This is a genomic window from Mycobacterium sp. 852014-50255_SCH5639931, from assembly GCF_001665605.1.
Classification (GTDB): Bacteria; Actinomycetota; Actinomycetes; order Mycobacteriales; family Mycobacteriaceae; genus Mycobacterium; species Mycobacterium paraffinicum.
The window spans coordinates 344,219-401,889 of sequence record NZ_LZSV01000016.1; the positions used below are offsets into that span (position 1 = coordinate 344,219).

Here is a 57,671-nt window from a genome sequence, read left to right on the forward strand (position 1 = left end):
CCGAGTATCTGCGGCTCGCCAAGCAAGCCTTCTCCGAAGCCGGCATCGGGCCGTCGCGCACCCGGCTGATCAGCGGCCGGGCCCAAGACGTCCTCACCCGCCTCGCCGACGAGTCCTACGACCTGGTGTTCGTGGACGCGGATCCGGTTGACCAGCCGGACTACGTCGTGGAAGGCGTGCGGCTGCTGCGACCCGGCGGCGTCATCGTGATACACCGCGCCGCACTCGGCGGGCGAGCCGGCGATCCCGCCGCCCGCGACGCCGAGGTGGTCGCGGTGCGGGAAGCCGCGCGACTCATCGCCGAGGACGAGCGGCTCACCCCGGCACTGGTTCCGCTCGGCGACGGCATTTTGGCCGCGGTGCGCGACTGATTTGATGGTGGCGACCCGCCGCACCCGGCGACGCCGCGCTCGCGATCGCCACTGATCCGATGGTGGCGACCCGCCGCGCCCGGCGACGCCGCGCTCGCGATCGCCACTGATCCTTTACGAATTCTTGACGCGGTGTCTCCTTGACTCGTGACTGAACGTGCGTTTAGTGTACTGAACATGCGTTCAGCCGACCTGACCGCCGCCGCCCGGATCCGGGATGCGGCCATCGAGCAGTTCGGCGAGCAGGGGTTCGGCGTGGGGCTGCGCGCGATCGCCGAGGCGGCGGGGGTGAGCGCCGCACTGGTCATTCACCACTTCGGCTCCAAGGAGGGCCTGCGCAAGGCGTGTGACGACCACATCGCCGAAGAAATCCGCAACAGCAAGTCCGAGGCGCTCAAGTCGAACGACCCGGCAACCTGGTTCGCGCAGATGGCCGAGATCGAGTCGTACGCGCCGATGATGGCCTACCTGGTTCGCAGCATGCAGTCGGGCGGCGAGCTGGCAAACATGTTGTGGCGCAGGATGATCGACAACGCCGAAGAGTACCTGGACGAGGGCGTGCGGGCGGGCACCATAAAGCCCAGTCGAGACCCCCGCGCCCGGGCCCGGTATCTGGGCATCACCGGCGGTGGCGGCTTCTTGCTCTATCTGCAGATGCACGAGACACCAACGGACATCCGCGCGGTCCTCCGTGACTACGCCCGCGAGATGGTGCTGCCCGCGCTGGAGATCTACACCGAAGGACTGATGGTCGACCGCACCATGTACGACGCATTCCTGGCCGCAGATGATCAAGGAGAAAACCATGCCAGTTGACAATGTCGCGCCCATCGAAATCCACCAATTGACAAAGAACTTCGGAGCGGTGCGGGCGCTGGACGGCCTGGACCTCACCGTGCGCGAAGGCGAAGTGCACGGCTTCCTCGGCCCCAACGGCGCCGGGAAGTCGACGACCATCCGGATCCTGCTGGGTCTGGTCAAGGCGGATGGCGGCAGCGTGCGACTCCTTGGCGGCGACCCGTGGACCGACGCGGTCGCACTGCACCGCCAGATCGCCTATGTGCCCGGCGACGTCACGCTGTGGCCGACGCTGACCGGCGGCGAGACCATCGACCTGCTGGCCCGGATGCGCGGCGGCATCGACCGCAAGCGTCGCGACGAGCTGATCGAGCGCTTCGACCTCGATCCACACAAGAAGGCGCGGACCTATTCGAAGGGCAACCGGCAAAAGGTCTCACTGATCTCCGCCTTCTCGTCGCGGGCCCGCCTTTTGTTGTTGGACGAGCCCAGCAGCGGCCTGGATCCATTGATGGAGAACATCTTTCAGCAGTGCGTGGCCGAGGCGCGCGACCGCGGCGCGACGGTGTTATTGTCCAGTCACATCCTGGCCGAGACCGAAGCGCTGTGCGAACGGGTGACCATCATCCGGGCCGGCAAGGCCGTCGAGAGCGGCACCCTGGACTCGATGCGGCATCTCAGCCGCACCTCGATCAAGGCCGAAATGATCGGCGATCCCGGGGACCTCACTCGCATCAAGGGGGTCGAGGACGTCAGCGTCGAGGGCACCATCCTGCGCGCTCAGGTCGACGGCGAAAGCCTCGGGGAACTCATCCGGGCACTCGGCGATGCCGGCGTGCGCAGCCTCGTCAGCCAGCCGCCGACGCTCGAGGAACTCTTCCTGCGCCACTACGACACGGCGAACAAGGTTTCCGCGTCATGAGCACCGGAACTTTGGATCGCTCGCACCGCCCGGCGTACCCCGCGCCGCAACGTGGCTCGAACTTCTCCGGAACGCTGGGGATGCTGCGGCTCTACTTGCGCCGCGACCGAATCTCGCTGCCGCTGTGGGTGTTCCTGCTGTCGGTGCCGCTGGCAACGGTGTACGTCGGCAGCATCGAAAAGGTCTACCCCACCCAGGCCGCCCGGTCCGGCTTCGCTGCTTCCATCATGGCCAGCCCGGCGCAGCGCGCGCTCTACGGGCAGGTCTACAACGATAGCCTTGGCGCCGTTGGCATTTGGAAGGCCGGCATGTTCCACCTGCTGATCGCGGTGGCCGTCATCCTGACCGTCATCCGGCACACCCGGGGCGACGAGGAGGCGGGCCGAACCGAGCTAGTGGACTCGACCGCCGTCGGTCGCTACGCCAGCCTCACCGCCGCACTGATGTTGTCGTTCGGGGCCTCCATCGCCACCGGCGTGATCGGCGCGGCCGGACTGCTCACCACCGACGTCCCCCCCGGTGGGTCGCTCGCTTTCGGCGCGGCGCTGGCCTGCTCCGGCCTGGTGTTCACCGCCGTCGCCGCGGTGACCGCGCAACTGTCCCCAAGCGCGCGGTTCGCGCGCGGCGCCGCGTTCGCGGTTCTGGCGGCCGCCTTCACGCTGCGCGCCGTCGGCGACGCCGGTTCCGGTGCGCTGTCGTGGCTCTCGCCGTTGGGGTGGTCGCTGCAGGTCCGGCCGTACGCGGGTGATCACTGGTCCGTGTTGACGCTGCATCTGACGACAGCCGTCGCGCTCACCGCGGTGGCATACCGGCTCCTCGCCGGCCGTGACGTCGGTGCCGGGCTCTTTGCCGAACGCCCCGGTCCCGGCTCCGCCGCGCCCGCGCTGGGCAATGTGTTCGGGCTGGCCTGGCGATTGGACCGTGGAGCGCTCCTGCTCTGGACCGTGGGGCTGTGTCTCTATGGCGTCTTGATGGGCAGTGTGGTGCACGGCATCGGTGACGAGCTCGGCGACAGCAATGCCGCGCGCGACATCGTCGTCCGGATGGGCGGCACCAGCGCTTTGGAGGAGGCCTTCATCGCCGTCGCGTTCACCATGATGGGGATGGCGGCCGCCGCATTCGCCGTCTCGCTGACGTTGCGATTGCACCAGGAGGAAGCGGGCCAACGCGCCGAAACGATGCTGGCCGGTGCGGTGTCGAGAGCCCGCTGGCTGGCGAGCCACCTGCTGGCGGCATTGGTCGGATCCTCGGTGGCGATGCTGGTGAGCGGTCTGGCCGGCGGACTGGTCTACGGCGCTGCCGCCGGCGACCTCGGCGGCAAGGTGGCTGTCGTGGTGGCAAGCGCGGCCGTGCAACTGCCCGCAGTCTGGTTGTTGTCCGCGGTGACGGTCGCCTTGTTCGGTCTGGCACCACGATTCACGCCGGTGGCCTGGGGCGTTCTGGTCGGGTTCATCGCCTTGTATCTGATCGGTTCGTTGGCCGGGTTCTCGCAATGGCTGCTCGATTTGGAACCGTTCGCCCACATTCCCCGGGTCGGCGCGGATTTCACCGCCACGCCACTGCTGTGGCTGTTGGCCATCGACGCCGGACTGATTACCCTCGGTGTCATGTGCTTCCGACGCCGCGATCTGCGTGGTTAGGAGCGCTATGAAAACCGGTATCCGCGTGACGGTGCGATCGATCTGGGGGATCCTCTCCTTCGGCCTGATCCTCTTCCTACCGGCCGGCACGTTCCGTTATTGGCAGGCATGGGTTTTCATCGGCGTGTTCATGGCGGCAACGATCGTCCCCGTCGTCTACCTGGCGCGGAACAATCCCGCGGCCCTGCAGCGCCGCATGAATGCGGGTCCGCGGGCCGAACCCCGGGCGGCCCAGAAATTCATCATCACCGGCTCGTTCCTGGTCCTGTTCGCGGCGATGGTGCTCAGCGCGCTCGATCACCGGTTCGGCTGGTCGTCCGTGCCGGCGTGGCTGTCTGTGCTCGGTGATGTCCTGGTGCTGGCGGGACTCGGGATGGCTATGCTGGTGATCGTCCAAAACGGTTACGCCGCAGCCACTATCACAGTGGAGTCGGGCCAGACGCTGGTGTCCAACGGTCTCTATCGATTCGTGCGCCACCCCATGTATGTCGGAAACGTGGTCATGATGATCGGCATGCCGTTGGCGCTCGGCTCCTACTGGGCACTGCTCTTGGTCATTCCGGGCTGCATCCTGCTCGTCCTCCGCATCCTCGACGAGGAAACGCTGCTCACCCAGGAGTTGACCGGGTACCGCGAATACCGGCAACGGGTGCGCTATCGGTTGATGCCCTACATCTGGTAGCGGCCGGGCCGACGCGCCTAGGGTATTCGCGTGGCCCGAAATGCCGCGCCCGCCCGGGATCGGCCGTGGCGACGCCCCGGCGCGCTCCGGTACGCGATTCGCCGGATACGCGGCGTCGCCAAGCCGCCCGTCGCGGTGACCGATCCACCGGCCGACCTTGACGTCGAACGCGATGTAGGCGTGCCGACCCGCGACGGAACACTATTGCGGGTCAACGTTTTCCGGCAGCACGATAGCGGTGCTCGACCGGTGATTCTGAGCATCCACCCCTACGGCAAGGACAATCTGCCGAGGCGGCGCGGCAACAAGTGGACGTTCTCCATGCAGTACCGGATCCTGCGCCAGCCGCAACCGGTGCGCTTCTCGGCGCTGACCGGCTGGGAGGCGCCCGATCCCGGGTGGTGGACAGCGCAGGGCTTCGTCGTGGTGAATGCCGATTCGCGCGGCTGTGGTCGCTCCGACGGCACCGGGCGCCTGTTGTCGCGCCAGGAGGCCGAGGACACCTACGACCTGGTGCAGTGGATCGCCGGACAGCCATGGAGCGACGGACGTGTCGTCATGCTCGGGGTGTCGTACCTGGCCATCAGCCAGTACGCGGTTGCCGCGCTGCAGCCGCCGGCACTACGGGCGATCTGCCCGTGGGAAGGCTTCACCGACGCCTACCGTGACCTGACCTTCCCGGGCGGCGTTCGCGAGACCGGCTTCACCAGGGTGTGGTCGCGAAACGTGCGACGCGGCACCCGGCAGGCCTACGACCTGGAACGGATGCAGGACGCCCACCCGTTGCGCGATGAGTTCTGGCGCTCACTGGTCCCGGACCTCTCCGCGATCAAGGTGCCCATGCTGGTGTGCGGCAGCTTCTCCGACAACAACCTGCACAGCCGCGGCTCCATCCGCGCGTTCACGCACGCCGGTTCCGGCCACGCGCGCCTCTACACCCACCGCGCCGGCAAGTGGGCGACCTTTTACTCCGGGCCCGCGCTGACCGAGCAATTGAGGTTTTTCCGCGGAGTGCTGGACGGGGCGCCCGCTTCCCGCAGCGTCCGCCTCGAGGTCCGCGAAGACCGCGACACCGTCGCAGCAGTGCGCGAGGAGGCCGAATGGCCGCTGGCGCGCACCCACTGGCGGCCGATGTATTTGGCCGGGGGCGGATTGCTGACCGCCCAGCGGCCATCGGCGGAAAGTGGCATCACTTTCGAAATCCGCTCCGGCGCAGTGGCTTTCAGCTGGACCGTCCCGGCGGATATCGAGCTGACCGGCCCGATGGCGGCGCGGCTGTGGATCGAGCTGGACGGCTGCGACGACGCCAACCTGTTCGTCGGCGTGGAGAAGTGGCGTGCCGGACGGTTCGTCGGATTCGAAGGCTCCTATGGCTACGGCCGCGATCGGGTGAGCACCGGTTGGCAGCGGATCTCGCTGCGCACGCTGGATGCCGACCTTTCGCGGCCATGGGAACCCGTCGCGGCGTGCACAGACCCGCGGCCCGTCGCCGCGCACGAGGTCGTCGAGGTCAACGTGGCGCTGGGCCCGTCCGCGACGCTGTTCCGCGCCGGTGAGCAGCTGCGCTTGGTGGTCGCAGGGCGCTGGTTGTGCCCGAGGAACCCGCTCACCGGCCAGCTCCCGGCGGCCTATGCCGGCTCGCCGCGCGGTCGCGTCAAGCTGCACTGGGGCCCGCGCTACGACGCGCATCTGCTGATCCCGGAGATCCCCGGGTAGCACGGGGTACTAGATCCAGACGCCCTTGCCCACCGCGACCACACCGCCGGCGCTGATCGCGAAGCGCTCCCGGTCCTTCTCGAGATCCACGCCGACCATCTCGCCGGGCCCGACGACGACGTTCTTGTCCAGGATGGCGTGGCGTACCACCGCGCCCCGGCCGACCCGGGCGCCGGGCATGATCACGCTGCCCTCCACGATCGCGCCGTCATCGACCACGACGTTGGACGACAGCACCGAGTTGCGCACCGAAGCCGCCGAAATGATGCTGCCGGCGCCGACGACCGACTCCTGCGCCGAGCCGCCGTTGACGAACTTGGCCGGTGCCAGGTTCTCCGACTCACCGCGGATCGGCCAGCGCTTGTTGTAGAGGTTGAACACCGGATGCACCGAGACCAGGTCCATGTGCGCGTCGTAGAACGCGTCCAGCGTCCCCACGTCACGCCAGTAACCCCGGTCGCGATCGGTCGCGCCCGGTACCTCGTTGTCCTTGAAGTCGTAAACCGCGGCCATACCGTCGCCCACCAAGCGCGGAATGATGTCACCGCCCATGTCGTGATCCGAATGGTCGTCGTCGGCGTCGGCGCGAATCGCGTCGATGAGCACCTTGGTGGTGAAGATGTAGTTGCCCATCGACACGAACGTCGCCTCGGGGTCATCCGGTGTGCCGGGCGGGTCCAACGGCTTCTCCACGAAAGCGCGGATGCGGCCGGAATCGTCGGCGTCGATGCACCCGAACGCGCTGGCCTCGCCGCGCGGCACGCGGATGCCGGCCACCGTTGCGCCGGCCCCGCTTTCGATGTGGAACTGGACCATCTGCTCGGGGTCCATCCGATACACGTGATCGGCGCCGAAAACGACTATGTAGTCGGGGTCTTCGTCGTAGATCAGATTGAGCGATTGGTAGATCGCGTCGGCGGAGCCGGTGTACCAGCGGGGGCCCAGGCGCTGCTGCGCGGGGACGGGGGTGATGTACTCACCGGCCAGACCGGACAGCCGCCAGTTCTGCGAAATGTGACGGTCCAGTGAATGCGACTTGTACTGGGTGAGAACGCAGATCCTCAAGTAGCGCGCATTGACGAGGTTGGAGAGCACGAAGTCGATCAGCCGATAGGCGCCGCCGAAGGGAACCGCGGGCTTGGCCCGATCCGCGGTCAGCGGATACAACCGCTTGCCCTCACCGCCGGCCAGGACAATGCCCAGCACGTGTGGCGCTTCCCTCATGGTTCAAACCTATCGGCCGCCGCGAGGTGCTGCCAGAGGGACGGCGCTATTGGCGGTGTTCTGTGCGGCTGTCCGTCAAGGTATTTGGCCCGCCGAGCCGCTCCCCGATTGCCCGGGCCCCGACTCGCGCTCCTCGTTGCGACCGAACTACCGTGCGGGTATGCGGGTGGCGATGATGACTCGGGAATACCCACCAGAGGTCTACGGGGGAGCCGGTGTACATGTCACAGAACTGGTCGCCCAGCTGCGCCGATTGTGCGCGGTCGATGTGCATTGCATGGGTGCGCCGCGGCCGAACGCCATCGTGCACCAGTCCGATCCACGCTTGCGGAGCGCCAACCCGGCGCTGTCGACGTTGTCCGCGGACCTGATGATGGCCAACGCCGCGTCGGCGGCCACCGTCGTGCATTCGCACACTTGGTACACCGGCATGGCCGGTCATCTGGCGGCGCTGCTCTACGACATCCCCCACGTCCTGACGGCCCATTCGCTCGAGCCGCTGCGGCCGTGGAAGGCCGAACAGCTCGGCGGCGGCTACCAGGTTTCGACGTGGGTGGAGCGCACCGCGGTGCAGGCGGCGGACGCCGTCGTCGCGGTCAGCTCCGCGATGCGCGAAGACATCCTGCGCGTCTACCCCGCCCTGGATCCCAGCGTCGTGCACGTCATCCGCAATGGGGTGGACACCGACGTCTGGCATCCGGCCGGGCCGACGCACGCCGGGTCTGTGCTGGCCGAACTCGGCGTCGACCCAGACCGGCCCACGGTGGCGTTCGTCGGCCGGATCACCCGGCAGAAGGGCGTCGTCCACTTGGTGGCGGCGGCGCACCAGTTCGACCCCGAGGTGCAGGTGGTGTTGTGCGCGGGCGCCCCCGACACCCCGGAGATAGCCGAGGAGATTCGGTCCGCGGTGGCGCGGCTGGCCCACGATCGGCAGGGCGTGTTCTGGATCAGAGAAATGCTACCGATCGGCGAGATACGTGAAATATTATCGGCGGCAACGGTTTTCGTCTGCCCCTCGGTGTACGAGCCGCTGGGCATCGTGAACCTGGAGGCGATGGCTTGCGCGACGGCCGTGGTGGCGTCCGATGTCGGCGGGATACCCGAGGTGGTCCTCGACGGGGTGACCGGTTCGCTGGCGCACTACGACGCCGGAGACCCGGCCGGTTACCAGACCAGACTGGCCGAAGCGGTCAACGCGCTCGTCGCCGACCCCGAAAAGGCGAAGCGTTACGGCGAGGCGGGACGCCAGCGCTGCGTCGAGGAATTCTCCTGGGCCCGCGTCGCCGAGCAAACCCTGGACATCTACCGAAAGGTGTGTGCGTAGCCCCGCGGTCCGCCGGCAGGCCTTAGCTGGAGCTGGTGACACCCTTGAGTTCGTCACCGAGGGCGGCGGCTTCGTCGGGCGTCAGCTCGACGACCAGTCGACCACCTCCCTCAAGTGGTACCCGCATCACGATGCCGCGCCCCTCCTTGGTTGCTTCCAGAGGACCGTCGCCGGTCCGGGGCTTCATCGCCGCCATCGAGTGCTCCCTCCAGGTTCGAGCTGGTCCGACGTTGCGGACCTGGTCGGCGCCGAGCATGCCCCGCCAGCGATTTTCCAGCCATACCCGACATCGAACTGCCAAATCACCCCTCTATTGTTCCCTATCCAGGTCACGAGTTGAACAAAGACCCGGTTCTGCGGGCCTGGGGGCCGCTGAACGCCGATCGCCCGGCCGCGTGTCACCGGGGGGAAGGCACCCAACAACCCCGGATATGGTCGTCGACCATGCCGGTCGCCTGCATCAGCGCATAGGCGGTGGTGGGCCCGACGAAGCGGAACCCGCGCCGCTTGAGCTCGCGCGCCATGGCCTTCGATTCCGGTGTGGCCGAGGGCACTTCGGAGCCATCCGCCGGCCTGGGGCGCGGTGCTGGCGCAAAAGACCACAGCAGCTCCGCGAGGTCCGCCGAGGTTCCCAGCTCGGCGGCGGCACGCGCGTTGGCGATGGTCGCGTCGATCTTGGCCCGGTTGCGCACGATTCCCGTGTCCGCCATCAACCGCTGCACGTCCGCATCGGTGTAGCCGGCGACCTGCTCGAAATCGAACCCCGCGAAGGCGCGCCGGAAGTTCTCCCGTTTGCGCAGGATGATCAGCCACGACAGCCCGCTCTGGAACGCCTCGAGGCTCATCCGCTCGAACAGCGCCATCCCGTCGTGCACCGGGCGGCCCCACTCCTGGTCGTGGTAGTCGCGGTACAACTCGAAATCAGGTCCGGGCCGAATGGCCGCCCAGCTGCACCGAACCAGCCCGTCATCGCTCACATCTAGTCCTGACGATCCAGGCCGTCCTCGAGTTCCACCGGTGGGGAATCGTCCTCTGCCGCCGCGGGGGCGGGCACCGCGGCGAGCTGGCCGCGCAGCGCCTCCAGCTCGCGGGCGAGCCGGTCCAGCACCCAGTCCACCTCGCTGGTCTTGTATCCGCGCAACGCCTGGGTGAACTTGACTGCGTCGACGTCCGCGCCGGTCACCCCGTAGGCGGGCAACACGGTCGCGGTCGTCCCCCGGGGCAGGGGCGGCAGCTGCTCACCGCGACCGAACAGCAGACTCGCCGCGCCGAACAGCACGATCGCCACCAGCACCAGCACCACCAGGTAAAGCAACACCAACGCCACGCCGTCGATACTGCCCTATGCCACCGACAGCGCGACCACGCAGCGCGGCTTTAGCGCGGCCTCAGGACCTTCATCGGCGGACGGTCCGCCAGCGACACCGGCGACGTGTGCTGCGTGTAGCTCTGACCATGGGGCCCCTCGGGGCCAACGGCGAAGAACTGCGTCAACCCGACCCCGGAATCGGGAATCCCGCAGCGCGAGAGCAGGGTCGCGATGACCTGGCGGCTCATCGCACCCAACTCGGCCAGCGGCCGGTTGCGGTGCGCGCGGACTCCCAAGTTGACCTGGGCGATGGCGCCCAAGCCCAACCGGTCGAACGTGTCCAGCAGCAGGCCGATCTCGACGCCGTAGCCCGGCGCGAACGGCACCGACGTCAGCAGTTCGCGGGTCGCCGCGTACTCCCCGCCGAGCGGCTGCAGGATGCAACCCAGCTCCGGCCGCAGCGCCGCGAGCAGCGGCCGGGCCACCAGCTCGGTGACCCGCCCACCGCCGGTGGCGCCCGCGGCGCCCCCGACGTCGCCGACCTGCAGCGGCCGCCGGTAGAAGCTTTTGACCAGGTGGACGCCGTCGCCCATGAGCAGCGGCCCGACCAGCCAGGGGACGAACATCGGGTTCGGGTTGATCAGGTCGGAGTCGACGAACACGACGATGTCACCGCTGGTGGCCGCCAGCGAGCGCCACAGCGCCTCCCCTTTTCCGGGCCGGGTCGGCACCTCGGGCAACGCCTGCTCACGGCTGACGACCCGGGCACCGGCGGCGACGGCGCGGATCTCCGTGTCGTCCGTCGAGCCGGAATCCAGCACGATCAGCTCGTCCACCAGCCCCCCAGAGCTGTTGACCAGGGGTGAGATGCTTTCCACCACCGATTCGATGGTTTCTTCTTCGTTGAGGGCCGGCAGCACCACCGAGATGGTTCGCCCCGCCTTCGCGGCCTCGAGCTCGGCGACCGTCCAGCTCGGACGGTTCCAGCTGCGATTGGACAGCCAGGTGTCGCCGGGCCGGGCGGCCAGCACCGCGTCGTCGGTGAGGTCGCCGACCAGGTCGGATGCCGTCATGCCAGTCCCCTCACCGTGCGCGCCGGCGGTCGTGACCCCTGGATGGAGGCCACCATTTCCAGCACCCTTCGGGTAGCGGCGACCTCGTGCACGCGAAACATGCGGGCACCGGTGGCGGCCGCCAGCGCGGTGGCCGCCAACGTTCCCTCGAGCCGCTCGGTCAATTCCACACCCAAAGTCTCCCCGACGAAGTCCTTGTTACTCAAAGCCATGAGCACAGGCCATCCGGTATTAACAAGTTCGCCCAGGTGGCGCAACAGCAGCAGCCCGTGGAAGGTGTTCTTGCCGAAGTCGTGGGCGGGGTCGATCAGCACCCGGTCGCGGGCCACCCCGCAGGCGACCGCGCGCTCCGCGGCGCCGGTGACCTGGCGAATAACGTCGTCGACCACGCCGCGCGTGGCGGTTCCGTAGCTCACCCGGAACGGTCGCGTGCGGGGCAGCGCCCCGCCGGTGTGCGAGCACACCAGGCCCGCACCGAACTCCGCGGCGACCTCGGCCAGGCCCGGGTCGATGCCGCCCCAGGTGTCGTTGATCAGATCCGCCCCGGCCGCGCAGGCCACCTTGGCCACCTCGGAGCGCCAGGTGTCGACGCTGATCAGCTGGTCCGGATAGGCGCCGCGCAGCCATTCGATGAACGGGACCAGACGGGCGAGCTCGGTTTCGGCATCGACCTCCTGGCCCGGGCCCGCCTTGACCCCGCCGACGTCGATGACGTCGGCGCCCTCGGCGATGGCGCGGTGCGCAGCGGCCCGGGCTGCCTCGTCGCTGAAGGCCGCACCCTTGTCGTAGAACGAGTCGGGGGTGCGGTTGACGATCGCCATGATCAGCGGGCGATCGCCGGCGACCGGACGGCCACACCAAGTGGATTGCACACGTCTATGGTGCCCGGTCACGGCGCCGGGTGCGGCCCGGGGATCGGGAGTGCGGCGCGCCGCACGGTCGTCGTCAACGGCAGCGTCAGCCCTGCGGGCGCTTCCCGTCGGCCACTTCGTCGGGGTATTCGTCGTAGTACGGCACGTAACCCTCGTCGCGGCCGGCCAGCACGTACAGCGGGTCCTTGATGTCGGACCCGTAGGCCTGTTCGCGCAACTCCACCTTGCGGCTCTTGAACGTCGTGGTGTGCTCCAGCGACTCGACCACCCGCACGAACAGCGGCAGCGCGTAGGCGGGCAGCTGGCCATACACGGCGCGGGCCAGCGACTTGCCGTCGAACTCCGCGCCGTCGCGCAGCTTGACCGCAGCCATGCCGGCGCGGCCGCCGGTGCGGGGGATCTCGACACCGAAAACGGTGCATTCCTCCACGGAATCGTCGGACGCCAGCGCCGCCTCCACCTGCGTGGTGGCGACGTTCTCCCCCTTCCACCGGAACGTGTCGCCGAGGCGGTCGACGAACGCGGCGTGCCCCATGCCCTGCGGGCTCATCACGTCACCGGAGTTGAACCACACGTCACCCTCACGGAACGCGTTGCGCACCAACTTCTTTTCGCTCGACTCCTTGTCGGTGTAGCCGTCGAACGGCTGCAGCCGGTTGACCCGGCTGAGCAGCAGGCCGGGCTCCCCGGCCGGCACCCGGCGCACCCGCCCGTTGTCGTCGCGTAACGGGGCTCCGGTGTCGGGGTCGTACTCCACGTAGGCCAACGGCATCGGGAAGACGCCGGTGGTCCGGGGCACGTTGAAGACGTTGATGAACGCGGTGTTGCCCTCGCTGGAGGCGTAGAACTCGCACACGCGGGCGATGTCGAACCGATTGGTGAACTCGTCCCAGATCTCGGGTCGCAGCCCGTTGCCGGCGATGACCCGCACCTGGTGCGCGCGGTCGGTGGCCTTGCGTGGTTGGTTGAGCAGGTACCGGCAGATCTCGCCGATGTAGATGAACGCCGTGGCGTCGGCGGCGATGACCTCGTCCCAGAACTTCGACGCCGAGAACGACTTGCCCAGCGCCAGCGTCGCCCCGGAGTTGATCACCGACGACAGCGCGACCGTCAGCGCGTTGTTGTGGTACAGCGGCAGGCAGCTGTAGAGCGTGTCGGAGCTCTTCAGCCGGAGCCCGATGCCGCCGAACGCCGCGAGCGCCTTCAGCCAGCGCAGGTGGGTCATCACGCTGGCCTTGGGGAATCCCGTTGTGCCCGAGGTGAAGATGTAGAACGCGGTGTCCCTGGCCTGCACGGCCGATACTGACGCCGGGTTGGTGGCCGGGGCGCTGGCGGCGAACCGTTCCAGGTCCTCCACGGTCATGGTCTCGGTATCGCCCGAGCCGCCGCACTCGGCCACCGCGCTGACCAGGTCCGTCTCCGCGACCAACACCTTGGCCTTGAGCAGGCCCAGGCTGTGGGCCAGCACCTCGCCGCGCTGGTGGTAGTTCAGCATGCCGGCGACCGCGCCGCACTTGACCGCGGCCAGCATGGTCAGCACCGCGTTGGGCGAGTTGCGCAGCATGATCGCGACGACGTCGCCGTGGCCGACACCGTGCGCCGCCAGCACCGCGGCGTACCTGTTCGCGGCGGCGTTGGCGTCGCGGTAGGTCAGCTGCTGGTCACCGAACCGCAAGAAGATCCGATCGCCGTAGCGGGCCGCGCGTTCCTGGAACACCGTTCCGATCGATTTCTTCGAGCCCGGCTGGGCCAGCAGCCCGGTCATCGCCCCGCGCATGATCACCGGCATGTCGGCCAGCAGGCCCGGCGCCCGAGATGCGATATCGGTCAGTTTGACCGCCGTGCGCGCTCCGCCGTCGTGATCGGACACGTCATCCCTCGTTTCCTGTAAGCAACTCGGCGGACAGCCTAGTAGGGATCACCAGATTGCCGGCGGGCTCAATCGGGCGCACACGCCTCCACGGCGGCGCTCACCTTGTCGACCAGCAGCAACCGGTCCATCGCCGGCTGTGAAATGTACCCGCTGTCGAGCAGTCCGCACAGCCAGAGCCACAGGCCTTCGTAATGCCCCAGGGGATCCAGCATGACGATGGGTTTGCGGTGCAGGCCGAGGTAGCCCGTGGTCCACGAGTCCAGCAACTCGTCGAGGGTGCCGACGCCACCGGGCAGCACGATGAACGCATCGGCGCGCTCTTCCATCACGTGTTTGCGCTCATGCATCGTCTCGGTGACGATCAGCTCGTCGGCTTCGGTGTCGGCGATCTCGACGCGCATCAGAACCTGCGGGATGACGCCGACGGTCCGGCCGCCGCGGGCGCGCGCCGCGGTGGCCACCGCGCCCATCGCCGACACCCGGCCGCCGCCCCACACCAGCGTCCAGCCGCGCTCGGCGATCGCCTCGCCGAGTTCGGCAGCGACCGCGAGCAATTCGGGATGCTCCGGACCAGACGCGCAGTACACACACACCGCCCAGTCGCCTGATGGCTCGCGTTCCGGGCGCATACAACGAAAGGTAGACCAGGCTTGCTGCGGGCCGCACACCGCGCGCAATAAAATCCGGCGATGCCGATTCGATGGAACGTTCCCCAGCACGCGTCGGCCCTGGAGCGGCTGGACGCGGCGCTGGCGGATGGGCGGGGTGCCGTCGTGCTGGGACCGGACGGCTGCGGCAAGTCCACGTTGGCCCGAATGGCCGCCGAAGGCTTCGGCCACCGGCACCCCGGCACGCGCATCCGCTGGGTCACCGGCACCCCGACCGAACGCGCGGTGCCGTTCGGCGCGTTCAGCCACCTGGTGCGGATCGCCGACCTCGGCAAACCGGCCGCGCTGTTGCGCGCGGCCCGGGCATCGCTGGACGGTGACGACCTGCTGCTGGTCGTCGACGACGCCCACGACCTGGACATCCTGTCGGTCACGCTGATCTACCAGCTCGCGCTGGCGGGCGCGGCCAGGATGATCGTCACCGGCCGCACCGACTCGGCTCCCGACGCCATCGCGGCGCTGTGGGCCGACGGGCTGCTCCCCCGGATCGACATCGAACCGCCGGGCGGGATGACCACACCGGCCGAGGTCGACGCGTTCCTCGCCGAAATGCCATCCGGGGCCCGGTCGGTGCTGGACTACCTCGCCGTCGCGGAGCCGCTGTCGCTCGCCGATCTGAGCGTCCTTACTGGCGCGGACGCGGTTGGCGAGGCGACGGATTGCGGGGCGGCGGAAACGCGGGCGCGCGGTGGAGCGTCGGACGACCCGGTCGTATACACGGCCCACCCGCTGTTTGCCGAGCGAGCGCGGGCCGCGCTCAGCGGCGACGGCGCCCGGCAACGACGCACCGAGCTGGTGCGGCTGCTGTCACAGCATCCGGCGGACCACCTCAGCGACCGGCTCCGGTTGGCGGCGCTGGCCCTGGACAGCGACGCCTCCCAGCCGACGGCCGAGGTGGTCGGCGCCGCGCAGCAGGCGCTGCGGCTGGGCGACCTGGCCCTCGGCGAACGGTTGGCCGCTTCGGCGCTGGAGCGCTCCGGCGGGTTGACGGCGCGGCTGGCGCTGGCACACGCGCTGGCGTGGCAGGGCCGCGGCCGCGAGGCCGACGCGGTGCTGGCCGGCGTGGACCCCACCGCGTTGACCGAAGCCGCGCTGATGGACTGGACGCTGTTGCGCGCGGCCAACCAGTTCTGGATGCTCAGCGAGCCCGAGCGGGCCACCGCGTTCTTGCGGACGATCCGCGGTCGCGTCTCGGATCCGGGCGCGCGCACCACGCTGGACGCGCTGAGCGCCACGTTCGCGATGAACGCCGGCAACGTCGGGCACGCCGTGAAGGTCGCGGACGAGGTGCTCGCCGCCCCGGACGCCGACGACCAGGCGGTGGCCTGGGCGGCCAGCGCGGCGGCGCTGTGCGCGGCGCGCCAGGGCCGCTTCGGCGACGTCGAGCCGCTGGCCCAGCGCGCGCTGGCCGCCGAACATCCCGGGTTGCTGCGCTTCACGATCGGACTGGGACAGACCACCGCGTTGTTGATGGCGGGCCGGCTCGACGGGGCCCGCGAACTCGCCCAGCAGTTCACCGATTTCGCCGAGTTGCAGCAGCCGGGCCGCGCGATCGGCGAGGTGCTGCTGGCCCACGTGCTGCTCGCCGACGGCGAATTCGCCCGAGCCGCAGCGCTACTCGGCCCGGCGGCCGCAACGTTGGAACGCACCGGCTATTCGTGGGGTCCGCTGTCGTTGACCCTGCTGGCCACCGCGCTGGCCCAGCAGGGCGATATCGCGGCCGCGGGGAAGGCGTTGGGCCGGGCCGAATCCCGGCACGGAACCAAGTCGGCGCTGTTCGCGCCGGAACTCGGTGTCGCGCGGGCATGGCGGCTCTCGTCGATGCGCGACGCGCACGGCGCGGTGGCGGCCGCCCGTGACGCCGCCCGGATGGCCGAGCGCGGCGGGCAACGGGCGGTGGCGGTGCGCGCCTGGCACGAGGCCGTGCGGCTCGGTGACATCCGAGCGGCGGATCCGCTGGCCCGGCTCGGTGACGAGATCGACTGCGCCGCCGGGCAGCTCGCGCTCTCCCACGCGCAGGCGCTGGCGGCCGGCGACGGCGCGGCGCTGCTGGCGGTGTCGGGCGACCTGGCGGAGGTGGGGATGCGCGCGGCGTCCGCCGACGCCGCCGCGCAGGCGCAGCGCTGCGGGGCCCGCTAACCGCCCAGGTAGCCGCGCAGCATCTCCACCGCGGCGGTGATGTTGGCGACCGGAACGCTCTCGTCGCGCGTGTGCGCGAGGTTGGGGTCGCCCGGCCCGAAGTTGACCGCCGGTATGCCCAACGCGGCGAAACGTGCGACGTCGGTCCACCCGTACTTCGCCCGGACCTGCCCCCCGGCCGCCTCGACCAGGGCCTTGGCCGCCGGCTGGGACAGCCCGGGCAGCGCGCCGGCGGCGGCGTCGGTCTGCTCGATCTGCACGTCGAGCCCGCCGAACACCTCGTGCACGTGCTCGAGCGCCGCGGCCACCGACCGGTCGGGGGCGAAGCGGAAGTTGACCGTGACCGCGGCCGCGTCGGGAATCACGTTGCCCGCCACGCCGCCGTTTATGCGCACCGCCGACAGGCCTTCGCGATATTTGCAACCGTCGATGTCCACGGTGCGGGCGGAGTATGCGGCCAGCCGATCCAGGACGGCCCCCAGCTTGTGAATAGCGTTGTCGCCCAACCATGGTCGTGCCGAGTGGGCGCGCGTGCCGGTGGCCGAGATCAGGACGCGCAGCGTCCCCTGGCAACCGGCTTCGATGTAGCCGCCGGTGGGTTCGCCCAGGATGGCCACGTCGGCGGACAGCCAGTCCGGCAGCTCGCGCTCGATGCGCCCCAAACCGTTTGCCGCCGCCTCGATTTCCTCGCAGTCATACATCACCAGCGTCAGGTCGTGAGCCGGCTCGGCGACGGTCGCGGCCAGATGAAGGAAGACCGCGTCACCCGACTTCATGTCCGCGGCGCCGCAGCCGTACAGGTCGCCGTTCGCGCGGCGGCTGGGCAGGTTGCCGGCGACCGGGACGGTGTCCAGGTGCCCCGCCAGCAGGACCCGCGACGGCCGCTGGTGCCGGGTGCGGGCGAGCACGGCGTTGCCGTTGCGAACGATCTCGAAGCCGGACGTCTGGGCGCGCAGGGCGGCCTCCACCTCGTCGGCCAGGCGCGCCTCGTCTCGCGATTCGCTGGGGATGTCGACCAACGCAGCGGTCAGCTCGATCGGATCCCCGCGCAAGTCCAGCACGGGTCCCAGGTTATCCGCTGCCGGGCGGCAAGTAACCTGACCGCCGTGACTGGAGCTGTAGGCATCGGGCTGGCGACGCTGGCCGCCGACGGATCGATCCTCGACACGTGGTTTCCCGCACCGGAACTGACCGAATCGGGCACCGGCGGCACGTCGCGGCTCGCCCTGTCGGACATCCCCCCGGAGCTGGTCGCTCTGGTCGGGCGGGACGACGACCGCGGCACCGAGAGCATCGCCGTGCGCACGGTGATCGGCTCGCTCGACGACGTGGCCGCCGACGCCTACGACGCCTACCTGCGGCTGCATCTGCTGTCGCATCGGTTGGTGGCGCCGCACGGGCTGAACGCCGGCGGCTTGTTCGGGGTATTGACCAATGTCGTGTGGACTAACCGCGGACCGTGCGCGATCGAAGGGTTCGAGGCGGTCCGGGCGCGGCTGCGCCGCCACGGACCCGTGACCGTCTACGGCATCGACAAGTTCCCGCGGATGGCCGACTACGTGGTGCCGACCGGAGTCCGCATTGCCGACGCCGACCGGGTGCGGCTGGGTGCCCACCTGGCGCCGGGCACCACGGTCATGCATGAGGGCTTCGTCAACTACAACGCCGGCACGCTGGGCGCGTCGATGGTCGAGGGCCGCATCTCCGCCGGCGTGGTGGTGGGTGACGGATCGGATGTCGGCGGCGGCGCCTCCATCATGGGCACCTTGTCCGGGGGCGGCACGGAAGTCATTTCGATCGGCAAGCGGTGCCTGCTCGGCGCCAACGCGGGGCTGGGCATCTCGCTGGGCGATGACTGCGTCGTCGAAGCGGGCCTGTACGTGACCGCGGGCACCAAGGTCGCCACGCCCGACGGCCAGGTGCTCAAAGCCCTGGAGCTGTCCGGCGGCAACAACCTGCTCTTCCGCCGCAATTCGGTCAGCGGCGCCGTCGAAGTGGTGCCGCGCGGTGGTCAGGGCATCGCCCTCAACGAGGACTTGCACGCCAACTGAGCGCAGCTATACGTCGGCGGCGACCTTCTCGGCGGCCGGGGCGGCGCGCAGCGCAGTTCCCATGGTTTCCGGCAGCAGATACACGGATACGAAACTGGCCACAACAAGGGTGGCCATCATGAGCCCGACCGCCCAGCTGCCGTAGGTGGCCAGCAGCGTGCCGGCGACCAGCGGCGGAACGGCGGCGCCGAGAATGCCGGCCAGGTTCATCGCCACCGCCGCTCCGCTGTAGCGGTAGCGGGTGGCGAAGAGTTCGGGAACGAACGCCGCCGTGGGCCCGTTGGCCACGGCCGCGGCCGCGAACATGCCCAGGACGGCGACCGCGTACAACACCGGCTTGCGGGTGTCCAGCAGCGGGATGACCGCGAACGCCCACGGCAGGCATGCCGCGAGCCCGAACAACATCACCCGGCGGCGGCCGACCCGGTCGGAGATCCACGCCGAGAACGACACGCACGCCATGCTGGTCAGCCCACCCAGTGCGCCGATGCCCCAGATGAAGCTCCGCGAATAGCCGAGATGGTTGTGGGCGTACATGACCAGGAAGGTGTTGCCCAGGTAGACGAAGCCCATGCCGCCGAGGAAGATGCCCGCGACGAGCACGATCTCGCGCCGCTGGGACCGCAACAGCTCCGCGAGCGGCGCCTTGGGCAGCTCGTTGCGGGCCTGCTCCTCCACGAACAGCGGGGTCTCGTCGATGTTCAGTCGTACGTAGAGGGCGATACCGATCAGCGCGCTGCTGATCAGGAAAGGCACCCGCCATCCCCAGTCCATGAACGCGGTGCTTTTCTCACCCATGGTGAGGTCGACGGCGAGAAAGGTCAGACTGGCCAGGATCCCGGCGGTGCCACCGCCCAACAGGGTGAACATGCCGTACCAGCCGCGTTTGCCGGACGGCGCGTACTCGGCACTGAGCAGAACCGACCCCGCCCATTCGCCGCCGACCGCGAATCCTTGCAGCAACCGCAGAACGATGAGAATCAACGGTGCCGCGATGCCGATCGACGCCGTGCTGGGAACCATGCCCACACTCACTGTCGAGGCGCCCATGATCAGCAAGGTGGCGACCAGCGTCTTCTTGCGGCCCAGCCGGTCCCCGAAATATCCGAAGACGGCCGCGCCCAACGGGCGGGACAGGAACGCCGTCGCGAACGTCGCCATCGAGGCGATGGTGGCCAGCGTCGGGCCGAGGCGCGGGAAGAACACGGTGGGAAACACCAAGGCGGCCGCGGTCCCGTAGATCAGGAAGTCGTAGAACTCGATGGCCGAGCCCACGAGACAGGCCGCCGCTATCCGCCGCATGGGAGTGGTGGCAGCGGTGCCCGGCTCACCCATGGGCGCCGCTCACGGTCCGGTTGCGTCGATACACGGTTACGACGGTAGGTGAAGCTTCACGGTCACGCTCTTCGCTGAAGCTGGCAACTTGCTGCGTGTCAGCCGTCGGCCAGCAGCTGCTTTTTGAGCACCTTGCCCATCGCGTTGCGGGGCAGCGTGTCGACGAGGCGGACCTCGCGAGGCCGTTTATGCATCGAAAGTTCTTGGGCGACGTGGTTGATCAGGTCGTCGGCGTTCAGGCCTTCCGCGCCGACGATGAACGCGACGATGCGCTGGCCCAGGTCCTGGTCCGGCATGCCGACGACCGCGGCCTCCCGCACCCCGGGATGCCCGAGCAGCGCCGTCTCGATTTCGCCGGCGCCGATCCGGTAGCCACCGGACTTGATCAGGTCGACCGACTCGCGGCCCACTATGCGGTGCATGCCCCCGCCGTCGATGACGGCGACATCGCCGGTGCGATACCAGCCGTCGGCGTCGAACGCCTCGGCGGTGGCCTCGGGGCGGTTCAGGTAACCGTCGAACATCATCGGACCCCGAACCTCAAGCTTGCCAACGGTTTCCCCGTCGTGCGGCACCTCGCCGCCGGTGTCGTCGAGCAGCCTGGTTTGCACGCCGGTGAGCGGTAGGCCCACCCATCCGGCGCGTCGCTCGCCATCCGCGCGGGTCGACAGCGTGATCAGCGATTCAGATGCGCCGTAGCGTTCGATGGGCTGGTGCCCGGTGAGCCGGGCCAGCCCCTCGAACACCGGAACCGGCAGCGGCGCGCTCCCGGAGACCAGCAGCCGCGCCGGGCGCAGCGCGCGGGCGGCGGCCTCGTCGGCCACCACCCTCGACCACACGGTCGGCACCCCGAAGTACAGCGTGCCCCCGGCGTGGGCGTAGCCCGCCGGCGTGGGCTTTCCGGTGTGCACGAAGCGATTTCCCACCCGCAGCGACCCGAGCAGTCCCAGCACCAGCCCGTGCACGTGGAACAGCGGCAGCCCGTGCACCAACACGTCGTCGGCCGTCCACTGCCACGCCTGCGCCAGGGCGTCGAGGTCGGCCGCGATCGCGCGGCGGCTCAGCACCACACCTTTGGGCAGGCCGGTGGTGCCGGAGGTGTAGATGATCATCGCGGTGGCGTCGGGTGATGGCTCGGGGTAGCGGTGCCAGGAGCGGGCGTGTAGCCGCACCGGGATGTGCGGCAGTCCCTCCAGCTCGTCCGGGACGGGGCCCAGCCAGGCCTGCACTCCCGAATCGGTGAGCATGTGCCGGCGTTCGGCCGCACCCACGTCGGCGGGCACCGGGACGAAGGGCACGCCGGCGATCAGGCACCCGGTCACCGCGAGCACCGTCGCCGCGCTGGGCGTGGCCAGTATCGCGACCCGGTTCGCGCCGCCCACTCGCTCGGCCACCGATGTGGCGGCGCCGACCAGGTCGCTACGACTCAAGACGGCCCCGTCGATGCGTACCGCGTCGGCGATGTCGGTGGCGGTGACCGCCGCGGGATTCAGGGACGCCAGCAGCACGTGAGCAGGCTACCCGGCGGCCACCGGGTCAGTCCCGCTCGTCCCAGATCTTCATCAGGGTGGACAGGATCTCCTCGCCGCGTCCGAGCCCGCCGAGGTGGCTCTCGCCCGGCAGCACGAACAGCTCGGCGTCGGGCAGCAACGACACGACGTGCTCACCGTGGGCGAACGGGACGATGTGGTCGCTGTCGCCATGCCACCAGCGCACCGGGACCTTGACCTCGTCGAGCCGGAATCCCCAGTCCTGGGTGAACAGGATGACGTCGTTGAACGGGGCCGCCAGTTGCTTGCGGCTGCCGTTGAGCAGGTCGTCGAGGAACATCGCGCCGAACTCGGGCCGGGTCAGCAGGCGCCGGTCGCCTTCGGGCGATATCGCGGCGTACAGATACAGCGCGGGATTGGCGACCGGACGGATCGCCCGGACCACCAGGCTCGCGCCGATCCGCAGCGGGTCACCGCCCAGCCGCAGCAGCGGCGCCACCCGCTTACCCAGGTTCATCAGGCCGCTGGTGATGCCCTCGTCGCCGAGGAAGGGCGCGACGCCGCCGAGCACGCCGGCCGCCACGACCCTTTCGTGCAGCACCGCGGCCGACGCGAGGGCGTAGGGGCCGCCCCCGGACAGGCCGATGACGGCCATGTCGTTGATGCCGAGCGTGTCCGCGATCGTCCGCAGGTCGTCGGCGAACGCCCGGATGTTCTCGTAGCGATGGGGTGTCGACGAACCGATGCCGGGCCGGTCCAGGCCGATCAGGCGGATGTTGTGCTGCTCGGCGTAGACCCGGGCCTCGACCGGGATCTGCCGGCGCGCGCCGGGGGTGCCGTGCAGCCAGAACATCGCGCGCCCCTGCGGGTCGCCGAACTCGGCGAAACCGATCTGGCGGTCGTCGCCGACGGCGACGTTTCCTTCGAGCTTGGGGCGGGCGATCGCGATGACCATGCCAGCAGCCTCGCATGTGACGAGCCGTTTACCAAAGGCTCACGGGTAAGGCGGCCGGCTAAGAATGCGGTCAGGGAACAAAGGACGTCAGCGCCGCGGCCACCAAATCCGGGTCGTCGCACATCGGAAAGTGGTTGCCGCGACGGACCTTCAATTGGCGCGCTGCGGGGAACAACGCCTTCCAACGCGGCTGAAAGCGCAGCGGGTCGTTTAATTGTCCGAAGACCGTCAGCACCCGCCGGTCGGCGAGGGCGCCCTGCAACGCGGTATCGACTTCTGCGTACAGTGCGGGCGCGCCTCTCGCGTCCCGGAAATAGGCGTGCCAGGCGCGGCGAGCCGACGCGTCGATGCCTGCCCGGAAGACCGTGCGATCCGCGCGGCCCCAGTGTCGGCCAACACCGAAGCTGGTCGACGTCAAGCGAGGGAGCACACCCGTGGCGGCGTCCAGTTCCCGGACGAGGGCACTCCCCATCGCGGCGAGCATGCCCCGAAAGACCGGACCCGTGGGCGTCCACGCGAAGCAGTTGACCGCCGCCAGGCCCGCCACTCGATCGGCGCGGCGCGCCGCAGCCAGGAGTCCGGCCGGGCCGCCCAAGTCGTGGGCGACCAGCGTGACGTCGCGCAATTGCAGTGCATCGATGACGGCGGTGACCGCGTCACCCGCTTCGGCAAGCGTCGGGGAAGACAGCCGATCGCTGAGCCCACAACCGGGCGCATCGACAGCGACACAACGAAAATCGTTTTGCAGGAGCAGCAATACATCACGCCACACGAAACTCCAGCTTCCGACGTGGACGAATAACAAGGTCGGGCCGCCGCCGATGTCGGTGACCGCAATGCGACCTCGGTCATGACTGAGCGCGTACGTCTCCCACGGCCACGCCGAGGACGGCAGCCAGTTTGGACGATCAAGTGTGGCAAGTGTTTTCATGATCTTCCTCATTCACTCGTTTGAATGCGCAGCAGCAAAAACTGCCGGACGCCCAGCAGCCTGAATCCGAATCGTTCGATGGCGTTAAACGCCTTGTGCACCAACTGTTTCGCGTCCACCGCTGCCACGAATTGGGGTTGCACAGCGAGGTAACGCCTGCCGCGTAGCTGCACGACACAGTGCCCGGCGGCCCGGACATTGCGCGCCCAGTCCGACCGGTTGCCGAATGACAAGGGCACCACGATCATGTCGCCCGCGACGGCGGCGCTCGTTGGGGTGGCGTAGAGCGTGCGGGATCGACGCCCGACGTGCTGGACCCGGGCCATCATCGGCAGGAAGCGTCGTCCCGCCATCGTGCCGACGAGCGGGTTGAGAACTTTGGTCAACGGCCTGATGATTAACCGGACCGTCCTCGAGGGTCCTACGGCAACGAATTGTCCGTTGCTGGTTTCCGGATTTGGTTGGCGTGCCGGCGTACTCATGTATAAGAGGACGAGAAGGCAGGTAACTATGTGACGCCTACCGAGCGCCACCGAGTTCGGCGCGTAAAGGGTCTAGCGTCGAATCCCGCACGAGGACATGGATTTTTACTACCTTGCCGTCCTCGATCGTCAGCGCCAGCAGGCCCGCAAGCCGGCGGTTGACGAAGGCCAGGATCGCCGGTTGATTGCACACCGGTTGCGCCACCAGGACGGTTTCGGCCCGGCCCCAGTAGCGCAGGATGTTGATGCCGACTTGGTGGGCGCCGATCACGACAGCTCCACTGCGTACATCGAGTTCACCGGAAACGTCGCGATCCAACAGAGCCATCAGCGCGTCGAGGTCACCGGTCGAGCATGCTTCGATAAATGCCCTGGTGATCGCGCGGTGCTGGGCCGGTTCCACCAGGTCGGAGCCCGACGAGCGGCCTGATTGAGACCTGTTGATCTTGCGCCGGGCCCGATGCGCGAGTTGCCGGCATGCGGGTGCGTGGCTTCCGACCGTGGCAGCGATCGTGTCGAAGGGCACTTGGAAGACGTCGTGCAATACGAACACCACCCGCTCTGCGGGACTGAGACGTTCGAGCATGATGAGCAGGGCCAGCCGGACCTCGTCGTCGAGGGTCACCCGATCGGCGGGATCGATGGCTGACAAATCGCTATCACGTTGCTGCTCAGCAATGTCTTGCGGGCGTTCGCGACGCGACGACGCCGACTTCATGTGATCCAGGCACAGCCGGCTTGTCACCACGATCAGCCAGCCACGCTCGTCCTTGATGCCACCCACCGGTGCCTGCAGCAGCCGGAAGAAGGCCTCCTGCACCACATCTTCGGCCGCCCCGACGTCGCCAAGCATCCGGAATGCGAGGTCCACCAGATAGGCGCGATTCGCCTTCCATGCACCGCTCACCCGGTCGTCATGAGCATCCATGAAGTCAAGGACGGAATGGACCGGCCGAATGTGACACCGCGACCCAGGGAGTCACATTTCGGGGCGCTGCGGCGTCCTTCCAATCACCCATCCACACCGATCAGATGAAGGTCAGTAAATGAGCCGGATACCAACCCACACCGTTGACGACGCGCCGCACGCCTCCCGCGGGCTGCTGGAACACGTGATCCAATTTTCACCGACCGGGCGCCCGCTGAATCTGCATGCGCAAATGGCGCACTCACCGGCGGTGTTCGTCGCCTACACATCGCTTCGTGCGGCGACCGCCGAACACGGCACTGTCGGCCCGCAGTTGTCCGCCGCTCTGATGCTCGCGGCGGGTAGCGCCATGGGCAATGACTACGTCGTCGGGATCACCAGCCGGCTCGCACAGTTGGCGGGATGGACCGACGAGCGGATCGCGGCTCTGCGGGCCGGAACCGCCACGGGCGACGACAAGGTCGATGCGATCGCCGCACTGGTCAGGGAGGCGGCCGCCAACCGCGGGAAGGTTGCCGATACCACGTGGCGCCACGCGCTCGATGCCGGCTGGAACGACGAACAACTCGCGGAGGCCTACGCGTACCTGGGTCTGGCCGTCTTTACCGCCTACTTCCTCAACTATGCGCAAACCGATCTCGACGTTCCGGTCGCGGTATGACGCCAGAGCCGCGGCTCGAACTGACGCAGGTGCGCTTCGTCTCGGCAGCGATCGAACCGATCGCCGCGTACTACGCGGCGCTGCTCGACGTCTCGGTGCCGTTCAATGAGCACTACCTCGAGATGCCGGCGGGACCGGCGTCGGTCGGATTTTCCCGATTCGGTTTCACCGAGGACCGCGCGTCGCGCGCCCTTGGCGAGGCCAACCTGGGGGCACACGACGGCGAGACCATTCTCGACTTCACAGCCGACGACGTCGACGTCGAATACTCGCGCATCGACACCATTGGCGTGACCTGGGTGATGGAGCCGACGACACAACCGTGGGGCAGAAGGTCGATGCTATTGCGCGACCCTTACGGCCATCTCATCAGCGTGTCGACCTCCACCGCAACAGATTTCACGCGTTGAGGAGCCGCTCGCCGATGACCCGCTCTGCTCGCAGGCGCGCGATCTCGTCCGCGGACAGGCCCAGCCCGCCCAGGATGTCGTCGTTGTGCTGGCGGGGCGGCGCGCTGGTGGCGGGGCGGTCCAGACATTGGAAACTTGGAGACCTGCCTGTTACGCAATCAAGAGCGGGCCTGGCGTGATCGGGATCATGCGCGTTCCAGAAAATTTCGCTAACTGCGACGGCTGGAGTGTGCGTCGATCCAGTCGGCGTATCGAGTGGTGAAGATGGTGGCGTTCTCGTCGGGTGCAAGGGTGTGATCGTCGATCACCGCGCCGAAGTACGGCGCCTGGGCGTCAGTCATGACCCGGCGTTGATCACCAATGGCGGCAAGGCCCGCGCGGACAAAGTCGTCCATCCCCATCGCTTCTGGCCCAGCGATCTCCGTTACTCCGTTGGTAGGGCGCCCGACAGCCGCGTTGGCCACCGCGGTGGCCACATCGTCGGCTGCAATGGGACGGAACAACGCGTGTGGCAGTCTCACAATGTCTCCGTCTGTCGCGGAATCGGCCAAGCCAACGGCAAATTCGTAGAACGGGGTTGCCCGCACGATCGAATAAGGCCTGCCGGAATCCTTGATCAGGTTTTCCTGAGCTGCTTTAGCGGTGTTGTAGCCGCTATCTGGCATGATCTGCGCGCCCACTACGGACAACGCGACATGGTGCTTGACTCCCGCTCCTTTCTCGGCGGAAAGAATATTGGTGGTCGCCGTCGTGAAGAAATGCATCACAGGCTCATCGTCGAACAACGGTGAATCGGCGACGTCGACCACGACATCCGCACCCGCGACCGCGTTGGCGAGTCCTTCACCAGTGAATGAATCGACACCTGATCGACGTGAGGCGGGGATCACGTCGTGTCCCTGCACGCTGAGCTTCGACGCTACCTTCGAGCCGATCAGCCCGCGCCCGCCAATGACTACGATCTTCATGATGAACCTTTCAGAGTTGCGTTTGACGTGTGACTTCGGCTGATTCAGCACCACCCACGGTGGCTAGCTCGTTTTCCGCCGACATTGTTGGGCATACAGGGATTCCGACGCACGGTTCATCATCAAATCGGTTCACCGGGGAACACCAAGTCGAAGCGTTTGCATAATTCGGGGACACTGTCGACGTCCATCTCCAGTCCGTACCGCGCACAGAGCGCATCTAGGGCCTCTGTCGATACCTTGTCTATACCGCCGAGGTCAGAAAGCTCGTCGAAGAACTGCTCAAATCCTGCGGGGGAAATAATCTCAAGGATGCGGGCAGGCTCATCGCCGGCGTTCCAGAACGTATGCCATTGGCCGCGTGGCTTGAAAATGAAATCGCCGGGTCCGCCGTAGAGCACCTCATCGCCAAGCAAAGCGCCGACGCGTCCCTCGATGATCCAGCTGTACTCGTCTTCGTTGTGGTGGCGATGAAGTGGTGCGGCGAGCGCTCGGGGTGACATCGGATGTTCGAGGACGGAGAAGCGCCCCTTCGCCTCAACCTTGTCGACGATGTGGCGGACACCGACCGTCCCGTTGAACACGAACTTACCGTCGGTGCGGCCGACAGACTTCGCTGGCGGGCCGCCTGGCCTCAAGATGTCGTTTGTCACTGCATCTCTCCTTCAGCTTTCTTTCCTTGCCGCGCGCTCGATTGTCGAGCGCGCCAAGAAGTTCCGTGCCGGTTTCCCGCCGGCGGACCCCATCGGCTTAGTTGCGACCGGCCATGAAGCCGCCGTCGACGTTGAGAACATCGGCGACCACAGCGCGATCCGTTAGCTCGGCGGCGACGCCCCAGGCATCGCCACCCCGGCTCGTCAGCTCAGCGACGGTGTCGCCGACAACAATGACCTTCCTGGCCTCAAGATGCATATGCGGTCCCTCCGTGGTTCTCCTGACGGCTCCGGGTGGACCGCCGTTCTTCGTATCGCAGACAGACGTAACGCCCTCGGGTCGGGCGCCCGCAAACGGGTGACACTCCCGCCGGGTTCTGGTCGTTCTGAGACTGCAGCCAGGCGGGGTGAGTTGTCATCACCCCACCTACCTATTCACCCGGATGAGTAGTACGCCGCCGTGAACCGAAGCGTGAATTGGGTCGGTCGGGTGAACGGTTACTGCGGCGGGGGCGGCTCGGTCGCGGCCGAGGGGCTGCTGGCCAGGGCGGGTTGCACACCGGGCCGGTCGCGACATAGCGCCGCGATGTCGCAGGGCACAGGTTGACACGCAGGGAGATTGGTTATCAACAGCGCGGCACACAACGCGCCCAGGGCGAATAGTGCCGCGCTCACCTCTAACACGTGGGCGAATCCGGTGGCGCTCGCCGCGCCAACGCTGATCAGGCCCAGGGACCCGATCGACATCAGCGCGGCCAAACGCGAGACGGCGTTGTTGATCGCCGACGCAATGCCGCTGTGTTCGGTCGGCACCGACGCCAGTGTCACCGACGTCAGCGGTGTGATCGTCACGACCAGCCCGATGGCCAGCACGGTCATTCCGGGGACCAGGTCGGTAATCGCGTGGAATCCACTAGGTTTCGGGCGGATCAGCAGCAGCCCGATCCCCGCCAAAGCGGGGCCGACTATCAGGAATGCACGTGGTCCGACCCGCGCGGCAATGCCGACATGGCGGGCGAACAGGAACGACAGCGCCGGGATCGGCAGGGTGGCCAGTCCAGCCGCGGTGGCTGAGTATCCGCCGATTTCTTGGGTGTAGAGGGCGACGGCCAGCGATCCCAGCGTCAACCCGCCGTAGGCGAACGCGGTGACGAAGTTGGCGGCAGCGAAGTTGCGAAAGGTGAACAACGGCAACGGAAGCATCGGAGACCTGCTGCGGTGCTGCCAACTCACGAAGCCGGCCAGTGCGGCGATCCCGATCACCGCCGGTGTGAAGACCGTCGGGACTGTCCAGCCGTCGCGTTGCGATTCGATTAACGCATATACGGTCGCGGCCAGCCCTACCGCCGATAAGCCCACCCCGGCGGTATCGACACGGGCGCCTTCGACCCGCCCCGACATCGGACACAGCCAGAACGTCAGTGCATACCCGACCGCCATGGGGATCGCTGACAACACGAAAATCCAACGCCAGCCCAAGAAATCGACGCACATTCCGCCCAGCAGCGGGCCCAACGCGAAGGCGGTTCCCGTCCACCCGGTCCAGACGCCGATCGCCGCGGACTGGCGTGCCTTGTCGAACACCGTGTTGATCAGCGCCAGCGAACCCGGCACGAGGAAAGCCGCACCCAGCCCCTGGATGAGGCGTGCGGTGACCAGCATCGCCGGTGAGGCGGCAGCCGCCGCCAGGACCGAGCCCACCCCGAACGCCAAGAGCCCGAACCTCATCACCGGAACGCGTCCGAACAAATCCGAAATGGACCCGCCGGGCAGAATCGCGGCGGCCGTTGCCAACAGGTAGCCATCGATGATCCATTGCTGCACCGCCAGGCCACCGCCGAGGTCGTGCTCGATGGCCGGCAAAGCCAGGTTGATTACCGTGGAGTCGAGGAACGCGACCATTGACACCATTACCGCAACCAGCATCGCACGGCTGGTCGGTGCCGCGTCGCGCAGCGTCACTGCCGCCACCGTTCGGCAAGTGGCGATGACTGGTCGTCCGACCCGTTGTGTGCGTTAGTCATTGGCTTGGTCACCACCGGTCGAAATGCGCCACGTCGTCGAACGGAATCCGTTTGGCGCGGCGGAAGGTCGTGCCGGTGCAGTAGGCGGTGGGAATGGTCGTCGCGTGATAGACGTTGTCGGGCAGGCCGAGGGATGGCCCGCATCTCGTCGTCGGCCATTACGGTCACCCCGGTCCACATGGTTCCCAAGCCCCCGAGGTAGTCGCTCATGCCGGCAGGATGGCGGTGACTTCGACTTCCACGCGGATGTTGGGCCACACCAACCCGTCGATGATGCTGAACATGGCAGCGGGTTCGTGGCGGATGATCTCTTTGCTCACGGCCAGGTAGGCGGACGCGTTGTCACGGCTGGTGACCCATTGGCGCATGTAGACGATGTCGGTGAGCTCGGCGCCGGCCTTACTGAGCGCCATTTCGACATTGGCCCAGCACTGCCGGGCTTCGTCGGCGAAGTCCTCGGGCAGAGTGCCGTCTTCGCGCACCCCGGGCGTTCCGGAGACGAAAATCTGCGTGCCGCCGCCGGATACGGCGACAGCGTCGGCGTATTGGCCGATGTGATCGGCCACTCCGGTGCGGATCCGGGTAATGGTGGTCATCTCGAGACTCCTTGGTAGTGTGAGGTTTTTCGGTGTGTGATGGCATCTTCGTCAGGTGTCTGTCTTGATGACCACTCCGTTGGGCTCGTGGCCTGCGACGACTTGTGCGAGGGCGTAGGCGGCCTGATCCAGGCTGCAGGAACGCGGGGTCGGCATGCTCAGCCGATGAGAGGCGAGTAGCGCGGTCAGGCGGTCGAGTTGAGCGCCGTCGGAACGGACGTAAACCGCGGTCACGCCGATGCCACGGGTGGATGCGGGCGGGTCGGGAGTGATGGTGGCCAGTCGGCCGCCGTCGGCAAGTGCGGTCATCGCCGCAGCGGTACCGCTGGGGGCTGCGTTAGCGACAGCGTTGATGCGGCCCTTCGTCGACGCCCTTGCCTGTTGTGGCCACATCCGATCGCGGTAGTCGATTACTTCGCGAGCGCCATACCCCCGGACTCGGTCGGCGCTCCGCGGGCTGGCGGTGGCGAGCACGTCGACGCCGCGCAGGGCAGCCAGCTGGACAATGAGTCCGCCGGTGATCCCGCCGGCGCCGTGAACGAGCAACGTTTCTCCAGCGTGAAGGGACAACGCCTCGCCGACCACCTGCTCGGCGGTCAACGCCGGCACCGGAAAGATCGCTGCGGTCTCCCACGAAATCCCTTGCGGTTTGCGGGCGAGCGATCCTACGGCTGCGATCACAAAGGGCGCCCACGCGCCTTGGTCGCGCAGCGGCACCGGGTGACACAGCACCTCATCACCCACACTGAATCCGTTCGGGTAGGCACCAACGGCCTTGATGACCCCGGCGGCCTCGACACCGAGCGCCAGTGGAGGGCTGATGCCGACATCCCAGCCGCCGGTGCGAATGATGTCGTCCCAGTTGCCAACTCCCGCACTACGAACCTCGATGAGGACCTCGTCGGCTGCCAACGGCCGCGGTTCGTCCACTTCGATCGTCTCCACTTCGCCACCGAAAGCGCGAACCCCCGCTGCGAGCATGGTCACAGTGAGACGACCAGCCAGGCGCAAATCATCGTGGTTCCCCTCAAGAATCGTTGTCTAACCAGACTGATAAACAAGGTGATTCGCTTGTCCGTTGTCGTCCTGTGTTCTCTGCCCCCCGTTTTCCGGTAAAGGGACAAGTTCGGATTCTTGGTCGAGTAGCAGATCCCAGACCTGATTGACCGTCGGATGTGGCGCGACAGCATGGCGCAGGAGACTGACTGGAATCTTCGCGACAATAGCCAGGGTGGCTGCTTGCACTAGTTCGGAGAACTCCGGGCCGACAAATGTCGCCCCGAGCAGTGTGTTCGTCTCGGCGTCAATGACCAACTTCGCCCATCCCTGGAAACCATCCCGGAAAAGGGCCAGGAATGACAGTGTGCCGGGGTAACGGGCCGTTCGCGTCCGCACCACGAATCCTTCTGCTAGAGCTTGACTTTCCGACCGCCCCGCTCTGACGACTTGAGGCTCGGTGAAGATAACCTGTGCAAGGCTGCCCGCATCGCGGGCGGCCAATTCGTTCTCCCGGAGTTCTCGCCCCGCGGCCCGCGCCGCGATGATCTCGGCCACGAGATGGCCGTGGTAGGTGGAGATATGCGACAACCGAGCACGCCCGGTGGTATCGCCCAAGGCGTACAGCCAGTCGCCTACGACGCCGACCGCCTGAAGATGGTCGTTAACAGAAACGAACCCGCCGCTCGGCAGGCCAAGGGTTTCCAGTCCGATGTCGTCGGTGTTGGTGCGCCGTCCGGCGGCCAGGACGACCTCGTCTACCTCGATGGCCTGGCCGTCGAAAGTTGCGGTGACGGGCCCGCCCGCCACGGGGCGGGATACCGCCGACAACTCCGTGTCAAAGTGGATCGTGACGCCTTTGCTTCGCAGTGACTGCGCGACCAAGTCACGGGCTTCGGGTTCGCAGCCGGGAAGCAGAGCGTTCCCGCGTGCCAGAAGTGTTACCGCCGAGCCCAAACCGGTGAGGATGGTCGCGAACTCCACACCGACGGGGCCGCCACCCACCACCAGCGCGCGGGGTGGCACCTCCGTCATGGTCGTCAAGTCCCGATTGGTCCACGGGCGTGCTTGCGCCAACCCAGGTATCTCCGGCACGTTAGGACGTGTGCCGGTGGCCACAACGACCGCGTGGCGTGCCTCCAAAACGGCTTGGGTCTTATCGGCACACGTCACCCGCACTGTTCGCTCGCCGCTCAACCGGCCGAACCCTTGAAACACTGCTACACCCGCTTGCCGCAGTGATGCTGTTCGGTCTTGGTCCGAGAGGTGCTCGATGATCGCGTCGCGTTTGGCGAAGACGGCCGCAATGTCCAGTCCTTCTTCCGAAACGACTTCTCGCACACCAGGGACGGCCTTCGCTAGATTGAACACCTCGATCGGACGAAGCAGTGTTTTGCTCGGGTTGCAGCCCCAGTAATGGCACTCCCCCGCGACCAGACGATCCTCGATGAGCGCTACCGCAAAGCCTGCCGACGCGAGCTTCCGCACGGCGGCCACGCCGCCGACCCCGCCGCCTACGACGACCACGTCGAAGTCTTTGCCGGCCTTCATCTACCGTCACCCCCGATGACCGCTACGGGAGCCTGTATTGGCTTGCGACGGTTGCGAGTGTCCGGACTGGAGGAGGCGCCAGGGGTGTGTGGTGCAGGCGGCGGTGTTGTGCCAGGTATCGCGTAGGCCGCGGCTGCGCTTGCTGCGGAGAACACACTGTAGCTAAGCGGTGATTCTATACCGAGGGATACAGCCATCGCGGTTCCAAATATTATGAGCACCAAGCAAGTCGCCATGCCGACGAGTTTTGGCCGCCAGCCGGCCAGGAGCAAGACCGCCAGGGTCGCTTCGGTGGCGGTGGCAGCCCACACAATGACGGTCAAGAGCCATCCAGAAGCAAACGGAACAAGCTGGTGGGCATAGTCGGCGAAAGCTCCCATGCTCCCCCAGCTACCCTGCCCAAACGGCTTCCACCAACCGAATCGGTCGGCAACAGCGGACAGAAAGGCCGCCGCGAGCGACAATCGTAGGGCTATCCGGACAACCCGGCTCGAATCACGCGTGTGCATGGGCTGCTCCAGCTGTGTCGTATTGCGGAGATGGATGATGTCGTCAAATCGTTGATGCCGAGGGATCCAATCTTTTGGATCGCTAACGCGTCGGCTCGTTTTTCGCGTTGTCGGCCGTGGTGAGCGGGGCGTCACCCGTATCGAGTAGGAAGACTGCGAGTAGTTCAGCAGGTTCCGTGGCGCTGGCATTTTCACTGATCGTGTGGTGTGCGCCGGGGGCTTCACTCCACGTCTCACCGGCGTGATAGACGCGTGCAGGCTCACCTTCGACTTGGCTGCGGATCGCTCCGGAGATCACGTAGGCCATGATGAACGCCGATTTCGCGTGGTGGTGAGCTCCGCTTTTCGCTCCGGGCGGATAGCTGACGGTCACTGCTTCAAGTGATTTGCCCGGAACATTTGTTGGTTGATTGAAAACTGGTCGGACAACCGGATTTTGATCCGAGTTCTCTGGCGCCGGCTCCGCATGGGCCGCAGGCGCGAGCATCACCGCAACAGTCAGTGCGGCGAGTGGCAGTTTTAACGCCATTTTCAGCTGCCCTTCCTTCTCAGTCCTGGGCTACGCGCAGAATCGTCTTGCCGGGAATACGCTTGCCGGGAGCGAATGCGGCGGCAGCTTCGGCGAGTGGCAGCACGCTACCCACGACCGGCTTCAGGCGTCCATCCCTTACTCGCGCGGCGAGGTCGGCGAGCTGGGCGCGGTCGGCTTCGACCAGGAAGAAGATCGCCCGCCCATCACTCGGCAGGGTCTTCGGCGGCTCGGCGATCGTGACGAGCGTTCCGCCGGCCCGCACCAGAGCCGCCGAGCGGGCCAGGATATCTCCGCCGATCACGTCGAACACCACGTCGACTTCGCCCGCGTCCTCCAGCTTCTCGGTCTCCAGGTCGAGGAAGGTGTGGACGCCGAACTCCTCCGCCCGGTCTCGGTCGGCGGTCCGACCGGTACCGATGACGCGCGCTCCGACCTCGCGGGCGAGTTGCACCGCGATCGACCCGACCCCACCCGCGGCGCCGTGGATCAGAACCGTTTGTCCGGCGGCGAGGCGACCGTGGTCGAACAGGCCCTGCCAGGCGGCCAACCCAGAGATCGGCAGCGCCGCGGCCACCGTATGGTCGATGTCCGCCGGCAGCGGTGCGAGATTGCGAGCCTCCACGGCGACGTATTCCGCGAGCGAGCCGTTGCGGGCCCAGTCCGCGAGCCCGAACACCCGCTGACCGACGCTCAAAAGGGTTGTGCCGTAACCCAACTCAACCACGACGCCCGACAGCTCGTGGCCGGGCACACTCGGCGTCCGGTCGCGGCCCGCACGGTCGATCCAGGTGTGCGGCCAGTCAAGCTCCCCGCGGGTGAAGCCCGCTGCGTGCACCCGCACGACGACGTCATTGTCGGCCGCCTGGGGGTAGGGCAGGTCCGTCAACGACAGGCCGGCGATACCGGCGTCGCGGTCTGAAACGGTGATGGCTTGCATTACAGGTCCTTCCTGATGCGGGTTGTTGTCGTGGGGCCGGCCGCGGACTGCGGTTGTACGCTGACGAGCTCAAGGCCTAGATCACGGACCCGGTCGAGGAGTCCGTAAAGCTGTGACTGGTCGCGGATTTCACCGGTGAACACCGTTTCGGTCGCACCGGCCTCGAATCGCATTCCTTCTAATGCGGACCCGAGCCGCTCGGTCACGCGGCCTTGAATGCAGATCCGGTACATCGTCGGCCGCATTTGCCCTCCGCTCGCCGGCTGCCGATCAGAATTCACCGGCGCGGGGTGAGCCGTCATCACCCGGCGAGCGAATTCACCCGGGTGAGCGGAAAGGCATCGGGGCGGGGCCACCACGGTCGGGCCGCCCGGCGTTGTGCCACACCCAGCGCGGTGCCGGGCCCGTCGTCGTTGCCGGGCGGGCGCCCCGACACCGCTAGCTTGATCGTGGCCGGCCCTGACGGGGAGCACTCCGGATGCCGCGCACGACCATACTCGCCAAGAGCATTTCGTTGAGCATGCTTTCCGAGCCCGTTGCCATGACCGCCGGGGCGGCACCGGACAGGGTGGTCTGCCATGCGACCGATACGCGTCCGATCGTGGGAGTGGCCGCGGCCCAGCTCGGCGGCACCGACAGTGCGCCGATTGAGGAGGCCCGGCCCCAACCCGCTGACAACGCAGGTCCCGCGCCGCCGGCCGCCCCCGGATCTGCCGGACCCGGTGACGCAAACTCCCCTGTTGCCGGGTCCCCCGCAATCGCTCCCAGGCGTGCCAGAATGGCATCCATCTTGCTTGCACCGTCCGGGTCGTAGTGCACTGCATATCCCAGGCCCGCATACGACCCGCCCATGCCCGTCGACGTGATGGCCGTCGACGCCGATGCAACGGTCAGGTTCACCGGGCTCAGTAAGCCCAGCAATTGCAACAATGTTGGGACAGCAGCCCCGGCGGCGGGTGCAGGCACCGCAAGCCCCTGGATTGCACCGGGTATCGCCGAAAGTAGCTGCGAGCCCGTCGACATGACGGTCTGGGTCGCGGTGCCGGCCGGCGTGGCGCTGGCATCGGCAACCGCAGCAACCTGGCCGGCGGCCCCTGCCGGATTCGTGGTGGGCGCCGGCGGGGTGAACGGGGGTAGCGCCGAAGCGGCGGCCGACGCGCCGGCGTACTCATACATTGCCCCGGCGTCTTGGGCCCACATCTCGCCGTATTCGGCTTCGGTCGCCGCGATCGCCGGGGTGTTTTGCCCGAGGATGTTGGTCGCGATGAGCGACATCAGCCGCGCGCGGTTGGCTGCGATGATCGGTGGGGGCACCGTCATGGCAAACGCGGCCTCGAACGCGGCGGCGGCGGCCCTGGCCTGGACGGCGGCCTGCTCACATAGCGCAGCGGTCGTGGTCACCCATGCCACGTAGGGCGCGAAGGCGGCCGTCATCGCCACCGACGCGGTGCCCAGCCATGCCGCGCTGGTCAGGTCTGCGATCACCCACTGATACGAGCCCGCTGTGGAATGAAGGTCGACGGCCAGCCCGTCCCACGCCGCAGCGGCAGCGAGCATCGACCCGTTGCCGGGCCCGCAATACATGCGGCCGGAGTTGACTTCTGGTGGCAAGGCCCCGAAATTCATTCTCGAAAACCTAAGGGGCGCTTAGCTATCCGGTGGCGTCACGGATATAGCGGCCGATCTGGCGCAATGAGCGGGTGGCTTCGGGGATCATCGGCGCGGCGAGTTGGAACACGTGGATTTGGCCCGGCCATACTTTTACATCGACCGGTACGCCGACGGTGGACAGTCGTTGAGCGGCCAGGTGCGCGTCATGAAGTAGCACCTCGCAACCGGACACATGAATCAACACCGGTGGCAGGCCGGGTTGGATGTGATCGAGCGGCTCATAGAGCGCGTCGGAATACCCGTTGGCGCCGCGGCGTGCCGCGGCGCGGGTGATCAAGCCGTGAAAGGCGTCGAATGCTCGGGGTGGGAACATCGCATCCGCGCCGATGTTGGGGTGGGTCGTTTTCTGCTGGCTGGCCAGTTGCAGCAGCGGTGACATGGCCACCAGCGCGGCGGGCTGCTCACCGCACTCGAGCAGGCGTTGAGCCAACGTCAGCGCCAGATAGCCGCCGGCGGAATCACCGGCCAGCACGATCTGGTTGGGCTTATATCCTTTTCGGCGCAACCACGAGTAGCCCTCGTAGCAGTCGTCGATCGCATCGCCGATCGAATATTTGGGAAGTTTGCGGTAGCTGGGCACAAGTACGGGGGTGTCGGCGAAACCGGACAGCATGCTCACCAGTCGGCCGTGCGAGTAGGCACCGCAGGCGAGGAACGCCCCGCCGTGCAGATACAGCACGACGCGGCGGGTGCCGTCGGCCGGCGACACCCCGGCGGCGCGGATCAGCTGCGCGGTGCAGTGCGTCAGCCCGATGCCGGCGCGCACCGTGCCTCGTGCCGGCGTGATGGCGCGTGCGCTGAAATCGACGACGCCCCAAGGCCACGGCGCGGAGGGCAGGTAACTGCCCACGCTCAGCGCGGGCCGGATCATCAGCCGGGTGCTCAGCGCGGCGATGCGCGCGGCCATGCTCGGACCGTCCGGGATGACGTCAACGACGGCGTCCGCTCGGACGGGGTACCGTCGAGATTTTCGTGCCTGGGCTGCTCTTAGACTGGGCCGTGGCGAACCCGGTACGGCGGCGGGTGCGCTCATGTCAGCACTTCCACGCCCGGGTCATCGGGTGCCATACGGCCCCAACCAAATTCACGTGAGGTGAAGACGTCGCTCACCGTGCGTCGGCGCGCCCGTTCGCGTTGCTCACCGAGCAGAACTGGCGCCGAGACAGGCCGTGGGCTCATCGTGCCGGTTCTGAGTTGAGGGCTGGCGCGCATGCATTGCACAAGCGCGCACCCTGCCGGTCAACGAATCTTGGTGATTCACTTGGTTTTCGGCCTGCGCCTCCGCATGACGGGCACTGTTGGCCAGCGGCGGCCGCCTGCTGGTCACGGCGTTCCCAGACGACCGCTCGTCCCCGCGCCACCGCCTTGCGGCGCCGGTTGTCGGCATGGGAGATCAACCCCGCCGTGACCAAGGATCCCGCGCAAACGGCGACAGACACGCCGAAATCGGCTAGTTGACCATAAATCAGCCTGAGGGCCGCGTAATCCCCGGAAACCACAGCCAGAAACAGGGAGACAATGCGTAGTCGACTCACGATGTCAGCCCCGCGAGCCCGATCGGACGCGCAGCGAAGACGCTGCGCAAATATCCAGTGGGGCGCCCGCAGGTTGTGCACACCGGGTGGGTGCCACATCGGGACGCCATCTCGCGTGTGTCACCCACGTAGGTCGCCATCGCCCACTGAACGATTTCCAGGCAGGTTTGACAGAGCGTCTCGACGAGGTCGCCGTCCGGGGTGAGCCCCATCTGGTCGCATTCGTCGATCGCGTGTATCTCGGCGACCGCTACCGCCGGCGCACCGCATGCGGTGCCGCTCGACACCCCCTGGGCACTGCAGATGGGCCGCAGCGCGTGAAGTTGATCGTCAATCGCCGGGACGGTGTCCATCGCGGCATCTCCTTTCCGATGCGCCCAACGCCGGGCAATGGCGGCCGCGTCCCGCATTCGATGCAGCAGCCATGGTGTCCGCGCGGCGCCGGAGCCGTATTCAGCAGGCGATCGTCGAAATTCGCGTGGCTTCATCTGGTTTCTCCAATTTGTGGCGATGGGTTCCGCGGTGATCAACGCAGCAAGGTTGTCCACTGTCATCGCGACCCGTTGCACGCGTATGCGGCCCCGAACGCAAATCCGGTAGATGGTCGGCTCCGCGTACCCTCCGCTCGCGATCTGTTCGCCAGCATTCATTGAGGTGGGATGAGTGGTCATCACCCGGCAAATTGATTCACCCGGGCGATTTGGCGAGTGCTGCGAACAGCCAGGCAAAACCTCGCTAGATGTGACGTATTCACAATGGCGCCGACGCAGTCAGCCGATATCAGACCTGACACCTTGTTTGTCGAGGCGGCGGCACGGTGCGAATCGGGAAGCGGGCAGCCCGTTCATCAGGTTGCCGCAGAGGGGCCGCGGACGCAGGCGGCCCGCCCCCGCTTTGGCATCGGGAGCTTGCGGGAGCAAATGACGAGGGATGCGGCGGTTCGCGATGGTGATTGTGGGCCAATGCTTTTGGGCCGATAGGCGTGGGGGCTACGCGATGCCGTAGTCGCTAATCTTGCGGTAGATGGTCGCCCGCGACATTCCCAGGGCGCGAGCCGCCTCTTGCTTGTTGCCGCCGTTATCTTGCAGGCTACGGACAATCGCGTCGCGCTCCAGGGCTTCCATTTGGGTCAGCTTCCGCCGCGTGATGGAGCGGCACTCCGGTGGCAACTTGTCCGCGCCGATAACGCCCGATCGTTGGCGAGCAACGGTTTCGGTCAGAACCCGTCGCAGCTGCGAGACGTTGCCCGGCCACGGCAGCCTGCTGAGGTGGCGCATGGCATCGGGTGCCAGCTCCACATCAGCACCCCGGGTGATCTCGCGCAGTAACCACGGCACCAATTCCTCGAGGTCGTCAATCCTGTGTCGCAGCGCCGGCACTGTGACGGAGTGGGTAAACAGCGCCAGCAGCTGCTTGATCGGTGCTGAGGGAGGCGCGGAACTTCTGGTCGCCGCGACCCATCCCCGTCCTGCGCGTGTGGCCAGCATCGAGGTGATCGATTCGAGTGTGTCCTCGTCGATATCATCCACGTCGGCGATTACCACCGCGAAGTCCTCATCGCCGGACGCAGCCGCCAGCTCGGCGACGAGACGCGTCGCGCTGGAAAACGTTTCGGCGCGCAGCACCCGAACGGTTCGGCCCGGTTTGACGTGCTGCCCCACCGCCTGGGCTAGCCGCGCCCGGCCAGATCCTTTCTCTCCCTCGATCATCACCCAGTGACGGTCGCTGCAGCACTGCCGCACCTCCTGGCAGGAGCGCAGCCAGGCGCCGTCGCGACCGGCCAGGCCAGGGATTCGAGTGTGCGCCGAGTGGCCGATTTGAGGGCGCTGCGAGCTTGTCTGGGAAGAGAGATCAACGTGGAAAACGACATTGGTCCGGCTACCGCATATCGTCGAGCGGTCGGCGGCAGTGATCTTGGCGATGTGCCCGCTTGGCAGAACAGCCAGCGCCGTGCCCGAGAGCGTGGAGCCGAGTAGATCCGAGGCATGTTCGAGCAGCGCAGTCTGATCGTTACCGTGAAGTGTCCGACGCAGATAGGGGTTCATCAACACCACGTCGCCACCCATCGCAAGGACCCCGCTCGAAGACCGCCGTGCCTGCCGCAGATACGCCTCCAACAGTGCCGTCTCACCCTCATGAGCCACCACGCGCATGCGATCTTCAATTTGGTGAGCGGCGCTGGTCGCCAGCGCGAGCAACAGTGGATCTGATTGGACAGAAAGACAACTCAGATTGACGACGCCGATAATTCTGCCCGTTATCGGGTCACGGATCGGCGACCCCGCGCACGCGAAACCGAACCACATCGCGACATAGTGCTCACCGCCGCGGATGAATGCGGGCCGTCCAGTCTCCAGCGCGGTGCCGATTCCGTTGGTGCCCGCCGCCTCTTCAGACAAGCTGTAGCCCGGTGCAATGCTAGTCGTGTCAAAGGCGTTGAGGACGGACACTTCTGGGGCGGTCCGATCAACCACCACGCCGTCGGTCGATGTCAGGAGAACGCCGACAGTATGGGCAGCCAGCTCATCGGCGACCCGTTGCAGGACTGGCGCGGCCGCGCGCGACAACCTTGAACCCCTATCGGGTTCGCGCACATAGGGCAGTTCGACGCGATCGGGGTCTAGGTGCAGCGCCTGCGAGCGACGCCAAGATTCCAGCACGCTTGGGGGCAAGGTCTCTGCCTCCAAGGCGCCCTCGCACAAGAACCGTTCCCGCACCCGGCGAACGTCGGTTGGGACGTCGCCCCGCAAGCTCATCGACGCATGGACCTCGCTCCCGGACCGAGCGGTGCAGCCGCCCCCAATACCGGCGTCTCACATTGAGACGCACAACGCTCCTCAGATTGAGACGTTCAGTCTACGCCCGCGGCGGTGTCATTGGTCATGTCAGCTAATACCGATCGAGGAGTGACGGTGAAGCAGCAACGGCACACAGCGTCGAACGCGACGGCGGCTCGGTCGTCAGGCGATCCGCGTCGGCCATTCCGGCACAAGCCAGCGAAAAGGCGTGGAGAAATGACTATCTATCAGCTAACCGATCGCCTGCACGACGGCCGCACCGTACGCGTCCAAGCTGATCAAATCTTTGAGACGGTGGCCTCATGGCTGGCCGAGTTGGGCGCCTGCAGTCCATTAGTGGAGTTGCTCAGCCGAGCGGTGCGCGATGGTGACTGGCCTGCAACACACGAAATAGCCGACTACCTCTCTGTGGAAGTCCAGGTGGCAGCATGAGATCGGGCCGGGAACCAGAGCGGCTTTTCGAGGCATACTCGATGGACACCCACAATCCCGGTCGCGGTCCGCTGCGTCTCGCCTATGCGCAGGAGATCGGTCAGAGGAATACGCCTACACTGGCTACCAGCGCTAATGGTGGCGAGAACTGTGGACGACACAACGGGGAGGTCTTCCGCCCGCCTACTTCACGTCGGGGGGCGGCGGTTCGCGTGAGCACCACGAGGGCGTCGGGCAACGTGCACATACCGCCGATTCGTGGGCGGGCGGGCGAGCTGAAGGTGATCGGCGCGCTGATCGAGGCGGTCGCTCAGGGCCGCGGGGGCGTACTGGTCATCGAGGGGCCGCCGGGCATCGGGAAGAGCCGCTTGTTGACCGAGGTCTTGGCGCTCGCCGAGAACGCCGGTGTTCGGGCGCTATTCGGCGAGGCGTTCGAGTACCAGCAGACGGTGCCATTTTTCTCGCTCTTCATGGCGACCCTGCGGGCGGATCCCCCTGTCGGTGATGCCGAGGCGTTGCGCCGGTTGGGCGGCTCGGCGGATCTCCGTTACTGGGTGGTGCACGATCTGGCCGACGCGATTTACTCGGCGGCCGCGGAAACCCCCCTGGCGATTGTGCTGGAGGACATCCACTGGGCCGATAACGGCACGGCGTTGGCGCTGCGGTCGCTCGCCACGGTGAGCCCGGGTGTGCCTGTTTTGTGGGTCTTGACCGCCCGCACCGGCGCTGGTGGGCCGGCGGTCCAGGAAACCTTGTCGGTGCTGCATCGCGCGAACGCCACATTCTTACAATTGACGGCGATGACGCCGGATGCGGTTGCCGACATGGTTCAAGACGCGGTGCGGGCGAGGGCGGATGCGCCGCTGTTGGATCTGGCCGCCAAGGCGCACGGGAATCCGTTTTTGGTCACCGAGCTGGTCGGGGGGCTGGGCGAGGAGGGCCGGCTCAATCTCTCCGGCGGCCACGCGACAGTCATCGGAGACGGGCTGCCGCGACGTCTGGGCGCAACGATGCACCAGCGGCTGGAGCTGCTCTCCGGCGCGGCCTCAGAGCTTGTGCGGGTGGCCGCGGTGCTGCCCGACCGGTTTTCGGCTGGCTTGCTGGCCGCGATGCTGGAACGGTCGCCAGCCTCATTGCTGTCGGCGCTCGAGGAGGCAGTGCGTGCGGATCTGCTCCTGGAAGACGGTGAGCGGCTGAGATTTCGGCATGACTTGCTGCGCGAGGCCACCCGGCAGTCCTTACCCCAGTCACTGCGCCGAGCGATGGAGCGCCAGTCGGCGTCCGTCATGCTCGGCATGGGAGCGGCCCCCGCCGAGGTGGCCACCCAGCTGGCGCGAAGCGCCGAGCCCGGGGACAGAGAGGCGATCGGCGCACTGCGGCGGGCCGCTCAGTCGGTGGGCCGCGGCGATGCAAGTGCGGCCGCGGACTTGTGCAAGCGTGCGTTGGAACTGTTGCCCGCCAATGCCGCTGAACACGGGTCATTGGTCGCTGAAACGGTGGAGTTGCTCAACCGGGCCAGCCGCTACGGCGAGGCAGAAGAAGTGGCCGTCGCGGCGCTCTCGGAGGCGGCGTCGCCGGAGGAAGAGGCCGAGATTCGCCTCCGGCTCCCGACGATCAATACGCACAGTGCCCAACGGCGGGTCGAGGAAAATCGCCGAGCGCTGCAGTTGGGCGGAATCGGCGAAGTCACCCGGGCGCGGCATCTGGCCCTGCTGGCGTACAACCTGCTTTTCGACCAACGCGGACAAGAGCGCGGGGCGGCCGACGAGGCTGCCGCGGTTGCTAAAGCGACTGGTGATCTCGAGTCGAAGATCGTGGCCGATGTCACCCTCGCTTGTCTCGATTGTGCGGATGGGTATGCGGACCGTGCCCTACGCCACCTCGAAGAGACTTGCGCGCTCGCCCGCGCGAGTGATCCGACGGCAGCCCATGACTTGCTCGCAGCACACCACGCGAACCTCCTGGCGGTGGTCGGCCGATTGGACGACGCGGCAGCCCAGATCGAAAGCGGAATAGAGCAAGCCCGCAGGGAGCGCAACGCGATGGCCCTTGATATTTGGGCCAATATCGCCGCCTGGGTCCATCTCGCGACGGGGCGGTTGTCCGCAGCTCGCGCCGAGGTTGAATCCCTGCCGCGCCCACAGCGGACAGGCGCGACCGACCTGGACATGATCCGCATGGCCCTTCTGGCCGAAGTGGCGGTGCATACCGGTGACCGAAACTTGCTGCAGCAGATGGCCATTGAGGCCCGTGATGCCTATCCCACCGGCGCATCGACGGTACGCCGGGCGGCGGCGCAGGTGCTCGCGCTGGCGGCCTGGCAGCGCGACGACGTCCATGACGCGATGCGCTGGCTGGGCGATATCACGCTGCTTGGGACACCGCTCACGCCTGAGGTCTTAGATCTGGTGATCTTGGGCGCACGGGTGGCCTCGGCTGCCGGTGATGCCGGCCTGCGCGCACGTGTCCTGCACGCCACCGAGGCGCTGGAGCGTGAACGGCCACCGGTGCCGCTGTTCTCGGGGGTCGCCGGATACGCCCGCGGGATACTCGAACGTGACGCCCAGGCATTAGTGGCTGCCGCGGAGTTGCTTCGCTCGTCTTCGCGGCCGCTTCTTTACGCAGGCGCAGCCGAAGATGCCGGCGGCGAGTTGGCGCGCGCACAGCGCAACGCCGAGGCGATCGACCAGCTCAACGCGGCATTCGACACCTACATCGAGTGCGAAGCGAGTGCCGATGGCCGCCGCGTCGGCCGCGCGCTGCGCCGATTGGGGGTGGAACGGCGCATCGCCACGCACCAGCGGCCAAAAACGGGCTGGGACAGCCTCACCGACTCCGAGCTCAAGGTCATCAACCTCATCGCACACGGCGCGACCAACCGCGACGTCGCCACCGAGCTGAACCTCTCCCCCCACACGGTGAAAACCCACGTCCACAACGCATTCGCCAAGCTGGGCATTGCCTCCCGCACCCAATTGGCCCAGCTCATGCGCGGCGCTGATTGACCGACGGCAGATCGGGTGGATGACGTGGGCGGGCCTACAATGACGAGCACCGCAGTGGCGGTCCGGCAAACGGTAGACAGGACAACCCGGTGGGGCCTTCAACCGGCCTTTTTGATATCGGCGGTCAGCCGCTGGTCACTCCGCCGATTCGGGGGCGGGCAGACGAGCTGAAACTGATCGGCGCGCTGGTTGCCGCGGTGGCCCAGGGGCGCGGGGGCGTGCTGGTCATCGAAGGCCCGCCCGGCATCGGCAAGAGTCGGTTGCTGACCGAGGTGTTGACCCTGGCCGACAAGCGCGGTGTGCGCACCTTGTTCGGGGAGGCGTTCGAATATCAGCAGACGGTGCCATTCTTCTCGCTGTTCATGGCCACGCTGAACGCCGATCCGCCGGTGGGTGACGCCGAGGCCTTGCGCCGACTCGGCGGCTCGGCCGATCTGCGCTACTGGGTGGTGCACGACTTGGCCGAAGCGATTCATGCGACGGCGGCGCAAACCCCGCTGGCGATCATGTTGGAGGACATTCACTGGGCCGATAACGGCACGCTGTTGGCGCTGCGGTCGCTGGCCACCGTGCGGCCGGATGTGGCAGTGCTGTGGGTGCTTACCGCCCGCACCGGGGCCGGCGGGCCGGCGGTGCAGGAGACCTTGGCAGTACTGCACCGCGCGAATGCCACATTCTTGCGATTGGCGGCCATGACGCCGGACGCGGTGGCCGACATGGTCCAAGACGCGGTGCGGGCGAGGGCGGATGCGTCGCTGCTCAGTTTGGCCGCCAAGGCGCACGGGAATCCGTTTCTGGTCCGTGAGCTGGTCGCGGGGCTGGGCGAGGAGGACCGGCTCACTGTCACCGGCGGGCGGGTGGTGGCCACCGGATATGGACTGCCGCGGCGGCTGGGCGTCGGCATGCAGCAGCGCCTGGACGTGCTCTCCGATAGTGCCTCGGAGGTGGTGCGGGTGGCCGCGGTGCTGCCCGACCGGTTCTCGGCCGGGCTGTTGGCCGCGATGCTTGACCGCCGCCCGGTCTCCTTGCTGTCGGCGCTGGAGGAGGCTCTGCGCGCTGATCTTTTCGTCGACGACGGTGAGCAGTTGAGATTTCGACACGACTTGCTGCGTGAGGCCACGCGGCAGGCGTTGCCGCAGTCGCTGCGGCGGGCGATGGAGCGCCAGTCGGCGTCGGTCATGCTGAGTATCGGCGCGGCCCCGGCCGAGGTGGCTACGCAGCTGGCACGCAGCGCCGAGCCGGGAGACCGGGAGGCTATCGAGGCACTGCGGCAAGCCGCCCAATCGGTTGGCCGCGGCGATGCGAGTGGGGCCGCGGACTTGAGCAAGCGTGCGTTGGAGCTGTTGCCCGCCGACGACGCCGAGCATGGATCCCTGGTCGCGGAAACGGTGGAATGGCTCAACAGGGCCAGCCGTCATGGCGAGGCCGAAGAATTAGCCGTCGTAGCGCTCTCAGAGGCGGTCTCGCCCGAAGTCGAGGCCGAGATCCGCCTCCGGCTCCCGGCGCACACCAAGCACAGCACCCAGTGGCGGGCGGAGGAGAATCGCCGAGCACTCGAGTTGAGCGACATCAGCGAGGTCACCCGGGCACGACATCTGGCCTGGCTGGCCTACAACCTTGTGTTGCAGGACAAAAGAGGGCAACAGCGCACAGCGGCCGACGAAGCTGCCGCCGCCGCGGCAGTCACCGGTGATCTCGAGGCCACGATCATGGCGGAGGTCACCCTCGCTTTGCTCGACATTGGTGAGGGGCACAGGGTCCGCGGCCTAGGCCGCCTCGAACAGCTTTGTTCGCTCGGCTACACGAATGATGCGGCCTTGGCGCATCACTATGCCGCAATGTACTACGCAATCCTACTGGGAGTGTTGGGCCGGTTGGACGACGCGGCGGGCCGGGTCGCCGACGGCGCAGGGCAGGCCCGCCGGGAAGGCAACGCGATGGTCCTCAATATGTGGACTGTCATTGGCGGGATTGTTCACCTCGCTGCGGGCCGGTTGTCGGCCGCTCGCGACGCGGCTCAGCCCTTGCCGTCACCCCAGCCGACAGGCGCGAGCGAGCCGGACCTGCTGCGCATCGTGATTATGGCCTCGGTGGCGGTGCGGACGGATGACCGAAACGTGTTGCAGCAGATGGCCAATGAGGCACGCGATGCCTACTCCACCGGCTCACCTGCCATCCGTCGAGGAGCGGCGTATGTGCTCGCGCTTGCGGCGTGGCAGCGCGACGACATTCATGAAGCGGTGCGCTGGCTCGGCGGTGACATCGCCCTACTCGGGACACCACTGCAGGTCTATGCCTTGGATCGGCTGATCTTGAGTGCGCAGGTGGCCACAGCCGCCGGTGATGCCGGCTTGCGCGCGCGGGTTCTGCAGGCCACCGAGATGCTGGAGTGCGAGCAGCCACCGGTGCCGCTGTTGGCAGGGGTGGCGGAGTATGCCCGCGGGATACTCGGGCGTGACGCTCCAGCATTGGTGGCTGCCGCGGAGTTGCTTCGCTCGTCTTCGCGGCCGCTTCTTTACGCAAGCGCTGCCGAGGATGCCGGCGGCGAGCTGGCGCGCGCACAGCGCAACGCCGAGGCGATCGACCAGCTCAACGCGGCATTCGACACCTACATCGAGTGCGAAGCGAGTGCCGATGCCCGCCGCGTCGGCCGCGCGCTGCGCCGATTGGGGGTGGAACGGCGCATCGCCACGCACCAGCGGCCAAAAACGGGCTGGGACAGCCTCACCGACTCCGAGCTCAAGGTCATCAACCTCATCGCACACGGCGCGACCAACCGCGACGTCGCCACCGAGCTGAACCTCTCCCCCCACACGGTGAAAACCCACGTCCACAACGCATTCGCCAAGCTGGGCATTGCCTCCCGCACCCAATTGGCCCAGCTCATACGCGGCGCTAATTGACTGACACGTCAAATATGGGGCCGCCTAGTACTGCATCCATCGGGCCCTAAACATCAACCCTCGGGCGATGGTTTTGCGCTGTCCGAACGACGACCGTAGTAGTCGACATCTAATTACGTTCTCACCCAAGCGGCGGCCTAGCTAGGCCGAACCACATACCGGTGAGCACACGAGGGAAAGAGCGAACAATGTTGAATGCGGCGCTTGGAATGCTGGCGATGGTGCCAGTGGCGTTCGGTCTCGCTGGGTACGCGATGGTGTCCCGATGACCGCCGGCCACGTCAGCTCGCTGACCGAACAGCAAGCAGGACTGTAGATCTCGATGCGCAGGCAAGTCGAGCTAGCTGAGGGGCAACGACGATGCCGAGCTGCCTGATTCTCTCCGGACAACGCCTGCTGCTACTTCTTCCACATCGTTTGCAGGGTCTGGCAGAACGCACGCGAGATGCACACGCCGAAACACTGCCATGTCTGGTGAAGCGATGACGCCACAGACGCCGCAAACGCGATGCAGCCGTAAGCGAATGCCCGGCACGCGCCGATCGCCGGCCTGCAACCGCATAGTTACCACGAGCGACGGCGTCTCGCTGTCCGTTCGCGACTGGGGATCTCACACCGCTGGCCATACAGTCGTACTTCTCCACGGCTATTGCTCGAACATGCAGTCCTGGAACATCCAGATGACGCAGCTGATCCGTCTCTGGGGCAACAGCATCCGAATCATCAGTTACGACCACCGTGGCCACGGCGACTCCGGCACTGCGTCGATGCACACGTATCGGATCGACCGACTCGCCGAAGACCTCGCCGAGGTGCTTGTCGCGCTTGGTGTTACGGGCCCACTCACCTTGGCGGGACACTCGATGGGCGGCATGACGGCCTTGGCCTATCTTCGCCGGCCAGCGAGCAAACGTCCCATTGAGCCGGAAAGCCTTGTTCTCGTCGCAACTGCCGCGGGGAACCTCTGCTCGCACGGTCTCGGCCGGCTGCTCAACACCCCCGCGGCAAGCATGCTCTACCACCTCGTACTCCGCATGCCGCGCATTGGTACCGACGAGATAGTTCAATTCCTCGCCCGGCCGGTCTGCGCGGCATTGACCCGACATGGCGGATACGGTGAAGCCGCTCCGAAGTCTTTGGTCGCTATGTCTGCGGCCGCCATCAACGCCACCCCGTCGACGACTAAAGTCGGTTTCCTGCGCGGTCTAAAGGAGTACGACTGCACTCAGACCCTGAGCTCTATCACGGCCAAGACAACCATCATCAGTGGAGGAGCGGACAAGCTCACGCCGATGTGGCACGCGCGGGCGCTGGCCGACGGTATCCCCGGAGCTACGCTCATCCACCGGCCCACCGCAGGACATACGCTCTTGCATGAAGTCCCGCAGGTGGTCACCGGAGCCATCAGCTCCGCCATCGCCGCCGGCGACCCGGTGCTCGCGGCCGGGAGCCAGGTAAGCGTCGACTATGGCCATTCCGGAGCTTGTGACCCCGCCGCTTCCGCGGCGTCGGAAAACCCGCTGGGCGGCGACTTCCCCATCGACCATTGCGATTCGGCGTTTAAGGCGTCACCCGTCGACGTCGAGGAGCGAGTGTCATGACCCGGCTGGGCACAGCCTCCGCCTTACTCGGAGTCGTCGCAGGCGATTACACGTCGTCGGCTATCTGACCGTTCGGCGGGCTGGGGCTGCGGTGAGCGCGTCTCAGCCCGCCGGATTCCATGAAAAGGACTCAATGTGACGACCGTTTTTTTCGCCGGTGACGTTCTTCATCAACGAGAGTTCTTGGCCCAATGACTCTGATTGCGTCCCCTGCTGCGATCTTGCTGAGAACTCGGCTGTGGTCGGTTTGTGCGCGCGATGCACGATCGGTCAGCGAAATGATCGAATGATTCGTGCTACCGAACGATTACGACGCAACGTCACTCACCCGCGGGCAACAACGGGGTGCGACAACCTCACCGACGCCGAACCGTTCCATCGCGCAGCAACTGCAACCCTCCCCTCACACGGTAAAGACCCACGTGCACAAGGCGTTTGCCAAGAGCGCCATCACTTCGCGCGCCTAATAGCCGCAACTCATCCGCCCTTGGCGATTAACCAGTCCGTCAAATATCAAGCCCACTAGGCATACACCGAGCCGGCCCTAAAGATCACCCGCTGGGCGATGGTGACGGCGGTGCCCGCGCTGCCAACGTAGTCATTGAGCTCTGAATCGCCGTGATCGCCACCGCCAAACGGGGAACCGGCGCCGAAGAGCAACTACGCAAAGGAATTGAGAAATCGATGATGAGCGCAGTGTTGGGAATGTTGATGATGATCCCGGTGGTGTTCGGCGTCGGTGGGTATGTCTTGGTGAACCGACGACCATGAGCGCGAAGATGTCGGAGGGCCGCCTGCCGGCGCCACCACGGTGTCTCACTTTGAGACGCTCGATCACCTCATGTTGAGACGCTCACCATCCGTTCGCCGCGGTGTCATGAGTTGCAGCAGTCATCCCATCGATGGGGAAAGAGGAGATATACGGTGAGCGGGCACAGCGTGAGCGCGGCTCACGAGAACATCCTCGAGCCGTTGGCGGCACGTGCGTCTGCCAGCCGAAACGGGCACCGCTGGCGTGCGCCGGAGGTGATCGAGGAGAACGGATTTGATTCAATAGGATCACCGCGATTGCCGGGCAGAATGAGCCCGCCCGACCCTGCGGAGAACAACTGGGATGCCGAGACGCCAGCGCCCAGCCACGGCGCGTCAAAGCCGATTTTTCCCGCCCGGCTGCTGGGTTCAACGGAGTTGCGGAGTTCGGACATGACCGGCTCAGCTGGCCGCAGCGACAACGACTCCGGAGAAGCCGCCGCGCGAGCAGTGCTGCTCGCCACCAAGCTGCACGTCCCGGCCATCGGGGCCCAGCTCGTTCACCGGGCCGCCCTGCTAGACGTACTGTCGGCGGGGCGCCACCGCAAGCTGACCCTATTGAGTGCGCCGGCGGGCTGGGGCAAGACGACAGTACTGGCGCAGTGGGCCCTGGCCGCGGGCGAGGACCAGCGGTTTGGCTGGCTGTCGCTTGATCCCGCCGACAACGACCCGGTGTGGTTTTGGATGTACGTGATCGCCGCGCTGCAGAAGGTCAGTCCCGGGGTGGGGATTCGCGCGGTCGAACTCCTCGCGATGGGCGCCGACCCAGTGCAGGTTGTACTGCCTACCCTGCTCAATGATCTCGACACGATCGCCAGCCCGATGGTGCTCATTCTGGATGACTACCACTTGGTCGTAAGTCGAGCGGTTCATGAGCAGCTGGCATTCTTCATCAGCCGGTTGCCGGCGAATCTCCACTTGGTGTTAGCCACCCGATCGGATCCTTTGCTGCCGTTAGCGCGGCTGAGGGCCAGCGGTGACCTTGCCGAGCTGCGAACCGACGATTTACGTTTCGGCGCCACTGAGGCAGACCATCTGCTGAACGACGTCCTCGGGCTGGGCTTGTCCCACGCCGATATTGAACTGCTGCACCGACGCACGGAGGGGTGGGCGGCAGGCCTCTACCTTGCCGCCCTCTCGCTTGCCGGGCGTGCCGACACCGCCGCGTTCATCAAGACGTTCGCGGGGGACAACCGTCATATCGTCGACTACCTGATGGCCGAGGTGCTCGATGGTCAACCTCCGCACCTGCGCAGCTTCTTGCTGCATACCTCGATCTTGGGACGACTCAGCGGTGCGTTGTGCGACGCGGTGCTGCAAACGTCTGGCTCGGCCTCGGTCTTGGAGGTGATCGAACGTGAAAACCTGTTTGTTGCGCCACTGGACGCGTCGCGTCACTGGTATCGCTATCACCAACTCTTCGGAGAGTTACTGCGCACCGAGTTGCGTCGCAGCGAGCCCGATCTCGTCGCCGATCTGCACCGCCGCGCCGCGACCTGGTTCGAGGCCGAGGGCCTCATCGATGAAGCGGTGCGTCACCTGGTTGCTGGCGGTGACATCGAGCGCAGTGCCGATCTGATCGCCGCGGATTGGGTCGACGAATTCAACGGGGGCGGCGTGTCGACCGTCTCCGGCTTGCTTGATCTGCTTCCCGAGGAGACCGTTCTACACGATCCGCGGCTGAGCGTAGCCCGCGCCTGGATCGCCCTGAGCGTTGGTCAACTCGATGACGCCGCCGAGTGGATCGAGGCAGTCGAAACACGAGCCGCCGCGGCCGACACCGCAGATGGCGGCGTCATCGGCGCTCAAGTCGTCGTGTTGCGCGCCGTTCACTCGTTCAAGACGGCTGACGTCGCTGCGGCGCTTGAGACGGCTCGCCAGGCGGTCACCCTCGATCTCGGCGAGGCGCCGCTGGGCCGATCCATTGCCTACTGCATCTATGGATCCGCGCTGTACTTTTCGGGCAGCACCCACGAAGCGCAAGCCGCGTTCCAGCGGGCCGTAAAGCTGGCCGAGAAGGCGGGCGATCGTCGCGCCCGCATCTATGCGCTGGGCCATCTGGCGCTGATTTCGGCCGAACGTGGCCAGCTCGCCGACGCCGAACGTCAGATCCGCCGGGCTTCCGGCAGTTCGCGGGACCTGGCGGATGCGGAACACCTCGTGGACGTGATGGTGTCGCTTGCCACGGCCGAGGTCCTCCGTATGCGCGGTGATGCGGCTGCAGCGGTGGCCGCAGCCGACATGGCCGTCATGTCGGCCCGCCAGGGTGGAGCAATCCTCGAGGTGGCCAAGACGCTGTTGGCCAGAGCGGAGATCTTCAAGCATCACGGCGACCACCAAACCGCGAAGGCGATCCTCGAAGAGGTCGGCACCCTGGTGCGCGATTGCGCGGACAATGGCATCGGCTCGACGCTGCTCGCGTCGGCCGAGCGGAGCGCGGGCGTCGCTGTGCCTTCGCGCCACGAGGGGTGCGCGGCCGGTGAGGAGCTAACCCCCAAGGAGCTCGAGGTTCTTCGCCTGCTCGCCACCCGGTTATCGCGACGTGAGATCGGTGCGCGGCTATACGTCTCGCTCAATACCGTGAAGACTCACCAGCGCGCCGTGTACCGCAAGCTCCAAGTTGAGCACCGCAGCGCGGCGGTCAGCCGAGCGCGAGAACTCGGCCTGTTGTAGTCGGCCTGCTTTTGGGCCTGGCCGGACGGTGCTGATCCTGGATCGTCGCGCCTGAGAACGCCTCGCATTAATCACCCGGGTGACCAGACGGTTGGGGTGATGACGATTCACCCCACGCGGGGGCAGCCTCATCGAAGAGCAGATGTCGGCGGGCTCATGAACATAGCCAAAGAGCACTGACCCAGCCGCCGCCAGGGAGATCGGGAAGGGAACCAGGACGTGCCTACAGGCTTCGAGGCCAAAAAGGTCGTCGCCGGCGCCGGCGATGCCGCCATGAGGCCGCGGGCCTCGGTCAACGCCGTCGATGGGAACGGCAGCGCGGTCACCGGCGGCGGGCGCGCCGAAGCCGGCACCGGCAGGCAAATCCTGCTGCGCGCATTTGTGCTTCTGGCATCGTGGGCGATCGGACTATTGGTTGCGGCCTGGATCGTTCCCAGAGTTTGGTTGTCGGTACCGGGATTCATCGTCGCCGTAGCGATCTTCGCGGTGACGCAGGCAATCCTGTCCCTGTCAATCTTGAAGTTGCCCCATGGGTATGCGTCGCTGCTGCTTGGGGGGACCGGCTTGGCATTGACGATCGTCGCGTTGATCTTCGCGTCGGTATTGACGCACGGGCTCACTATTGACGGCATGGCATCCTGGCTAGCCACGACGGTTGTGGTGTGGCTCGTGACAACGATTGGGGCAATTGCGCTGCCCGAGCTGCTCATCCGCGACGGGGACGGCTCGACGTGACCACATATACGCCTGTGCTGATGGATGTACGTCGGTGGTTCGCGTCGATTCTCCATGTCGCCCGGTCCGCGCAGTGAGCAAATGTTTTGATATCTCGTCCCACGACGGAAGGATCGGTGATGGGAGACACGCATGACGATCCGACGGATCACTCCCGGACCACGCAACCGCACGCGGGTATCGCGATGAAGGACAACTTCTTCTGGCCAGGGTTGATCCTGCTGGTCGTTGCGACGGTCGCGCTGATCAGTACGGCGGCAACCGCCGCCTACCGGCACTACGAATGGCTTGCCACCACGGTGCTCATCGCCGTTCTCGGCGCGGTCGCCGGAGCGCTGTGGCTCGTCATGGAGAATCGCCGCGTGACCCGCATCGATGCGCGGTGGGACGCCGCACACCCAGCTAGTCGGATGCTTCCGCGCACTCGCTGATCGTGTTGCCCTGCAACATATCGCGCTGCCCGCGCTGCGAAGATGTCCTGGCGCCTCACCCGGGTGAATTGCGCATCCGGATGAGGACAACTCACCCCATGCGCAGAGATAGTGGTCGTCGATCTTGCCCGCGACCGCAAACCGCATGGATCACCGTCTCGACCAACTGCGCCGCCAACGAAGGCAGTGCGAGTTCGGCAGCGACCATGCGGTGCAAGGACACACGCAGAACGGAGACAGCATGTCGCAGAATGAGGCCATCGCCATCAAGATTGATGGGCCAGGAAAGTCTCGAACGACCGCCATTGCGCCTCTCGTCGCACGGTATGGTCTGGTCATAGTCCTGGCCTGGTTCGGCGCCATGAAGTTCACTTACTATGAATCCCATGGTATTTCACATTGGGTTGCCAATAGCCCTTTCTTGAGTTGGTTCTACAGCATCATGTCCATCGATGCCTTTGGTCGATTGAACGGATCGATCGAATTGATTACTGCAGCACTGCTGGCCGTCAAGCCGTGGTTCCCAAAGGCTTCCGTGGTGGGCGGCATAGTCGCCTCGCTGTTCTTCGTGACCACGCTGAGTTTCATGATCACGACCCCCGGCACCGGCGAGGCATCTGCTGGTGGCTTTCCCGTTTTGTCCGCAGACGGGGAGTTCTTGATGAAGGACATTGCGCTCATAGGCTTGGCGCTGTGGTTGCTGGCGGACGCGATCGACGCAACCCGCAGACAGGCGGCGCTCGCTAAAACGGACTGACACGCCCGCCGATGAGGTTGCGTAGGTGCTGACGTCGGCTGCGCGCGGCATGGCGGCCATACCCGCGTTACGTCTGCTAGCGGGAACCTCACGCCGCCAACAAAACAGGAGCTGTGTTCCCTCAAAAGCGCTGCTGCGCAACGCTGAGATTGCCTCCATCATCACCCACCAGTCCGCCACGTTCGGCATCTCCGGCGACGTGAGTCTCGACTACTCCCGTGCCGAGAGGCCACCCCTGCCGAGGTGACAGCGCAGCCGTCGAACACCGAAGGCACGTGCGCACCAGCTGCAGATTCGCCGAAGCCGACGCGATCCGCACGGACCTAGCGACCCGCGCATCACTCTCACGGGCACTGCCGATGGCACCCGATGGTGGCGCCAGGACAGGTGAGAACTTCACCACATCGCCTCGATCACCCGGGTGAATAGGTGGTTGGGGTGATGACAGCTCACCTCGCCTGGCCGCAGCCTCAGTACGAACGGATCCGGGCGGGATTGTCGCCCCGCTTGTGGGGACGTCGCAGCATGGGCGTCGTATGTCTTGGCGAATGGATCCAGAAGGGCAGCGGCACAGCCGAAGCCGTCGAGGAGAACTAGAAGGGAACCTGATATGCATTTTGAGGCCAAGAAGATCGTTGTGGTCGGTGGCAGTGCCGGTATGGGGCGGCAGGTCGCGCTCGACGTCGTCGATCACGGCGGCAGCGCGGTGATTGTCGGACGCTCGAAGGACCGTGTCGATGACACCGTCGCCGAGCTGACGAGCCGGCGGGGCCAAGCCTGGGGCATCGCCGCCGAGCTGACGGACCGCGCTGCCGTCGCGGATGTGCAGCGTGCGCTGTCTGAGCAGCACGACGACGCGACACTACTGGTCAACGCCGCCGGATACTTCATCCCGAAGCCGTTTCTCGAGCTCGACGCGGTCACCTATGACTCGTATCTGGAGCTGAACTATGCCTTGTTCTTCCTGACCCAGACCGTCGTTGCGGGCATGATCGCCAACGGTGAGGGCGGTTCCATCGTCAACATCGGCGCCATGTGGGCACATCAGGCCATTGGTTTGACGCCCTCGTCTGTGTATTCGATGCAAAAAGCCGGGCTGCATGCGCTCACCCACAATCTCGCCATCGAGCTTGCCCAGCACGACATTCGCGTCAACGCGGTGGCACCTGCGGTCGTGAAGACCCCGCTTTATGAAGCGTTCATCCCGAAAGACGAGATCGACGACACCCTGCAGACATTCGCGCCGCTTCATCCGCTCGGACGAGTGGGCACCCCCGCCGACGTCGCCAACGCCGTCACCTATCTGCTCTCCGAACAAGCCAGTTGGGTCACCGGCGCGATTCTCAATGTCGATGGCGGCATCATGGCCGGCCGCAACTAACCGTTCGGGCGGCCAGGCAGGAATCGGCCCTAAATATTCTGGCGCACAGGTTGATCGGCTGCTGACCGGATGACAGGCAGTCAGCGATTAGCAAGGCCGGGCACGATCACGTGGCCGCGGTTGCCCACGCTTGATTTCCGCCGTACTTGGCGGCTGTGATGACATGGAAGGGATACGTGATTGTGAGTGAATCGCCAAGGCCGATGGGCAGTATCGAACGCAGTGCCCACGATGGACTACAGACGGTGATCACAGACAACGCCCAAGACGGTCGGTTCGAGGCCACTTTAGGCGACCAGGTGATCGGTCGGCAGCCCTACCGCCGCTACCGCGGCCACATCGTGTTGATGGCCACCGAAGTCGATACGCAATGGCGCGATCGGGGCGTCTCCTCGGCGATGATCAGTGGTGTGCTCGCACTGATCCGGCGAGCCGGACACACGGTCATTCCGCGGTGCAAGATCACGGGTGACTACATTCTGCGCCATCCTGAATACCGGGACCTGGTGGCCGACCAATATCAGGGATTGCTCCGTCCCGTGTCGCGGCCCGCTGCGCCGGCGGCTCCGGACAGCGCGGCTGGCTGATGAAAATTTTCGGGCCTCCTGCCAACGGATGAATGAGGCCTTCCGACTCGATGCATTCGAAAAGGGTGGAGATGACTGAGGCTTATGTTTTGGGGGGTGTACGAACTCCGTTCACCCGCTATGGCGGCACGCTGTCGGGTATCCGGGCCGATGACTTGCTGGGTATGACGATGAAGGGCGCCTGCGACCGGCTGGGTGTGCCACTCGATGCCGTGGAAGACATCGTGGCGGGTTGCGTGAACCCAGCTCACGAAGGCATGGGCGACGTCGCCCGGTGGGCGGCGTTGGCTGCCGGATTTCCTGACACGGTGGCCGGGGTCACCGTGAACAGATTCTGCGGATCATCACTAAGCGCGGCGGTGACCATCAGCCACGCGATCAAGGCCGGCGACCTCGGGGTGGGTATCGCCTGTGGAGTCGAGTCGATGTCGCGATCGGGGTGGGCGCTGATGAAGGGCGGCGCCGCGTTCAGTCCCCGAGGTCCGGTTCTCATGCTTGACACCATGTGGAGCGGCGCTGGCGGGCCGCCCAACCCGGTGCTGCTGGCCCGCAACGCCTACATCAGCATGATCGAGACCGCGCAGAATGTCGCCGACCGCTACTCACTGAACCGCGAGGAGATCGACGCCTTCGCAGTGCGATCCCAGCAACATGCGAAGGCGGCCCGCGATCGAGGTCGGCTAGCCAAAGAGATTATGGCTGTGATGATCCCGGCGACGAAAAAGGCGCCTGCCCGGTTGGCAGAACATGATGAGTTCATCCGCGATGACACGACCGCCGAGGTGCTGGCGGCTTTGCCGGCCCAACCCGGTACGACCCAAATGACGGCGGGGAACTCCTCGCCCTTAAGTGATGGTGCCAGTGCCGTAGTCATCGCTTCCGGGGAGCGCGCCAGCGAACTCGGCGTCGAGCCGTTGGCCCGAGTGGTGTCCAGTGCGGTCTATGGCATCGACCCCCTCATCATGGGCGTGGCACCTGCATGGGCAATCCCGGCCGCGATCCGCCGGGCAGGGCTGTCTCCCGAGCAGATCGACGTCTGGGAGGTGCACGAGGCGTTCAGCGCCCAGGCGCTCGGCGTACTGCGGGAATTGCCAAACCAGCTGGATGGTTTCCTGGTTCCCGACGACAAGCTGACACCCAATGGTGGCGCCGTTGCGATCGGACATCCTTTCGGGGCTACGGGAACTCGCTATCTGTTGACGCTGGCGACCGAATTGCGTGAGAGAGGCGCCCGTTATGGGGTGATTGGTGTCTGCATCGGCTCCGGACAGGCAGTAGCAGTTATTCTGGAAAATGTTGGCGCAGAATAGAATACGTATTGCACTGGGCAAATATCCCATGGTAGGGGTTCGCGTCGCCCACCTCATCTGACACAGGCGCCGGACAGCGCAGGAAGCCGATGTCGGAAACGATCGATCTGCCGTGCCGATTGGCTGAACAGCGACACCGACGAAATCGTACGACATCGACGAGAGCTGGACATTCAGTATGCAGCACCTCCGCAGACCCGAGTTGTGGGACGCCACCGCCCCTTGGGGCCAAGACCGCCGATCGTCTTCACCCGGGTGAATCGGTTTCGGGGGTGATGCCATCTCACCCGGCCCGGCAGCAAGCTCATAGTCGACAAAGCGTGCGGATCCTTTCCGCGCAGGCACCGGTCTCGTTGGGCTTGTATCGCCTTGACCACTTGAGTGGACGAACACCTCAGTTCGGGGTGATGCGCGTGCAGAAC

The 57,671-nt window shown here is 66.5% G+C and carries 54 protein-coding genes (1 of these 54 cut by a window edge); 24 read left to right on the forward strand and 30 right to left on the reverse strand.

Features of this window, described 5'->3' with window-relative positions; all coding sequences use genetic code 11:
- From A5758_RS09385 to A5758_RS09410, 6 genes are all read left to right on the forward strand, one after another.
- Positions 1–371 carry the 3' portion of an O-methyltransferase gene (locus tag A5758_RS09385; protein ID WP_067203855.1) on the forward strand. It extends 298 nt beyond the left edge of the window, so the window shows 371 of its 669 coding nt (coding positions 299–669); its start codon lies beyond the left edge, outside the window; it ends in the stop codon at positions 369–371.
- A 177-nt stretch (positions 372–548) separates the two neighbouring features.
- Complete coding sequence (locus tag A5758_RS09390; protein ID WP_067739280.1) at positions 549–1,187, forward strand: TetR/AcrR family transcriptional regulator; 639 nt, start codon at positions 549–551, stop codon at positions 1,185–1,187.
- On the forward strand, positions 1,177–2,091 hold the full coding sequence (locus tag A5758_RS09395) for an ABC transporter ATP-binding protein (protein WP_067739446.1): 915 nt from the start codon (positions 1,177–1,179) through the stop codon (positions 2,089–2,091). The genes A5758_RS09390 and A5758_RS09395 overlap by 11 nt, the downstream gene beginning before the upstream one ends.
- The gene (locus A5758_RS09400; protein WP_156622558.1) at positions 2,088–3,731 is read left to right on the forward strand and encodes an ABC transporter permease; all 1,644 of its coding nucleotides are present in this window, start codon (positions 2,088–2,090) and stop codon (positions 3,729–3,731) included. The genes A5758_RS09395 and A5758_RS09400 overlap by 4 nt, the downstream gene beginning before the upstream one ends.
- Before the next feature lie 7 nt (positions 3,732–3,738).
- Positions 3,739–4,413 (forward strand): isoprenylcysteine carboxylmethyltransferase family protein, encoded by a 675-nt coding sequence (locus A5758_RS09405; RefSeq protein ID WP_067739283.1) that lies wholly within the window; start codon positions 3,739–3,741, stop codon positions 4,411–4,413.
- Positions 4,414–4,443: 30 nt separating this feature from the next.
- On the forward strand, positions 4,444–6,129 hold the full coding sequence (locus A5758_RS09410; RefSeq protein ID WP_067739287.1) for a CocE/NonD family hydrolase: 1,686 nt from the start codon (positions 4,444–4,446) through the stop codon (positions 6,127–6,129).
- A gap of 9 nt (positions 6,130–6,138) precedes the next feature.
- On the opposite strand, the gene glgC is transcribed toward A5758_RS09410, so the two are convergent.
- Positions 6,139–7,353: a glucose-1-phosphate adenylyltransferase gene (glgC, locus tag A5758_RS09415; protein ID WP_067203715.1), complete on the reverse strand. Its 1,215-nt coding sequence runs from the start codon at positions 7,351–7,353 to the stop codon at positions 6,139–6,141.
- Positions 7,354–7,513: 160 nt separating this feature from the next.
- Here glgC and glgA point away from each other — a divergent pair, with 160 nt between their 5' ends.
- Entirely contained in the window at positions 7,514–8,677 is a 1,164-nt protein-coding gene (gene glgA / locus A5758_RS09420; RefSeq protein WP_067739290.1) for a glycogen synthase, read from the forward strand.
- 22 nt (positions 8,678–8,699) lie between these two features.
- On the opposite strand, the gene A5758_RS09425 is transcribed toward glgA, so the two are convergent.
- The 7 genes from A5758_RS09425 to A5758_RS09455 form a co-directional block, all read right to left on the reverse strand.
- Positions 8,700–8,873 carry a DUF3117 domain-containing protein gene (locus A5758_RS09425; protein WP_003878471.1) on the reverse strand — a complete coding sequence of 58 codons (174 nt, stop codon included), beginning with the start codon at positions 8,871–8,873 and terminating at the stop codon, positions 8,700–8,702.
- Positions 8,874–9,075: 202 nt separating this feature from the next.
- Entirely contained in the window at positions 9,076–9,654 is a 579-nt protein-coding gene (locus tag A5758_RS09430) for a DNA-3-methyladenine glycosylase I (protein ID WP_067739293.1), read from the reverse strand.
- A 2-nt stretch (positions 9,655–9,656) separates the two neighbouring features.
- The gene (locus A5758_RS09435) at positions 9,657–10,004 is read right to left on the reverse strand and encodes a DivIVA domain-containing protein (protein WP_067739297.1); all 348 of its coding nucleotides are present in this window, start codon (positions 10,002–10,004) and stop codon (positions 9,657–9,659) included.
- Between the two features lie 50 nt (positions 10,005–10,054).
- On the reverse strand, positions 10,055–11,059 hold the full coding sequence (locus A5758_RS09440) for a glucosyl-3-phosphoglycerate synthase (RefSeq protein WP_067739300.1): 1,005 nt from the start codon (positions 11,057–11,059) through the stop codon (positions 10,055–10,057).
- Positions 11,056–11,931, reverse strand: a complete 876-nt coding sequence (gene folP, locus A5758_RS09445; protein ID WP_067739303.1) for a dihydropteroate synthase — start codon at positions 11,929–11,931, stop codon at positions 11,056–11,058. Before folP ends, A5758_RS09440 begins: the two co-directional genes overlap by 4 nt.
- Positions 11,932–12,016: 85 nt before the next feature.
- On the reverse strand, positions 12,017–13,801 hold the full coding sequence (gene fadD6, locus A5758_RS09450) for a long-chain-acyl-CoA synthetase FadD6 (RefSeq protein ID WP_067739306.1): 1,785 nt from the start codon (positions 13,799–13,801) through the stop codon (positions 12,017–12,019).
- Between the two features lie 68 nt (positions 13,802–13,869).
- Positions 13,870–14,433, reverse strand: coding sequence for a TIGR00730 family Rossman fold protein (locus A5758_RS09455; protein WP_067203734.1), 564 nt, complete (start codon positions 14,431–14,433; stop codon positions 13,870–13,872).
- 60 nt (positions 14,434–14,493) lie between these two features.
- Between A5758_RS09455 and A5758_RS09460 the strand changes: the two genes are divergently transcribed.
- Positions 14,494–16,611, forward strand: a complete 2,118-nt coding sequence (locus A5758_RS09460) for an AAA family ATPase (protein WP_067739309.1) — start codon at positions 14,494–14,496, stop codon at positions 16,609–16,611.
- Here the strand turns inward: A5758_RS09460 and dapE are convergent.
- On the reverse strand, positions 16,608–17,672 hold the full coding sequence (gene dapE / locus A5758_RS09465; RefSeq protein ID WP_067739312.1) for a succinyl-diaminopimelate desuccinylase: 1,065 nt from the start codon (positions 17,670–17,672) through the stop codon (positions 16,608–16,610). The genes A5758_RS09460 and dapE overlap by 4 nt on opposite strands.
- 36 nt (positions 17,673–17,708) lie before the next feature.
- Here dapE and dapD point away from each other — a divergent pair, with 36 nt between their 5' ends.
- Positions 17,709–18,662 (forward strand): 2,3,4,5-tetrahydropyridine-2,6-dicarboxylate N-succinyltransferase, encoded by a 954-nt coding sequence (gene dapD, locus A5758_RS09470; RefSeq protein WP_156622569.1) that lies wholly within the window; start codon positions 17,709–17,711, stop codon positions 18,660–18,662.
- A gap of 6 nt (positions 18,663–18,668) precedes the next feature.
- Here dapD and A5758_RS09475 read toward each other — a convergent pair whose 3' ends face one another.
- The 6 genes from A5758_RS09475 to sigI form a co-directional block, all read right to left on the reverse strand.
- Entirely contained in the window at positions 18,669–19,997 is a 1,329-nt protein-coding gene (locus tag A5758_RS09475; protein WP_082939627.1) for an MFS transporter, read from the reverse strand.
- A gap of 98 nt (positions 19,998–20,095) precedes the next feature.
- Positions 20,096–21,505 carry an acyl-CoA synthetase gene (locus A5758_RS09480; protein WP_067739315.1) on the reverse strand — a complete coding sequence of 470 codons (1,410 nt, stop codon included), beginning with the start codon at positions 21,503–21,505 and terminating at the stop codon, positions 20,096–20,098.
- A 28-nt stretch (positions 21,506–21,533) separates the two neighbouring features.
- Entirely contained in the window at positions 21,534–22,442 is a 909-nt protein-coding gene (locus tag A5758_RS09485) for an alpha/beta fold hydrolase (RefSeq protein WP_067203747.1), read from the reverse strand.
- A 70-nt stretch (positions 22,443–22,512) separates the two neighbouring features.
- Positions 22,513–23,373 (reverse strand): alpha/beta fold hydrolase, encoded by an 861-nt coding sequence (locus A5758_RS09490; protein WP_067739450.1) that lies wholly within the window; start codon positions 23,371–23,373, stop codon positions 22,513–22,515.
- 8 nt (positions 23,374–23,381) lie between these two features.
- Positions 23,382–23,759, reverse strand: coding sequence for a nitroreductase family deazaflavin-dependent oxidoreductase (locus A5758_RS09495; RefSeq protein ID WP_197503821.1), 378 nt, complete (start codon positions 23,757–23,759; stop codon positions 23,382–23,384).
- A gap of 133 nt (positions 23,760–23,892) precedes the next feature.
- Positions 23,893–24,783: an RNA polymerase sigma factor SigI gene (sigI, locus tag A5758_RS09500; RefSeq protein WP_067739321.1), complete on the reverse strand. Its 891-nt coding sequence runs from the start codon at positions 24,781–24,783 to the stop codon at positions 23,893–23,895.
- 118 nt (positions 24,784–24,901) lie between these two features.
- On the opposite strand from sigI, the gene A5758_RS09505 reads away from it, so the two are divergent.
- Positions 24,902–25,444: a carboxymuconolactone decarboxylase family protein gene (locus A5758_RS09505; RefSeq protein ID WP_067739324.1), complete on the forward strand. Its 543-nt coding sequence runs from the start codon at positions 24,902–24,904 to the stop codon at positions 25,442–25,444.
- Positions 25,441–25,854: a glyoxalase/bleomycin resistance/extradiol dioxygenase family protein gene (locus A5758_RS09510; RefSeq protein WP_067203756.1), complete on the forward strand. Its 414-nt coding sequence runs from the start codon at positions 25,441–25,443 to the stop codon at positions 25,852–25,854. The genes A5758_RS09505 and A5758_RS09510 overlap by 4 nt, the downstream gene beginning before the upstream one ends.
- A 209-nt stretch (positions 25,855–26,063) precedes the next feature.
- Here the strand turns inward: A5758_RS09510 and A5758_RS09515 are convergent, their stop codons facing one another.
- The 15 genes from A5758_RS09515 to A5758_RS09575 form a co-directional block, all read right to left on the reverse strand.
- Positions 26,064–26,822 carry an SDR family oxidoreductase gene (locus A5758_RS09515; RefSeq protein ID WP_067739452.1) on the reverse strand — a complete coding sequence of 253 codons (759 nt, stop codon included), beginning with the start codon at positions 26,820–26,822 and terminating at the stop codon, positions 26,064–26,066.
- Between the two features lie 122 nt (positions 26,823–26,944).
- On the reverse strand, positions 26,945–27,475 hold the full coding sequence (locus A5758_RS09520) for a cupin domain-containing protein (protein WP_231987254.1): 531 nt from the start codon (positions 27,473–27,475) through the stop codon (positions 26,945–26,947).
- 97 nt (positions 27,476–27,572) lie between these two features.
- On the reverse strand, positions 27,573–27,734 hold the full coding sequence (locus A5758_RS25685; protein WP_156622560.1) for a hypothetical protein: 162 nt from the start codon (positions 27,732–27,734) through the stop codon (positions 27,573–27,575).
- A 239-nt stretch (positions 27,735–27,973) separates the two neighbouring features.
- Complete coding sequence (locus A5758_RS09525; RefSeq protein ID WP_067739454.1) at positions 27,974–29,401, reverse strand: MFS transporter; 1,428 nt, start codon at positions 29,399–29,401, stop codon at positions 27,974–27,976.
- A gap of 304 nt (positions 29,402–29,705) precedes the next feature.
- Entirely contained in the window at positions 29,706–30,095 is a 390-nt protein-coding gene (locus A5758_RS09530) for a RidA family protein (protein WP_067739332.1), read from the reverse strand.
- A 51-nt stretch (positions 30,096–30,146) separates the two neighbouring features.
- Positions 30,147–31,040, reverse strand: a complete 894-nt coding sequence (locus A5758_RS09535) for an NADP-dependent oxidoreductase (protein ID WP_231987256.1) — start codon at positions 31,038–31,040, stop codon at positions 30,147–30,149.
- A 96-nt stretch (positions 31,041–31,136) separates the two neighbouring features.
- Positions 31,137–32,642: an NAD(P)/FAD-dependent oxidoreductase gene (locus A5758_RS09540; RefSeq protein ID WP_067739338.1), complete on the reverse strand. Its 1,506-nt coding sequence runs from the start codon at positions 32,640–32,642 to the stop codon at positions 31,137–31,139.
- Positions 32,639–33,151, reverse strand: a complete 513-nt coding sequence (locus tag A5758_RS26225; protein ID WP_231987257.1) for a hypothetical protein — start codon at positions 33,149–33,151, stop codon at positions 32,639–32,641. Before A5758_RS26225 ends, A5758_RS09540 begins: the two co-directional genes overlap by 4 nt.
- A gap of 82 nt (positions 33,152–33,233) precedes the next feature.
- Positions 33,234–33,680 (reverse strand): cupin domain-containing protein, encoded by a 447-nt coding sequence (locus tag A5758_RS09545; RefSeq protein WP_067739341.1) that lies wholly within the window; start codon positions 33,678–33,680, stop codon positions 33,234–33,236.
- A 19-nt stretch (positions 33,681–33,699) separates the two neighbouring features.
- The gene (locus tag A5758_RS09550; protein ID WP_067739344.1) at positions 33,700–34,620 is read right to left on the reverse strand and encodes an NADP-dependent oxidoreductase; all 921 of its coding nucleotides are present in this window, start codon (positions 34,618–34,620) and stop codon (positions 33,700–33,702) included.
- A complete protein-coding gene (locus A5758_RS09555; protein WP_067203860.1) occupies positions 34,620–34,865 on the reverse strand; it encodes a hypothetical protein in 246 nt (81 codons plus the stop codon). The genes A5758_RS09550 and A5758_RS09555 overlap by 1 nt, the downstream gene beginning before the upstream one ends.
- 193 nt (positions 34,866–35,058) lie before the next feature.
- A complete protein-coding gene (locus A5758_RS09560; protein WP_156622561.1) occupies positions 35,059–36,246 on the reverse strand; it encodes a PPE family protein in 1,188 nt (395 codons plus the stop codon).
- Positions 36,247–36,271: 25 nt separating this feature from the next.
- Positions 36,272–37,324, reverse strand: coding sequence for an alpha/beta hydrolase fold domain-containing protein (locus tag A5758_RS09565; RefSeq protein WP_067739347.1), 1,053 nt, complete (start codon positions 37,322–37,324; stop codon positions 36,272–36,274).
- A 498-nt stretch (positions 37,325–37,822) separates the two neighbouring features.
- Positions 37,823–38,497 carry a phosphoenolpyruvate carboxylase gene (locus tag A5758_RS09570; protein ID WP_231987258.1) on the reverse strand — a complete coding sequence of 225 codons (675 nt, stop codon included), beginning with the start codon at positions 38,495–38,497 and terminating at the stop codon, positions 37,823–37,825.
- Positions 38,498–38,815: 318 nt separating this feature from the next.
- Complete coding sequence (locus A5758_RS09575; RefSeq protein WP_304441253.1) at positions 38,816–40,513, reverse strand: sigma-54-dependent Fis family transcriptional regulator; 1,698 nt, start codon at positions 40,511–40,513, stop codon at positions 38,816–38,818.
- Between the two features lie 327 nt (positions 40,514–40,840).
- Between A5758_RS09575 and A5758_RS25110 the strand changes: the two genes are divergently transcribed.
- The 13 genes from A5758_RS25110 to A5758_RS09625 all read left to right on the forward strand — a co-directional run bounded on the left by A5758_RS25110 (position 40,841) and on the right by A5758_RS09625 (position 57,249).
- A complete protein-coding gene (locus A5758_RS25110; RefSeq protein ID WP_082939630.1) occupies positions 40,841–41,056 on the forward strand; it encodes a hypothetical protein in 216 nt (71 codons plus the stop codon).
- A 212-nt stretch (positions 41,057–41,268) separates the two neighbouring features.
- On the forward strand, positions 41,269–44,061 hold the full coding sequence (locus tag A5758_RS09580; RefSeq protein WP_067739352.1) for a LuxR family transcriptional regulator: 2,793 nt from the start codon (positions 41,269–41,271) through the stop codon (positions 44,059–44,061).
- An 89-nt stretch (positions 44,062–44,150) separates the two neighbouring features.
- Entirely contained in the window at positions 44,151–46,964 is a 2,814-nt protein-coding gene (locus tag A5758_RS09585; protein WP_082939632.1) for a LuxR family transcriptional regulator, read from the forward strand.
- Between the two features lie 524 nt (positions 46,965–47,488).
- Positions 47,489–48,565 (forward strand): alpha/beta fold hydrolase, encoded by a 1,077-nt coding sequence (locus A5758_RS09590; RefSeq protein ID WP_255360809.1) that lies wholly within the window; start codon positions 47,489–47,491, stop codon positions 48,563–48,565.
- 618 nt (positions 48,566–49,183) lie between these two features.
- Positions 49,184–49,336, forward strand: a complete 153-nt coding sequence (locus A5758_RS26025; protein ID WP_197503755.1) for a hypothetical protein — start codon at positions 49,184–49,186, stop codon at positions 49,334–49,336.
- Between the two features lie 432 nt (positions 49,337–49,768).
- Complete coding sequence (locus A5758_RS09595) at positions 49,769–52,048, forward strand: LuxR C-terminal-related transcriptional regulator (protein WP_067739457.1); 2,280 nt, start codon at positions 49,769–49,771, stop codon at positions 52,046–52,048.
- A gap of 219 nt (positions 52,049–52,267) precedes the next feature.
- On the forward strand, positions 52,268–52,783 hold the full coding sequence (locus A5758_RS09600; protein ID WP_369816411.1) for a hypothetical protein: 516 nt from the start codon (positions 52,268–52,270) through the stop codon (positions 52,781–52,783).
- Positions 52,784–52,902: 119 nt separating this feature from the next.
- Positions 52,903–53,214 carry a protein UsfY gene (usfY, locus tag A5758_RS09605; protein ID WP_082939633.1) on the forward strand — a complete coding sequence of 104 codons (312 nt, stop codon included), beginning with the start codon at positions 52,903–52,905 and terminating at the stop codon, positions 53,212–53,214.
- 241 nt (positions 53,215–53,455) lie between these two features.
- The gene (locus A5758_RS09610; protein WP_067203865.1) at positions 53,456–53,971 is read left to right on the forward strand and encodes a YkgB family protein; all 516 of its coding nucleotides are present in this window, start codon (positions 53,456–53,458) and stop codon (positions 53,969–53,971) included.
- Between the two features lie 441 nt (positions 53,972–54,412).
- Positions 54,413–54,568 (forward strand): hypothetical protein, encoded by a 156-nt coding sequence (locus tag A5758_RS25690; protein ID WP_156622562.1) that lies wholly within the window; start codon positions 54,413–54,415, stop codon positions 54,566–54,568.
- A 13-nt stretch (positions 54,569–54,581) separates the two neighbouring features.
- The gene (locus A5758_RS09615; protein WP_067203782.1) at positions 54,582–55,352 is read left to right on the forward strand and encodes an SDR family NAD(P)-dependent oxidoreductase; all 771 of its coding nucleotides are present in this window, start codon (positions 54,582–54,584) and stop codon (positions 55,350–55,352) included.
- Positions 55,353–55,597: 245 nt separating this feature from the next.
- Positions 55,598–55,939, forward strand: a complete 342-nt coding sequence (locus A5758_RS09620) for a GNAT family N-acetyltransferase (RefSeq protein WP_231987261.1) — start codon at positions 55,598–55,600, stop codon at positions 55,937–55,939.
- 71 nt (positions 55,940–56,010) lie between these two features.
- Entirely contained in the window at positions 56,011–57,249 is a 1,239-nt protein-coding gene (locus tag A5758_RS09625; protein WP_067739461.1) for a thiolase family protein, read from the forward strand.
- The last annotated feature ends 422 nt before the right edge of the window (positions 57,250–57,671 follow it).

Excerpts from the sequence above, each read along its gene's own strand:
- A5758_RS09390 (WP_067739280.1), top strand. The coding sequence starts at position 549 with ATGCGTTCAGCCGACCTGACCGCCGCCGCCCGGATCCGGGATGCGGCC.
- A5758_RS09395 (WP_067739446.1), top strand. The coding sequence starts at position 1,177 with ATGCCAGTTGACAATGTCGCGCCCATCGAAATCCACCAATTGACAAAG.
- A5758_RS09400 (WP_156622558.1), top strand. The coding sequence starts at position 2,088 with ATGAGCACCGGAACTTTGGATCGCTCGCACCGCCCGGCGTACCCCGCG.
- A5758_RS09405 (WP_067739283.1), top strand. The coding sequence starts at position 3,739 with ATGAAAACCGGTATCCGCGTGACGGTGCGATCGATCTGGGGGATCCTC.
- glgC (WP_067203715.1), bottom strand. The coding sequence starts at position 7,353 with ATGAGGGAAGCGCCACACGTGCTGGGCATTGTCCTGGCCGGCGGTGAG.
- glgA (WP_067739290.1), top strand. The coding sequence starts at position 7,514 with ATGCGGGTGGCGATGATGACTCGGGAATACCCACCAGAGGTCTACGGG.
- A5758_RS09425 (WP_003878471.1), bottom strand. The coding sequence starts at position 8,873 with ATGGCGGCGATGAAGCCCCGGACCGGCGACGGTCCTCTGGAAGCAACC.
- A5758_RS09440 (WP_067739300.1), bottom strand. The coding sequence starts at position 11,059 with ATGACGGCATCCGACCTGGTCGGCGACCTCACCGACGACGCGGTGCTG.
- A5758_RS09455 (WP_067203734.1), bottom strand. The coding sequence starts at position 14,433 with ATGCGCCCGGAACGCGAGCCATCAGGCGACTGGGCGGTGTGTGTGTAC.
- A5758_RS09460 (WP_067739309.1), top strand. The coding sequence starts at position 14,494 with ATGCCGATTCGATGGAACGTTCCCCAGCACGCGTCGGCCCTGGAGCGG.
- A5758_RS09475 (WP_082939627.1), bottom strand. The coding sequence starts at position 19,997 with ATGGGTGAGCCGGGCACCGCTGCCACCACTCCCATGCGGCGGATAGCG.
- A5758_RS09485 (WP_067203747.1), bottom strand. The coding sequence starts at position 22,442 with ATGGTCATCGCGATCGCCCGCCCCAAGCTCGAAGGAAACGTCGCCGTC.
- A5758_RS09490 (WP_067739450.1), bottom strand. The coding sequence starts at position 23,373 with ATGAAAACACTTGCCACACTTGATCGTCCAAACTGGCTGCCGTCCTCG.
- sigI (WP_067739321.1), bottom strand. The coding sequence starts at position 24,783 with ATGGATGCTCATGACGACCGGGTGAGCGGTGCATGGAAGGCGAATCGC.
- A5758_RS09505 (WP_067739324.1), top strand. The coding sequence starts at position 24,902 with ATGAGCCGGATACCAACCCACACCGTTGACGACGCGCCGCACGCCTCC.
- A5758_RS09510 (WP_067203756.1), top strand. The coding sequence starts at position 25,441 with ATGACGCCAGAGCCGCGGCTCGAACTGACGCAGGTGCGCTTCGTCTCG.
- A5758_RS09515 (WP_067739452.1), bottom strand. The coding sequence starts at position 26,822 with ATGAAGATCGTAGTCATTGGCGGGCGCGGGCTGATCGGCTCGAAGGTA.
- A5758_RS25685 (WP_156622560.1), bottom strand. The coding sequence starts at position 27,734 with ATGCATCTTGAGGCCAGGAAGGTCATTGTTGTCGGCGACACCGTCGCT.
- A5758_RS09525 (WP_067739454.1), bottom strand. The coding sequence starts at position 29,401 with ATGCTGGTTGCGGTAATGGTGTCAATGGTCGCGTTCCTCGACTCCACG.
- A5758_RS09530 (WP_067739332.1), bottom strand. The coding sequence starts at position 30,095 with ATGACCACCATTACCCGGATCCGCACCGGAGTGGCCGATCACATCGGC.
- A5758_RS09540 (WP_067739338.1), bottom strand. The coding sequence starts at position 32,642 with ATGAAGGCCGGCAAAGACTTCGACGTGGTCGTCGTAGGCGGCGGGGTC.
- A5758_RS26225 (WP_231987257.1), bottom strand. The coding sequence starts at position 33,151 with ATGCACACGCGTGATTCGAGCCGGGTTGTCCGGATAGCCCTACGATTG.
- A5758_RS09545 (WP_067739341.1), bottom strand. The coding sequence starts at position 33,680 with ATGGCGTTAAAACTGCCACTCGCCGCACTGACTGTTGCGGTGATGCTC.
- A5758_RS09550 (WP_067739344.1), bottom strand. The coding sequence starts at position 34,620 with ATGCAAGCCATCACCGTTTCAGACCGCGACGCCGGTATCGCCGGCCTG.
- A5758_RS09555 (WP_067203860.1), bottom strand. The coding sequence starts at position 34,865 with ATGCGGCCGACGATGTACCGGATCTGCATTCAAGGCCGCGTGACCGAG.
- A5758_RS09560 (WP_156622561.1), bottom strand. The coding sequence starts at position 36,246 with ATGAATTTCGGGGCCTTGCCACCAGAAGTCAACTCCGGCCGCATGTAT.
- A5758_RS09565 (WP_067739347.1), bottom strand. The coding sequence starts at position 37,324 with ATGAGCGCACCCGCCGCCGTACCGGGTTCGCCACGGCCCAGTCTAAGA.
- A5758_RS09570 (WP_231987258.1), bottom strand. The coding sequence starts at position 38,497 with ATGACCACTCATCCCACCTCAATGAATGCTGGCGAACAGATCGCGAGC.
- A5758_RS25110 (WP_082939630.1), top strand. The coding sequence starts at position 40,841 with ATGACTATCTATCAGCTAACCGATCGCCTGCACGACGGCCGCACCGTA.
- A5758_RS09590 (WP_255360809.1), top strand. The coding sequence starts at position 47,489 with ATGCCCGGCACGCGCCGATCGCCGGCCTGCAACCGCATAGTTACCACG.
- A5758_RS09595 (WP_067739457.1), top strand. The coding sequence starts at position 49,769 with ATGACCGGCTCAGCTGGCCGCAGCGACAACGACTCCGGAGAAGCCGCC.
- usfY (WP_082939633.1), top strand. The coding sequence starts at position 52,903 with ATGGGAGACACGCATGACGATCCGACGGATCACTCCCGGACCACGCAA.
- A5758_RS09610 (WP_067203865.1), top strand. The coding sequence starts at position 53,456 with ATGTCGCAGAATGAGGCCATCGCCATCAAGATTGATGGGCCAGGAAAG.
- A5758_RS25690 (WP_156622562.1), top strand. The coding sequence starts at position 54,413 with ATGACAGCTCACCTCGCCTGGCCGCAGCCTCAGTACGAACGGATCCGG.
- A5758_RS09615 (WP_067203782.1), top strand. The coding sequence starts at position 54,582 with ATGCATTTTGAGGCCAAGAAGATCGTTGTGGTCGGTGGCAGTGCCGGT.
- A5758_RS09625 (WP_067739461.1), top strand. The coding sequence starts at position 56,011 with ATGACTGAGGCTTATGTTTTGGGGGGTGTACGAACTCCGTTCACCCGC.